The sequence below is a fragment of the Aestuariibacter sp. GS-14 genome (assembly GCF_006494365.1).
Classification (GTDB): domain Bacteria; phylum Pseudomonadota; class Gammaproteobacteria; order Enterobacterales; family Alteromonadaceae; genus Alteromonas; species Alteromonas mangrovi.
On record NZ_VHIP01000012.1, the window covers coordinates 1 to 57,671 of the forward strand.

48 protein-coding genes (1 of these 48 running past the window's edge) are annotated in these 57,671 nt (G+C 47.7%); 29 read left to right on the forward strand and 19 right to left on the reverse strand.

The features are described 5' to 3' along the window. Nucleotides 1-160: 160 nt before the first annotated feature. The 6 genes from FJ444_RS16085 to FJ444_RS16110 all read left to right on the forward strand — a co-directional run bounded on the left by FJ444_RS16085 (nucleotide 161) and on the right by FJ444_RS16110 (nucleotide 5,348). Complete coding sequence (locus FJ444_RS16085) at nucleotides 161-667, forward strand: hypothetical protein (protein WP_140959964.1); 507 nt, start codon at nucleotides 161-163, stop codon at nucleotides 665-667. 43 nt (nucleotides 668-710) lie between these two features. Further along, nucleotides 711-1,685: a hypothetical protein gene (locus FJ444_RS16090; RefSeq protein WP_255439245.1), complete on the forward strand. Its 975-nt coding sequence runs from the start codon at nucleotides 711-713 to the stop codon at nucleotides 1,683-1,685. 362 nt (nucleotides 1,686-2,047) lie between these two features. Then, nucleotides 2,048-2,695: a carbonic anhydrase gene (locus FJ444_RS16095; RefSeq protein WP_140959966.1), complete on the forward strand. Its 648-nt coding sequence runs from the start codon at nucleotides 2,048-2,050 to the stop codon at nucleotides 2,693-2,695. A 10-nt stretch (nucleotides 2,696-2,705) separates the two neighbouring features. Beyond that, complete coding sequence (locus FJ444_RS16100) at nucleotides 2,706-4,244, forward strand: SulP family inorganic anion transporter (RefSeq protein WP_140959968.1); 1,539 nt, start codon at nucleotides 2,706-2,708, stop codon at nucleotides 4,242-4,244. Nucleotides 4,245-4,361: 117 nt separating this feature from the next. Continuing rightward, entirely contained in the window at nucleotides 4,362-4,790 is a 429-nt protein-coding gene (locus tag FJ444_RS16105) for a hypothetical protein (protein WP_140959970.1), read from the forward strand. Between the two features lie 108 nt (nucleotides 4,791-4,898). After that, entirely contained in the window at nucleotides 4,899-5,348 is a 450-nt protein-coding gene (locus FJ444_RS16110; RefSeq protein WP_140959972.1) for a DUF3291 domain-containing protein, read from the forward strand. Nucleotides 5,349-5,385: 37 nt separating this feature from the next. Here the strand turns inward: FJ444_RS16110 and FJ444_RS21415 are convergent, their stop codons facing one another. Further along, nucleotides 5,386-8,478 carry a rhamnogalacturonan lyase gene (locus FJ444_RS21415; RefSeq protein WP_255439247.1) on the reverse strand — a complete coding sequence of 1,031 codons (3,093 nt, stop codon included), beginning with the start codon at nucleotides 8,476-8,478 and terminating at the stop codon, nucleotides 5,386-5,388. Nucleotides 8,479-8,788: 310 nt separating this feature from the next. On the opposite strand from FJ444_RS21415, the gene FJ444_RS16120 reads away from it, so the two are divergent. After that, entirely contained in the window at nucleotides 8,789-11,134 is a 2,346-nt protein-coding gene (locus FJ444_RS16120) for a PilZ domain-containing protein (protein WP_140959974.1), read from the forward strand. Nucleotides 11,135-11,172: 38 nt separating this feature from the next. Here FJ444_RS16120 and FJ444_RS16125 read toward each other — a convergent pair whose 3' ends face one another. The 6 genes from FJ444_RS16125 to dapB all read right to left on the reverse strand — a co-directional run bounded on the left by FJ444_RS16125 (nucleotide 11,173) and on the right by dapB (nucleotide 18,338). Next, nucleotides 11,173-11,652: a GNAT family N-acetyltransferase gene (locus FJ444_RS16125; RefSeq protein WP_140959976.1), complete on the reverse strand. Its 480-nt coding sequence runs from the start codon at nucleotides 11,650-11,652 to the stop codon at nucleotides 11,173-11,175. A gap of 2 nt (nucleotides 11,653-11,654) precedes the next feature. Next, nucleotides 11,655-12,209: an NUDIX hydrolase gene (locus FJ444_RS16130; RefSeq protein ID WP_140959978.1), complete on the reverse strand. Its 555-nt coding sequence runs from the start codon at nucleotides 12,207-12,209 to the stop codon at nucleotides 11,655-11,657. A 69-nt stretch (nucleotides 12,210-12,278) separates the two neighbouring features. Then, a complete protein-coding gene (gene greA / locus FJ444_RS16135) occupies nucleotides 12,279-12,755 on the reverse strand; it encodes a transcription elongation factor GreA (protein ID WP_140959980.1) in 477 nt (158 codons plus the stop codon). Nucleotides 12,756-12,876: 121 nt separating this feature from the next. Next, nucleotides 12,877-16,098 (reverse strand): carbamoyl-phosphate synthase large subunit, encoded by a 3,222-nt coding sequence (gene carB / locus FJ444_RS16140; RefSeq protein ID WP_140959982.1) that lies wholly within the window; start codon nucleotides 16,096-16,098, stop codon nucleotides 12,877-12,879. Between the two features lie 11 nt (nucleotides 16,099-16,109). Continuing rightward, nucleotides 16,110-17,240, reverse strand: coding sequence for a glutamine-hydrolyzing carbamoyl-phosphate synthase small subunit (gene carA, locus FJ444_RS16145; protein WP_140959984.1), 1,131 nt, complete (start codon nucleotides 17,238-17,240; stop codon nucleotides 16,110-16,112). A gap of 294 nt (nucleotides 17,241-17,534) precedes the next feature. Next, entirely contained in the window at nucleotides 17,535-18,338 is an 804-nt protein-coding gene (gene dapB / locus FJ444_RS16150; protein WP_140959986.1) for a 4-hydroxy-tetrahydrodipicolinate reductase, read from the reverse strand. Nucleotides 18,339-18,589: 251 nt separating this feature from the next. On the opposite strand from dapB, the gene FJ444_RS16155 reads away from it, so the two are divergent. Beyond that, the gene (locus tag FJ444_RS16155; RefSeq protein ID WP_140959988.1) at nucleotides 18,590-19,270 is read left to right on the forward strand and encodes a cytochrome b/b6 domain-containing protein; all 681 of its coding nucleotides are present in this window, start codon (nucleotides 18,590-18,592) and stop codon (nucleotides 19,268-19,270) included. Nucleotides 19,271-19,331: 61 nt separating this feature from the next. On the opposite strand, the gene FJ444_RS16160 is transcribed toward FJ444_RS16155, so the two are convergent. From FJ444_RS16160 to grpE, 7 genes are all read right to left on the reverse strand, one after another. Further along, entirely contained in the window at nucleotides 19,332-19,655 is a 324-nt protein-coding gene (locus FJ444_RS16160; RefSeq protein ID WP_255439250.1) for a DUF3392 family protein, read from the reverse strand. Between the two features lie 155 nt (nucleotides 19,656-19,810). Further along, nucleotides 19,811-21,706: a propionyl-CoA synthetase gene (locus FJ444_RS16165; protein ID WP_140959992.1), complete on the reverse strand. Its 1,896-nt coding sequence runs from the start codon at nucleotides 21,704-21,706 to the stop codon at nucleotides 19,811-19,813. A 153-nt stretch (nucleotides 21,707-21,859) separates the two neighbouring features. Next, on the reverse strand, nucleotides 21,860-24,427 hold the full coding sequence (locus FJ444_RS16170; RefSeq protein ID WP_140959994.1) for a bifunctional diguanylate cyclase/phosphodiesterase: 2,568 nt from the start codon (nucleotides 24,425-24,427) through the stop codon (nucleotides 21,860-21,862). A 247-nt stretch (nucleotides 24,428-24,674) separates the two neighbouring features. Next, complete coding sequence (locus FJ444_RS16175; protein WP_140959996.1) at nucleotides 24,675-25,148, reverse strand: cytochrome c; 474 nt, start codon at nucleotides 25,146-25,148, stop codon at nucleotides 24,675-24,677. A gap of 187 nt (nucleotides 25,149-25,335) precedes the next feature. Further along, on the reverse strand, nucleotides 25,336-26,469 hold the full coding sequence (dnaJ, locus tag FJ444_RS16180; RefSeq protein WP_140959998.1) for a molecular chaperone DnaJ: 1,134 nt from the start codon (nucleotides 26,467-26,469) through the stop codon (nucleotides 25,336-25,338). Between the two features lie 144 nt (nucleotides 26,470-26,613). Beyond that, nucleotides 26,614-28,536: a molecular chaperone DnaK gene (dnaK, locus tag FJ444_RS16185; protein WP_140960000.1), complete on the reverse strand. Its 1,923-nt coding sequence runs from the start codon at nucleotides 28,534-28,536 to the stop codon at nucleotides 26,614-26,616. Nucleotides 28,537-28,620: 84 nt separating this feature from the next. Then, the gene (gene grpE, locus FJ444_RS16190) at nucleotides 28,621-29,259 is read right to left on the reverse strand and encodes a nucleotide exchange factor GrpE (RefSeq protein ID WP_140960002.1); all 639 of its coding nucleotides are present in this window, start codon (nucleotides 29,257-29,259) and stop codon (nucleotides 28,621-28,623) included. Nucleotides 29,260-29,409: 150 nt separating this feature from the next. Between grpE and FJ444_RS16195 the strand changes: the two genes are divergently transcribed. Next, entirely contained in the window at nucleotides 29,410-32,772 is a 3,363-nt protein-coding gene (locus FJ444_RS16195; protein ID WP_140960004.1) for a PAS-domain containing protein, read from the forward strand. A gap of 22 nt (nucleotides 32,773-32,794) precedes the next feature. On the opposite strand, the gene FJ444_RS16200 is transcribed toward FJ444_RS16195, so the two are convergent. Beyond that, nucleotides 32,795-33,511: a GntR family transcriptional regulator gene (locus FJ444_RS16200; RefSeq protein ID WP_255439251.1), complete on the reverse strand. Its 717-nt coding sequence runs from the start codon at nucleotides 33,509-33,511 to the stop codon at nucleotides 32,795-32,797. 246 nt (nucleotides 33,512-33,757) lie between these two features. On the opposite strand from FJ444_RS16200, the gene FJ444_RS16205 reads away from it, so the two are divergent. Both FJ444_RS16205 and FJ444_RS16210 read left to right on the forward strand, forming a co-directional pair. Beyond that, nucleotides 33,758-34,816 carry an aromatic ring-hydroxylating dioxygenase subunit alpha gene (locus FJ444_RS16205; RefSeq protein ID WP_140960006.1) on the forward strand — a complete coding sequence of 353 codons (1,059 nt, stop codon included), beginning with the start codon at nucleotides 33,758-33,760 and terminating at the stop codon, nucleotides 34,814-34,816. A gap of 1 nt (nucleotide 34,817) precedes the next feature. Further along, nucleotides 34,818-35,756, forward strand: coding sequence for a PDR/VanB family oxidoreductase (locus tag FJ444_RS16210; RefSeq protein ID WP_140960008.1), 939 nt, complete (start codon nucleotides 34,818-34,820; stop codon nucleotides 35,754-35,756). Between the two features lie 5 nt (nucleotides 35,757-35,761). Here FJ444_RS16210 and FJ444_RS16215 read toward each other — a convergent pair whose 3' ends face one another. Beyond that, nucleotides 35,762-36,631 (reverse strand): helix-turn-helix domain-containing protein, encoded by an 870-nt coding sequence (locus FJ444_RS16215; RefSeq protein ID WP_140960010.1) that lies wholly within the window; start codon nucleotides 36,629-36,631, stop codon nucleotides 35,762-35,764. 99 nt (nucleotides 36,632-36,730) lie between these two features. On the opposite strand from FJ444_RS16215, the gene FJ444_RS16220 reads away from it, so the two are divergent. Together FJ444_RS16220 and FJ444_RS16225 are read left to right on the forward strand one after the other, a co-directional pair. After that, nucleotides 36,731-37,132 (forward strand): protocatechuate 3,4-dioxygenase, encoded by a 402-nt coding sequence (locus tag FJ444_RS16220; RefSeq protein ID WP_140960012.1) that lies wholly within the window; start codon nucleotides 36,731-36,733, stop codon nucleotides 37,130-37,132. Next, nucleotides 37,125-37,964 carry a class III extradiol dioxygenase family protein gene (locus FJ444_RS16225; RefSeq protein ID WP_140960014.1) on the forward strand — a complete coding sequence of 280 codons (840 nt, stop codon included), beginning with the start codon at nucleotides 37,125-37,127 and terminating at the stop codon, nucleotides 37,962-37,964. Before FJ444_RS16220 ends, FJ444_RS16225 begins: the two co-directional genes overlap by 8 nt. Before the next feature lie 26 nt (nucleotides 37,965-37,990). On the opposite strand, the gene FJ444_RS16230 is transcribed toward FJ444_RS16225, so the two are convergent. Next, entirely contained in the window at nucleotides 37,991-38,641 is a 651-nt protein-coding gene (locus FJ444_RS16230; RefSeq protein ID WP_140960016.1) for a response regulator transcription factor, read from the reverse strand. A 160-nt stretch (nucleotides 38,642-38,801) separates the two neighbouring features. Beyond that, nucleotides 38,802-41,105 (reverse strand): TonB-dependent receptor, encoded by a 2,304-nt coding sequence (locus tag FJ444_RS16235; RefSeq protein WP_140960018.1) that lies wholly within the window; start codon nucleotides 41,103-41,105, stop codon nucleotides 38,802-38,804. 192 nt (nucleotides 41,106-41,297) lie between these two features. On the opposite strand from FJ444_RS16235, the gene FJ444_RS16240 reads away from it, so the two are divergent. From FJ444_RS16240 to FJ444_RS16310, 15 genes are all read left to right on the forward strand, one after another. After that, on the forward strand, nucleotides 41,298-42,593 hold the full coding sequence (locus FJ444_RS16240; RefSeq protein ID WP_140960020.1) for a GntP family permease: 1,296 nt from the start codon (nucleotides 41,298-41,300) through the stop codon (nucleotides 42,591-42,593). Between the two features lie 9 nt (nucleotides 42,594-42,602). Next, nucleotides 42,603-43,793: a homoserine O-acetyltransferase gene (locus FJ444_RS16245; RefSeq protein ID WP_140960022.1), complete on the forward strand. Its 1,191-nt coding sequence runs from the start codon at nucleotides 42,603-42,605 to the stop codon at nucleotides 43,791-43,793. A 9-nt stretch (nucleotides 43,794-43,802) separates the two neighbouring features. Next, the gene (locus FJ444_RS16250) at nucleotides 43,803-44,804 is read left to right on the forward strand and encodes a PHB depolymerase family esterase (RefSeq protein WP_140960024.1); all 1,002 of its coding nucleotides are present in this window, start codon (nucleotides 43,803-43,805) and stop codon (nucleotides 44,802-44,804) included. A 9-nt stretch (nucleotides 44,805-44,813) separates the two neighbouring features. Continuing rightward, a complete protein-coding gene (locus tag FJ444_RS16255; RefSeq protein ID WP_140960026.1) occupies nucleotides 44,814-45,581 on the forward strand; it encodes a 3-hydroxybutyrate dehydrogenase in 768 nt (255 codons plus the stop codon). 109 nt (nucleotides 45,582-45,690) lie between these two features. Further along, nucleotides 45,691-46,566, forward strand: coding sequence for an NAD(+) kinase (gene nadK, locus FJ444_RS16260; RefSeq protein ID WP_140960028.1), 876 nt, complete (start codon nucleotides 45,691-45,693; stop codon nucleotides 46,564-46,566). A gap of 154 nt (nucleotides 46,567-46,720) precedes the next feature. Further along, nucleotides 46,721-47,284 carry an ATP-binding cassette domain-containing protein gene (locus tag FJ444_RS16265; protein WP_181405193.1) on the forward strand — a complete coding sequence of 188 codons (564 nt, stop codon included), beginning with the start codon at nucleotides 46,721-46,723 and terminating at the stop codon, nucleotides 47,282-47,284. Continuing rightward, on the forward strand, nucleotides 47,284-48,402 hold the full coding sequence (locus FJ444_RS16270; RefSeq protein WP_140960031.1) for a DUF6136 family protein: 1,119 nt from the start codon (nucleotides 47,284-47,286) through the stop codon (nucleotides 48,400-48,402). The genes FJ444_RS16265 and FJ444_RS16270 overlap by 1 nt, the downstream gene beginning before the upstream one ends. 77 nt (nucleotides 48,403-48,479) lie before the next feature. After that, complete coding sequence (recN, locus tag FJ444_RS16275; protein WP_140960033.1) at nucleotides 48,480-50,165, forward strand: DNA repair protein RecN; 1,686 nt, start codon at nucleotides 48,480-48,482, stop codon at nucleotides 50,163-50,165. A gap of 152 nt (nucleotides 50,166-50,317) precedes the next feature. Further along, nucleotides 50,318-50,677, forward strand: a complete 360-nt coding sequence (locus tag FJ444_RS16280; protein ID WP_140960035.1) for an outer membrane protein assembly factor BamE — start codon at nucleotides 50,318-50,320, stop codon at nucleotides 50,675-50,677. 452 nt (nucleotides 50,678-51,129) lie between these two features. Continuing rightward, nucleotides 51,130-51,390: a TonB-dependent receptor gene (locus FJ444_RS16285; protein ID WP_181405194.1), complete on the forward strand. Its 261-nt coding sequence runs from the start codon at nucleotides 51,130-51,132 to the stop codon at nucleotides 51,388-51,390. Between the two features lie 165 nt (nucleotides 51,391-51,555). Next, nucleotides 51,556-52,230: a hypothetical protein gene (locus FJ444_RS16290; protein ID WP_140960039.1), complete on the forward strand. Its 675-nt coding sequence runs from the start codon at nucleotides 51,556-51,558 to the stop codon at nucleotides 52,228-52,230. Between the two features lie 24 nt (nucleotides 52,231-52,254). After that, nucleotides 52,255-52,737, forward strand: coding sequence for a glutathione peroxidase (locus tag FJ444_RS16295; RefSeq protein ID WP_140960041.1), 483 nt, complete (start codon nucleotides 52,255-52,257; stop codon nucleotides 52,735-52,737). Nucleotides 52,738-52,959: 222 nt separating this feature from the next. Beyond that, nucleotides 52,960-53,658 carry a DUF1080 domain-containing protein gene (locus FJ444_RS16300; protein ID WP_140960042.1) on the forward strand — a complete coding sequence of 233 codons (699 nt, stop codon included), beginning with the start codon at nucleotides 52,960-52,962 and terminating at the stop codon, nucleotides 53,656-53,658. Next, nucleotides 53,658-55,337 carry a GMC family oxidoreductase gene (locus FJ444_RS16305; protein ID WP_140960044.1) on the forward strand — a complete coding sequence of 560 codons (1,680 nt, stop codon included), beginning with the start codon at nucleotides 53,658-53,660 and terminating at the stop codon, nucleotides 55,335-55,337. The genes FJ444_RS16300 and FJ444_RS16305 overlap by 1 nt, the downstream gene beginning before the upstream one ends. 1 nt (nucleotide 55,338) lies before the next feature. Continuing rightward, nucleotides 55,339-56,109: a gluconate 2-dehydrogenase subunit 3 family protein gene (locus FJ444_RS16310; protein WP_140960046.1), complete on the forward strand. Its 771-nt coding sequence runs from the start codon at nucleotides 55,339-55,341 to the stop codon at nucleotides 56,107-56,109. A gap of 50 nt (nucleotides 56,110-56,159) precedes the next feature. Here the strand turns inward: FJ444_RS16310 and FJ444_RS16315 are convergent, their stop codons facing one another. Further along, a complete protein-coding gene (locus FJ444_RS16315) occupies nucleotides 56,160-56,618 on the reverse strand; it encodes an RDD family protein (protein WP_140960048.1) in 459 nt (152 codons plus the stop codon). Nucleotides 56,619-56,812: 194 nt separating this feature from the next. Here FJ444_RS16315 and FJ444_RS16320 point away from each other — a divergent pair, with 194 nt between their 5' ends. Further along, nucleotides 56,813-57,671: the 5' portion of a sulfotransferase gene (locus FJ444_RS16320; RefSeq protein WP_181405195.1), read on the forward strand. It continues 62 nt past the right edge of the window; the window shows 859 of its 921 coding nt (coding positions 1-859); the start codon lies at nucleotides 56,813-56,815; the stop codon falls past the right edge of the window.

A 57,671-nucleotide genomic window follows, 5' to 3' on the forward strand; every position in this document is an offset into this window, starting at 1 on the left:
CAAACCTGTGCAACCAAGCCTAGCTAAAAAGCCTGCCAGTGCTGCTGAGTGAGCAAACTTCTATGCGAATTGGTATTGTCACTGGCCCAGTAAATATGATCAGGTATTTTGGCCATATACCGATCCCCATGGAATATGGGTTTGTGAGGCATCAGGCTTTGTGGGTTTAATTGGTGACTTTGCACTCACCGAGCAGGAAAAAACCGCAATAGCCTCCTATTTAACGTCACGGCGTTCAGCGCCCGGCACCCTTGAAGAAACGCTGACTGCACTTGAAAGCGTGTACGCACTGCGAGATCTGGACATTCACGGTAAAAATCACCTAAAACGCCTGCTCGCCCGCTGGTATCAGGAACTGGGCAATACCGACAAAGCGACACAGTATCGCCAGGCAGCACTGGAAGAAATTCGCGATATGTTGGCAGGCGCTGAATCAGGTGCCATTAACGAATACCAGCACCTGCAATATCTGTATTTGGCGGCAGCCTACAGTCACACTCTTGAACAGCCAGCACAAAGCCAAGCGTATCATATCGCTTTTGAGCAGTTAGTCAGTGGAATTAAACAACCGGATAACCTGGATTTTGCCGATTATCTAAGCGAGATACTGCAAGATATAAGCAAGATGCCCCGTAATGGTGAACTTTTATTACCGTTGCAGGACTAACCAGTAACGTAATAACCAGGATAAATGAAATACAAGGAATGTGATGATTACACCAACATTGACATTAACGCCATCGCGTATTGGCATCATTGCTGGTGCACTGTATGGACTGCTATTCCGGGTAATATGGGAACTGGACTCACTTAGTCATCTCAATGGTCTGGTTACTCTATCTTTCTTGTTTCTAGTGCCCTTTGCTGTGGGTTATCTGCGTCTTTATTGTGAATTAAAACAAGGGAGCAATGTATCTTCCTCCAGTGCCATTCGACTAGCCTGGCAACCGGTTTTAGTGTGTTTGTTGGTAACTGTAGTGACACTTCTCGAAGGCAGTATTTGCGTAGTACTTGCCTCACCGGCTTTTTTCTTTTGCGCCAGTATAGGCGGTTTAGCCGCGCGTTGGGTTCACTTACATCGTAAAAACGCGCCGCACAAACCGCTGTTATCGGTAATGTTATTACCCATTGTGTGCACACCGGTTGAGTTAACTGCATTTTCATCTTCCTATCAATATACCGTAACCGACAGCATTCTGATTGCGGCCACGCCAGAACAGGTTTGGCGAGAAATTGGTAATGTGGATGTAATAAGCAAGCAAGAATTGCCGTGGTCATTTGGGCAGTTAATCGGTATACCACGTCCATTACGAGCCTCAATGACCGGATTAGCCCACAATGCGATAAGAACCAGTGAATGGGAAAAAGGGGTTGTGTTTGAGGAGGTGATCACCGCTTGGGAACCAGCTAAACAGATGGCGTATCAGTTTAAGATTGATCCTGAACGCATACCCGACCACGCGTTAGACAAGCACGTAAAACTGGGTGGCGAGATATTCTCACCACTTTATGGCGCCTACACACTCGAATCCGCAGAGGAAGGATTTACCCGCTTAACCCTCAGCACCACACTGGAAGACAATACCAACCTGGGCTGGTATTCAAGGGTGTGGGGGCAGGTAATTTTCCACGATTTTCACGTGATGTTACTCGGGCTAATGAAACAGCGAGCTGAACAACGCTAAGCGAAATCGTGGCTAATTAATGCTTGCCTTTGACATCGCAAGCGCGTTTTGCGAACCACCAAAACACAAGCCAAACACACTGATTACAACAATCAAACAAAATAAACAAATAATTTACAATTTATTGTTTTATAAAAGATTTCCCCCTCAAAATACGCTCAGTTATTTATCGCAAAATTTTGATTGTTTGCAGTAAAAAACACTGAGTTCCCGCAATTCGGCGCGGTAAATATCCGGCTCGCCGCGACTTTACACCATGATAGCTTTTAACTATCACCGAGTAAGATATTAAACTATATATTTATCACACACTATGATTGTCAGATTGTTTTATTTTCTATTCTCATTTCGGAGCGCTTCTTATGGATCACGTAATTTCTGGCGTCGCTAAATTCCAGCGAGATATCTTTCCCGAGCAACAGGACACTTTTAAGAAACTGGCCAATGGTCAAAGTCCGGAAGTATTGTTTATCACCTGTTCTGATTCCCGCATTGATCCCAATCTGGTAACGCAAACCGCACCAGGCGATTTATTTATTTGCCGCAATGCAGGCAATATTGTACCGCCACACAGCAACCAAACCGGCGGCATGACCGCATCCATTGAGTTTGCCGTTGCTGCGCTGGGGGTTAAGCACGTAGTAATTTGCGGGCACACAGACTGTGGAGCTATGAAAGGTGCAATCGCGCCAGAAAAGCTCGACAGCCTTCCCCATGTAAAAGCATGGCTGGGACATTGCAGATGTGCCACGGAAGTGATTAGAGAGAAACATGGCGAAGTAACTTTAAATCAGCTTGATGACGTTACCCAGGAAAACGTGCTTCAACAGTTGCAACATATTAAAACTCACCCTGCAGTAGCGGCCAAATTGGCCACTGGCGCTATTCAACTGCACGGTTGGGTGTACAACATTGAGCACGGCACAATTGCTTGCTGGAACCCGCAAACCAATGCCTTCGAAGAAATGGAACAAGCGTATGCCGAAGCCAAACTGGCGGCAGGAATGTAAGGATTAAACAATGAAAATGGAACTCTCATTTAAACACATCAAGCAGGATTTACCTGCCAGTATTGTGGTGTTTTTCGTTGCCCTTCCCTTGTGTTTAGGCATAGCGCTGGCATCCGGCGCACCACTTTTCTCCGGTATTATTGCCGGCATTGTAGGTGGTATTATAGTTGGCATGGCAAGTGGCTCTCGTCTGGGTGTAAGCGGACCGGCTGCTGGTCTGGCGGTTATTGTATTTGATGCGATCACCACCCTGGGAAGCTGGGAACTCTTTTTGTGCGCCGTGGTACTTGCGGGTATTTTCCAAATCGCACTTGGGTACCTGCGCGCTGGATTTGTCGCATACTTTTTCCCCACCTCTGTCATTACGGGTATGTTAACGGGCATAGGTTTGCTGATTATCCTTAAACAACTTCCCTATTTACTGGGCTGGCATGCAGACTTTCTGGGTGAACAGGCGTTCCAACAAACCAACGGCGAAAATACCTTTTCTGCCATCACCCATGCGATCTCCCAAATTTCGTTACCTGCATTGTTGATATCAGCATTTTCCCTTTTGTTGCTTGTTGTATGGGATAAATACCTCACACCACGTCACAAGGTATTTCAACTTATTCAGGGGCCCATCGTTGTTGTGCTGTTGGGTATCCTATTCAGCGTTATATTGAGTCAGGCAAGCTCGCCACTTAGTGTTGATCAATTAGTGTCGCTGCCGGTAATTAATAGTTTTGCCGATCTTACCAACGAAATGGCGTTCCCGGCATTTACACAGATGTTCTCGCTTGATGTACTGACTATTGCAGCAGTCATGGCTGTAGTGGCCAGTATTGAAACGCTGCTCAGCGTAGAAGCAACGGACAAACTGGACCCACAAAGAAATACCACGCCAGCAAACCGTGAACTAAAAGCTCAGGGCTTGGGGAATATTGTGTCCGGATTATTGGGTGGCTTACCGGTAACACAGGTCATTGTGCGAAGTTCAGCCAATATTGCGTTTGGCGCCAGAACGAAACTCAGTGCCATTATGCATGGTTTCTTCCTGCTCATTGCTGTTGCAGCTATTGGCGGCTTGCTTAATCTTATCCCGCTGGCTTCTTTAGCGGCGGTACTCATCATTGTGGGTTACAAACTGGCCAAACCGGCTACGTTTAAAGTAATGTACCGCGCCGGCTGGGAGCAATTTCTGCCGTTTATGGCAACCATCATCGTAATGCTGGTAACTGATCTGTTATCAGGGGTTATTGCAGGCTTGGCCGTGAGTGTGTTTTTTACCTTAAAGCACAGTTACAAAAACTCCTTCCACTTCCGCGATACGGTAGAAAACCAACACGATATGGAAACCCACCACATTGTGCTCGCTGAAGAAGTGTCGTTTTTCAACAAGCCCAGTATTTTAAAGAAACTGAATTCACTGCCAGATAATTCAAAAGTTATTCTGGATTTTACTAACTCAAAATCCGTGGCGTTTGATGTAGTTGAACTGGTGAAAGACTTCAGTGCCAAGGCCCATCACCGCAACATTTTGGTAGAAACGGTCGCGCTAAAATACTAAGCTTTTCACTCTGCCGGAGCAGGCCCCTGCTCCGGCTTCTTCCCAATAGCCCAGCCCTGTTGAAAATTATTAAATTAGCGCTATGTTTAATCCAGAGCATCTAAAACGGAGTGTGATGTGAAAGGTACCGGCGATTTTGAGATTTGGACAACGGGCAACATACTTAACGCCAGTGTTAGCGGTGTGTGGAACGAGGCAATTGCGAAACGCTATCAAACTGCGTTTGTAAAACACGCTTCTGCAATATCGTCCTCTCCCTGGGCACATATTGTTTATCTGGATAGCTGGGTATTGGGCACACCTGAAATAGAACCCATCATTCACGAACTGGCGCTTTGGTGTAACCTGAACAATCTGAAATTAGCCGCCCACGTTTATAGCCCGAACATGCTCAAAGAGTATCAGTTGAACCGCATGCTGGCTCCGGGCAGTATTCGCTTTATGCTGCATCACTTTAACGACGTTGATACCGCCATCGTGTGGCTGCAACACGAAGGATTTAATGCACAGTATCCAAAACAGGTAATCGCAAAACGGTTTGCCTGACAAAAACATCTCGTCATACTGTTTAATTTCTGTTCATTACCCCAATAAAATAGACATAGGGTGGTATTCGCCACCCGCCGCTTTTTCAATCCGGACAAGGAACGCCCTATGCAACTCGCTCAACTAAATGTAGCCAAAACCCGTTATCCGTTAGACGACCCTAGAATTAAAGATTTTGTTGATAACCTGGACCGCGTAAACGCCATTGCAGAAGCGAGCGAAGGGTTTATCTGGCGGCTCAAGGACGATGCAGGTAACGCAACCAACATCAAAGCCTTCGACGACCCGGATGTAATACTGAATATGTCGGTATGGTCTTGCCCGCAAACATTAAAGGACTTTCTGTTTAAAACCATCCACCGGGATTTTTTACGCAGAAAAAGTGAATGGTTTTTTGCCCCTCAAACCAATATGTATGTACTATGGTGGATTGAGGATGGTCATATTCCTACTATTGATGAAGCGCTCGAACGACTCACCCTGCTGCAGGAGCTAGGGGAATCGCCTGAGGCCTTTTCATTTAAATCAAATTATCCGGCACCCTCACCCAGCACCTGATTCGGCAACAGGGGGAATGGCAAAACGGATTTACCGTTCAGTAAGTCACCACAGCCTCCGGATCGGTGTTGATGGTACTACCATCCTGCATGGTAAGTTTAAACATGTACCAGTATTGCGTCCCTTCAACCAGATTTTGGGTATCCAGAAAACTGCCGGTTTCGGCAGCACCCGGGTTTATGCGGGTACGGCCACTCAATTGCGCACTGGTGTTGCGGTAAATCTGCACACTGCGGATGGGTTGTGCAAAGCCAGCCAATGACCAGTTAAGCTGAATACCGCCCTCTGCCTTTTGACTCGTCAGGTTGGTTTGCGGCTGTGCACTTATCTGCGAATAGGTAATGGCCGCTTCGGGATCCGTATTAACAGTACTACCATCCTGCATCGTGAGCTTAAACATATACCAGTAAGTAGTACCCGGCTCTAAACTTTGCGAATCAATCATAGAACCTGCTACAGGCGCACTTGAGCTGATCCGCGTCCGGCCACTTAATTGCTCGCTGGTATTGCGATACACCTGTACGCCTTGTATTGGCTGGGAGAAATCCTCTAACGACCAGCTGATTTGTATGCCCCCCTGAACTTCTTCGCTGATTAAGTGCGTTTTGGGTACTAAAAAGCGCTCTGCAAACACAGGCCCCTCTTCCACCCGCTCGCCACTGGTGGTAATGAACGCCAACCAGTAATAGTAACGCTCACCGCCTACACTGGTTGTGTCTGTCCAAGTGGTATCTGATGGTGATAGTGTGGCCACAGTAAGTCTTGGAAATGAAGCAGGATCGGCTGAGGGATCAGTCAGTGCTGCACGGATAATTTCAATACCAGCAATATCAATTTCACGGGTAAACCACGACAAGCTTACCGGTGCATCGCTGCTAACCGGAAATACTTTCACAACCGGCAGCAGACTGCTGCTCAGCGATGCATACGTTGGAGGTAATGAAACAGTATTGAACTGTCTTACCAGATCCAGTTCTGCCCAATACAGATATGTCACATCAGGTTGCACATCGGTGTCGGTATAGCGCGATTCACCTTTGCTGAGGGTTGCAATTAGTTGCTTATTGTCAGGATCATCCGACGTACTGCGATACAGTCTGGTATGGCGAACTTTATCACCGTGCTGATAAACATTTACCGTAATATGCTGCTCAAATCCATTTGCAGAAGCGGCATAGAAAGGCGCAAGTTCTGCGGCAGAAACCTGATAATCCGGCGCATCCTGCATATCATTGCCCAGATAAAAAGCAGGATGCGGAGGCTGATTGTAGCCCACATTTTGCCACGCAATAGCCACCCGGTATTGGGTTTCCTGCATCAGGGTTGGGAAGCGATGTTGAGTGGTATGGGTAGTTGAGAATATCCGCAACTCACTGCTGTCTGCGGTGGCCCACATCACCTCTTCACGCCAGTCACCAAATATGTCCGCTGACAGCGCGGGGGTAGCCTTGGTACCGTTGTTCGACACAACACCGTAATCCGCGCCTTCCAGTAAGGTTGTAGTACCCATCACCTCAGGTAACCACTTAGAGATAGTGGTTTTATCGAGTAATTCACGGCTTAAATCACCATCCCACCAGGTGGCAAAATTCACTGGCGCAGGCCGGTTACTGCTGATAACGGTACCATCAGCCGCAACCAGACCTCCCCGTGTAGCCCAATTCTCATTACCGGGATAATTCGGATCGATATCGGCACTCACGCCGCGGCCAACGTCGGCCTGATTGCTGGGCCGATACCACAAAATGTCACCTGTTGCAGCATCGTGTAACTCAACGCCGTATTCCACACCATTTTTGGTATAGGCTGAGGGCGTTTCGTGCACCATATAAATTTCCATGCCCGGACGATTGGGATCAATATCAGTCATATGCTGGGCGTCACCATGGCCCAAACCAGTGGAATAAAGCAGGTGTCCATCATCGTCGATCGTTGCGGCGCCATACACGATTTCATCCCTGCCGTCGTCATCTACATCGCCTACCGTAATGCTATGGGCGCCTTGGCCGTATGCCTGCGTATCTGCACCGCCATTATTGGTATCAAATACCCAACGACTTTGTAATTTGCCTTCAGACCAGTCGTATGCAGCCACCACAACCCGGGTGTAATAACCGCGAGCCATAAATAAACTGGGCTTTTCACCATCTAAATAAGCAACCCCGGCCAGGAAGCGGTCAACCCGGTTACCATAGCCATCGCCCCAACTGCTCACATCGCCTCTGGGCGGCTCATAATTGATCGTGTCCAGTGCCTTGCCGGTAAGACCATCAAACATTGTCAGGAATTCCGGCCCCGACAAGACGTAGCCAGCATCATTGCGGTGATCAGCCCCCGCATTACCAATCACCTGTCCTTCGCCGTCTACCGAACCATCTGCCGTTTTCATGGCCAGTTCGGCCCGGCCATCGCCGTCAAAATCGTAAGCAATAAACTGCGTATAATGCGCACCCGAGCGGATATTCGGCCCCAGGTTTATTCGCCACAACTGTTCGCCTTGCTGAGTATAAGCGTCGATCAGCGTTGGGCCGGTAAACCCGGCTTGCGAATTATCCTTTGCATTATCGGGATACCATTTGATCAAAATTTCGTACTCACCATCACCGTCGAGGTCGGCCACTGAAGCATCGTTTGCCGAATAGCTGTAGCCCTGCCCCCGGATCCAGTCGTCTTCAGGCTTTACCAGTGGTATCGACAAATAGGGGTTTTGCCATGGCAAAACCTCCTCAGACACTGCCGCCCCGCGCACTTCTGGTTGAAAGCGACCATGCTGGCGACTGTAAAATGCCTTTACCTGGTAACGGTCCGTTGCCTCTCCCTGCTCATCAGTGAAGAAAGTGGCTTCAGTAAGTTTAGCTGAATTAATTTTTTGTCCGTTGCGGTATACATCAAACGAGACAGTATCAGGATCATCTGCCAACAAGCGCCAGCTGAGATGATTGCCATTGTCAGTTGGGATCACTACCAATCCCCGGTCTAAACGCTCTACTTGAGCGCCCTGTGACGACGCAGATAGCTGACTGGTTACCTGCCTGTCAGCCAGTTGTGCTGCACAACACGCGCTCAGTAGCATCGGCAAGCCTGCCAGCGCAATTCGCAGTGGAGTGAACGACTTATTCCTGTTTACCATTATTTTGTGCCCTACCTGTTTACCTTGTTACCTGAATTACCCAAGCAACCCCTTTAGTTAATAAAATGTAAATTAGCCAAACAAATAATCAACAACAAGCAAGATCACGCACTAACAATCACTTTGGTTAAAATGCGAACTTTTCAAGACAATAAAATGAGCACCTTTGCGATAAACAAGTGAAAAATAACGAGGAAGGTGGTTATTACGCTGGAATAAATAGTAACTTGTGGATTAGAAAAGCTATTCAAAACCGCAGTTTTGATGGTATGTTTACATTTATGGTATTACGTACTCGAAAAGAACAATAATGATGAGTACCGAACAAGACATTATCGAACGCTATGGCTCGGTGATAAAAGCGCTGATCCCCTACCAGCAACGAGGCAGATTGCTTGAGGGGTTGAACCGCTTTTCATCGCGACTAAGTGCACAAGCCCGCAACGTGATCAAAAACGAAGTCATTCGTTTAACCTCGCAAACCGACGCGCCAGCCGATAACTCGGCGTTTGCCCAATTTCCGGTTAAAAAGTTTGCCCACTTTGGGATCACCATGACGCTCGACCGCGTAGGCGCAGAGATTCTGAAGCGGGAAACGGCCAGGTACCTCGATCAATACACGGTTGGTGTGTTTGAATCGATAACCAACTCCGATTTTTACAAAAACCAGGTTACCCGCAAACTACGCCAGAAGATCATTCAAGCATTCACCGTGCAATCACAAAGTTACAAAGACATTGTGTTTGATGATGATTTGTCGATTACCCCCCACTTTTCCGTATCGACCATAGCGTATCAGAATGGCAGAAGTCTCACCGTAGTAGCACTCAGCGCAACAGAAATTACCGTAGCGTGCACTCGCTCGCCCAAATTTGCCGATGAACCACTGCCGTTTACGTTTCCCGACATTATGGGATTGTGTAAAGCCAACCAGGAAATTCATTACCGATTTAAAGATGTGGAGTTTAGCAGCCGCACTCAGCGTCATCATGCTACCCTGACACTGGCCGAGCAAGATGCCGAGTGGCAGCCTAAAATTGCCAAATACCTTGCTGGGGTAGCGTTGCGTTTGCCACTGGAACGCGATTTGGAAATTGAACGGACCATGCAAGCGTTGGATCGCGACCGCATAGTAGAAAACTCGCCCTGGATCCCAGTGTTTCTGCGCAAAGAGCAGGAAACCTTTATTCCGACCATGGTAATGCTTACCGGAACCAATACCGAGCGCAACCCTGGCTGTCGGGCTACGCGTTTTTTACCGGGTAAGAGCCGCTTTAAACGCATCATGGACGAATTACAGCGCTACAATGAAACTTACGTTTTCAGAACTACCGTTACGGCAGGAACCGGCAAGCCCATAGAACTTTGCGCGACCCTCAGAGAATTAGAACAAGTACAGCTACTAGGCTTTTTTATTAAGCTGGCAGAAGAATCCGACGGCCTGTCGATTTGGCAATATCGCTTGAGTGAGATACCCGAAACTGACCGTAGCAATGCAATGACCATTCAGGACATCAGCTGTGAAGATTCAGAGCTGATCCCACAACTCAAGCACATTGTTTATGTGCGAATGGTAAATGACGAGCTGGGTAAGCTCAAAGCATTTATCCCCATTGAAAAAGCCAAATTACCTAAGCAAATTAGCGATGCCGATGAATGTTGGCCCCTGCACTTTGTAATGGAGGAAGGCAACGATCGCCGGGCAGAGCCGCGTTACCGCATTGAAAAAAGTGCCAGTGTGAAGTTTGGTTTATTAACCAGTTACGATGCCATTGTGCGTGATTTTTCGTTGAGCGGTATGCAAATTGAGTTGCTAGGCCCGCCGCAGGAAAGTCCCCCGGAATTCATTAAAGTGAATGTACCGGATTTAAAAATGAAGGGCATGCGTTATCAGGTGTTGAATTATTCACCGCAAAATTACGTTATGCGTTTAAGACTGGAAGCCAACGATGCTAACAGTAAGCTTGCCACCAAAATTTCAGGTCAGAACGCCTCTCTGCTTAAGATTCGCAATATCGAACAGCAGCAAAAAGTGTATTTTCGCTACTTGTGGGAACTGGCATCGCGCAATCAGCCGCATATAGCCATTCAGGTTATTCACGGCAGACAAATGTATAGCCGTTTAAAAACGGTGTACATACCCGAGCAGAGCAACGATTTGTACCCGTTTAAACAGGTTACCAATGAAGTCCCATTGCACGGGTTTGTGGCTGATATGGACAAATCACCGCCCGACTCCAGCGCGCTAAAACGGTTATTACAACAAGCCAATCGCTATCACATGGCTATTCACTGTGAACGCAAAGCCGATCAACGGTTGATTGCGTTAACCGCCCATGAGTGCTTTGCCAGCAAGTTGCGCAAGCAAATCGTGCAGTATCTGGAAGAAAGTAAAGTGATCCTGTGCGCAACTACATTGGAGTGTCACCCAAATGTGCGCGTTACCACGCCAATGACCAAACAGCGGCTGGCACTACTCTCTAAAGTGGATATGGATGTTTATGAAAAGCTGCTAAACCTTCAGCATACCTATTCTCATGTGATACATCTGATCGACATATCACCATTGGCTCAAGCACTAACACTGGCGCAATACGTGCCTACTGAAAGCAGCGACACTGGAGCAGTTGAAGGCGGAGAAAACACGCCTGCTTAGGCAAGCCGTTCGATGACCCGCCAGGTTTCAAATTCCATTTACAATGTGCGGGTCATAAAGCAGCTGTTTGGGTCGTCGGTATAGTCCGCGAAAGGCCCGCAAAATTCAAATCCGTGACTTAAATACAGTTGTCTGGCGGGTTCAAAAAACGCCATCGAGCCGGTCTCCAGATACAGTGTACGAATACCGCGTTGCTCTGCAAAGGCCATCAGATGCTTCAGCAGTTGTTTGGCGGTCCCTTTGCCTCTTGCTGCTTTAGGCGTGCGCATGGATTTAATCTCAGCTTGCTGAGCATCCAATAGCTTGATAGCAATACATCCCAGTAAGGTTCCCTGTGAGGTTCTCTGTAAGCTACCCTGCTCCCAGGCGCTGAAAAAAGTAATCGAAGGGTGACGCAAACCTGTCAAATCCAGTGCATGTACACTCTCTGGCGGTGACGTTGCGCGCATATCAGCCAGATGTTCTTCCAATAAAGCGTGAATAGCCGGATGGGTGAGATCATCTACAATAATGTGCATTATTAAATCATGCCTTTTAAGCGAGCCAGTCCAAATGCATTACAAGTGGTGGCATCCATAATGTCGCCGGCCAGGATTTTGCGCTCCAGCTCAGCAACCGGCATTTTATAAACTTCCAGGCCTTGTTCTGTCTCTTCTAAATCCTGGGAAGACTGAGACAGCCCTTTGGCCACAAAAATATGATAGCGCTGCGAACACATGCCAAAGGCCAGAAACTGTTCTGCAACCGCAAACCATTGTGACGCAACTAAACCGCATTCTTCTCTCAATTCAGCTTTAGCAACGGCTAACGGCTCAAATTCAGCATCCCCTTCTTTCGCGCCCTGAGGAAACTCAAGGTGACGGCCTTTAACCGGATACCTGAACTGCTCAACCATGTAAACCTCATCGCCCTCCAGTGCAATCACCACAACAAAATCCGGTTTATCTACCACGCCATAAATACCACGGTAGCCATCTTCCCGGCCGATGCTGTCCTCACGTACCGTCATCCAGCGGTTCTGATACACCACTTTTGTGTCGAGAGTAAAAATTTCGTCTTGTTGCTGGTCGTCCATGGCATCTTTTCCGTTGGGTTTAAAATGAAAAAGTGGAGCTTAGGCTCCACTTAGTAAGAAGAATTATTACTAGATATATTCTACCGCAACAATTTCATATTCCACTTTGCCTGATGGCGTTTGAATATTCACAATGTCGTCAAGCTCTTTACCAATCAGACCACGGGCGATAGGCGAATTTACCGAAATTAGGTTTTCTTTGATGTTTGCTTCATCGTCACCCACTATGCGGTAAGTGGTTTCTTTGTCGGTGTCCAGATTCATAATGGTCACGGTAACACCAAAAATGACTTTGCCATTGTTTGGCATTTTAGTCACATCGATGATTTGTGCGTTTGACAGTTTACCTTCGATATCCTGAATACGTCCTTCACAGAAGCTTTGCTGCTCGCGGGCTGCATGGTATTCAGCGTTTTCCTTTAGGTCACCGTGCTCTCGGGCTTCGGCAATGGCAGCAATAATTCTGGGACGTTGAACCGATTTGAGTTCGTTCAGTTCTTCACGCAAAAGCGCTGCCCCACGAGCTGTCATAGGATATTGCGTCATTGTGTCATTCTCACTTTTACAAATTGTTGCTCATTAATGAAAAATGCGCCCGGCAGGCGCAATTTTCAAGATTTATTAACTGGATGAACGAACAGGATACTAGGTATCCTGTTCGCTGTCATCAGCCGTTTATTCTGGCGTGCAATTCCTGCACTGAAGTAACCTTACCGCGGTCATCGGCTGATTTGGCCTGAACCGTCGCAAATGCCGCATTCATGGTAGTAGTGTACGTTACTTTGTTAAGCAGAGCTTCTCTACGGATATACACCGAGTCGGTGATAGCCTGACGGCCTTCCGTAGTGTTTACAATGTAAGCGTACTCACCATTTTTGATGGCATCCACAATGTTCGGGCGACCTTCAGACAGTTTATTCACTACAGACACTTCAATGCCCTGAGCGCGCAGGAATTCTGCGGTGCCGCGGGTACATTCAATTCTGAAGCCACTGTCAATCAACTTCTTAGACAAATCAACCAGTTTTGCCTTGTCGTTCTGGCGAACCGACAGCAATGCTTTACCAGGCTTAGGTAATGGCGCACCAGCACCCAGGTTAGCTTTCGCGTACGCTTCTTCAAACGTATCGCCTACACCCATAACTTCACCGGTAGAGCGCATTTCCGGGCCTAACAGTGGATCTACGCCCGGGAACTTGGCAAATGGCAATACCACTTCTTTCACCGAGTAGAATGGCGGGATCACTTCTTTGGTGAAGCCCAGCTCTTTCAGTGATTTACCAGCCATTACCCTGGCAGCAATTTTTGCCAGCGGCACACCGGTAGCCTTAGATACAAACGGCACGGTACGGGCAGCACGAGGGTTAACTTCAATCAGGTATACCTCACCGCCTTTGATGGCAAACTGCGTGTTCATCAAACCAATAACACCCAGTTCAAGCGCCATGGCTTTAACCTGTTCACGCATCACGTCCTGAATCTCTTGTGACAGTGAATGCGATGGCAGTGAACATGCTGAGTCACCCGAGTGAACACCGGCTTGTTCAATGTGTTCCATGATGCCGCCAATCACAACATCGGTGCCGTCACACACGGCATCGATATCAACTTCAATGGCGTCGTCAAGGAAGCGATCAAGCAGTACCGGAGAGTCGTTAGACACTTTCACTGCTTCGTTCAGATAACGTCTCAGATCTTTCAGGTCGTACACGATTTCCATTGCACGGCCGCCCAGTACATACGAAGGACGCACCACCAGCGGGAAGCCGATTTCTTCAGCTTTGGCCAGAGCCTGTTCCATGTTGCTTACCGTGGCGTTAGCTGGTTGTTTAAGACCCAGTTTATTTACCATCTGCTGGAAACGTTCGCGGTCTTCTGCGCGGTCGATTGCCTCAGGTGAAGTACCAATAATCGGTACACCATTGGCTTCCAGAGCGCGAGCCAGTTTCAGCGGCGTTTGGCCACCGTATTGCACGATAACGCCTTTCGGCTTCTCTACTGCAACGATTTCCAGTACGTCTTCCAGAGTCACAGGTTCAAAGTACAGGCGATCAGACGTATCGTAGTCGGTTGATACGGTTTCTGGGTTACAGTTAACCATAATGGTTTCGTACCCATCTTCACGCATAGACAGTGCAGCATGCACACAGCAGTAATCAAATTCGATACCCTGACCAATACGGTTTGGACCACCGCCCAGAACCATAATCTTTTCGCGATCCGACGGCGCAGCTTCACACTCTTCGTCGTAGCTTGAATACATGTAAGCAGTGCTGGTAGAAAACTCAGCCGCACAGGTATCCACGCGCTTGTACACAGGAGAAATACCCATGCCACGGCGGGTATTACGTACATCGCTTTCGCCCACGTTAGTAAGGGTGGCAATGCGCGCGTCAGAGAAACCTTTGCGCTTCAGTGTACGCATCAGCGTTGCGTCGATTTGGCTTAAACCAATTTCGGCAATGTGATTTTCCAGCTTAACCAGTTCTTCAATTTGCACCAGGAACCAAGGGTCAACGTTAGTCAGGTTAAAGACTTCGTCTACACTCATGCCCATACGGAATGCATCAGCAATGTACCAAATGCGTTCTGCACCGGGTTCACGCAGCTCATAAATTAGCTTAGTGCGGGCTTCCGGGTCCTGCAGGTCAACCATTGGGTCTAAACCGCTGGCTCCCACTTCCAGGCCACGCAGTGCTTTTTGCAACGATTCCTGCTGGTTACGGCCGATCGCCATTACTTCACCCACAGACTTCATCTGTGTAGTAAGACGATCGTTTGCGCCAGCAAATTTTTCGAAGTTAAAGCGTGGAATTTTGGTAACCACGTAGTCAATCGCAGGTTCAAACGACGCTGGGGTTAAACCGCCAGTAATATCATTGGCCAGTTCGTCCAGGGTGTAACCTACTGCCAGCTTGGCAGCCACTTTCGCGATTGGGAAACCGGTTGCTTTAGAAGCAAGTGCTGATGACCGGGATACGCGCGGGTTCATCTCGATGATGACCAAACGACCTGTTTTTGGATCCACACCAAACTGTACGTTTGAACCACCAGTTTCTACGCCGATTTCACGCAATACTGCCATGGCGGCATTACGCATGATTTGGAATTCTTTGTCGGTTAGGGTTTGCGCTGGCGCTACCGTGATTGAGTCGCCAGTGTGCACCCCCATCGGGTCGAAGTTTTCAATGGTACACACAATAATGCAGTTGTCTGCTTTATCGCGAACCACTTCCATTTCATACTCTTTCCAACCAATCAGTGATTCATCGATCAGCAGCTCGTTGGTAGGTGACAAGTCCAGACCACGGGTACAGATTTCATTGAACTCATCAATGTTGTACGCGATACCGCCACCGCTGCCACCCATGGTGAAAGACGGACGGATAATACACGGGAAACCAATTCGGGTTAGCACATCATGTGCCTGTTCCAATGTGTGAGCAATTTCCGCTCGAGGACACTCGAGGCCAATCGACTTCATGGCTTTGTCGAAACGTTCGCGGTCTTCTGCTTTATCGATTGCATCTGCCGTTGCGCCAATCAGCTCAACGTTAAACTCTTCCAGTACGCCTTCACGGTTCAAATCCAGCGCACAGTTCAGTGCAGTCTGGCCACCCATTGTAGGCAGAATGGCGTCCGGGCGCTCTTTTTCGATGATCTTGCGCACAACTTCCCAGTGAATCGGCTCGATGTATGTCGCGTCAGCCATTTCCGGGTCGGTCATGATGGTAGCCGGGTTCGAGTTAACCAGAATTACCCGGTAGCCCTCTTCGCGCAGGGCCTTACATGCTTGGGCGCCTGAGTAATCAAACTCACAAGCCTGGCCGATTACAATCGGTCCGGCGCCCAGAATCAATATACTTTTAAGGTCGGTACGTTTTGGCATTGGGCTAATTCCTACTGCTTTGACTGTTCAATAAGGTCGATAAAATGATCAAACAATGCAGCTGCATCGTGCGGCCCTGGGCTCGCTTCAGGGTGCCCCTGGAAGCTGAACGCAGGTTTGTCGGTACGATGAATGCCCTGCAGGGATTTATCAAACAATGAAATATGGGTCACTTTCAGGGTGTCAGGCAACGATGACTCGTCTACCGCAAAACCGTGGTTCTGGCTGGTGATCATCACAACATTGCGTTCGAGATCTTTAACCGGGTGGTTGGCACCGTGGTGTCCAAACTTCATTTTTACTGTTTTGGCGCCACTGGCCAGGGCCAGCAACTGGTGGCCTAAACAGATACCAAATACCGGCAGTCCGGTATCAACAATCGTCTTAATGGCTTTGATAGCATAATCGCACGGCTCAGGGTCACCAGGGCCATTCGACAAAAACACGCCATCAGGATTCATCGCCAGCACATCTTCCGCCGGAGTTTGTGCAGGCACTACAGTTAATTTGCAGCCACGGTCTACCAACATGCGCAGAATGTTGTGTTTGGCACCGTAATCATAGGCAACGACGTGGTATTTATAATCAGCACCTGTTTTATAGCCGGTGCCCAGTTCCCATACGCTGCCATCCCATTGCTGCGTTTCAGTGGTAGATACCACTTTGGCTAAGTCCATGCCTTTCAAGCCGGGGAAAGCTTTGGCTTGCGAAAGCGCTTCGGCTTCGTCAAGCGAGTCGATACACATGATGCAACCATTTTGCGCACCTTTGTCTCGCAATATACGCGTGAGACGTCGTGTATCGATGTCTGCGATACCAACAATATTGTTAGCTTTTAAATAATCAGACAGGGTTTGTTCATTACGAAAGTTACTGGCAACTAAGGGTAGATCGCGAATCACCAGGCCTCTTGCCCAGATTTTGTCGGATTCGACGTCTTCCTGGTTAGTACCTGTGTTACCAATGTGGGGATAAGTCAGAGTTACAATTTGTTCAGCATAAGAGGGGTCAGTCAGGATCTCCTGGTAGCCGGTCATTGATGTGTTAAAAACTACCTCACCAACAGACACGCCTTGCGCACCAATTGCAGTTCCTTTAAAAACAGAACCATCCTCTAATACCAACAGGGCGGAATTAGCCAAGTCAACCTCCAAATTAAGGATAACCGAGAGTTTATGCCAGTCACAATAAACACTCACAAAAAACGGGAGGTAACGACATACTTACTTCCCGTTTACAATTATTTGCAGCTAATTAAACTGCGCTGCGTACCAGCCAAATCAAGGCTAAGCACTTTTCAAGCGCAAAATTTTGGCAAATTCCGCGGATTATATATGAACTATTCCAAAAGGTCTAATCCAATCCACAAAAATTGCAAAAATATCCACTTTACGCAAAAAAACACTTAAACACGTCAAAAGTATTAATAATGGTATTTATTTTTGCAGCGAAAGTACATCATTCATGCCGTATTGGGCCGCAGGCTTACCGGCCAGCCAGCAGGCAGCATGCACTGCACCGCGAGCAAACGTAAGGCGGCTAGACGCCTTGTGCGTGATTTCAAGGCGCTCTCCGATGTCGGCAAACAATGCGGTGTGTTCACCTACAATATCGCCTGCCCTTACCGTTGCAAAGCCAATAGTATTGTGGTCTCTGGGCGGCTCTTTGCCTTCCCGGCCATACACTGCACACGATTTTAAATCGCGCCCCAACTCGCTTGCAATCGCCTCGCCAATGGCCATGGCAGTGCCTGATGGCGAGTCCAGTTTAAACCGATGATGCGCCTCAATAATTTCGATATCGGCAGTGGCGCCCAATGCTCTTGCGGCCTGTTTTACCAGTGATAACATAAGGTTAACGCCAACACTGTAGTTTGCAGCAAACACCACAGGAATCGATTGCGCGGCATTGGCAAGACTGACAAGTTGTGTATCCGACAACCCGGTTGTGCCAATAACAACCGGTTTAGCATGCTTTACACACCAGGCAAGATTGCTTTCAAACGCGGCAGGCAGGGTAAAATCAATCATCACATCCACATCGTCAGGATTGAGACCTGACATGCCTACACACGCGGTATTGAGTTTTCCAATACCCGCAAGTTCGCCCACGTCCATACCAATCCAAGGGGAATCATCGCGCACACTGGCTGCCGATAAACTGGCTTGTTCGTGCTCATTCAATGCTTCAATAAGCACGCGCCCCATTCGACCATTTGCGCCAAAAAGACCTACTTTCATGAAAAATCCTACTAAACAATTAAAAACACCAATTATGCCTGATACATTGTGCCCGAAAGTGATTTGGCAGGTGTTGTTGTATGTGCGCAAATTGTGCCCGAAGCTGACCGAGATGAAAACCGTGAATACGCGTTCATCGAGATGAATTTGTACTGTGATAGATCAAATTTTGCGTTAATCAGCGTTGCCTGACCACAATATCTCGTGCAAGCTTTTGTTTTTTATCAATTGAGTTAATTGGAGTGGTGCTCATGGAAAAACGTCTTATCTGGGATATTCCTACCCGGCTTTTCCACTGGCTGCTGGTAGCCTGTATTGTTGCTCAGTACCTGACAGCAGAAGTATTTGATGCCATCGACTGGCATTTTAAGATTGGTTATTTCACTCTCGGACTCATTTTGTTCCGCCTTTGCTGGGGATTTATCGGCACAACCTACGCGAAGTTCAGCCAGTTTGTAACCGGTCCGGGTAAAGTCATTGCTTATGCAAAAACACTGGGAAACAAGCACTCCGAAGAACACGCGGGCCACAATCCGATGGGAGGCTGGATGGTCATTGCGTTACTACTGTTAGTTGCCTTACAAGGTATCAGCGGATTGTTTATTACCGACGATATTGTTAACAATGGCCCATATTACGACGCGGTATCCGAAGCCACACGCGACATAATGAATGCGATACATCACACCGCATTTAATGTGTTGTTAGCCGCCATAGTGCTGCACGTGGGCGCGGTGGTGTTTTACGCCCGTTTCAAGCAGCAATTACTGGTACCCGCTATGCTACACGGCAAAAAGTCCACTAACGCCCCAGGCATCAGCTCATCGCGTTTAGTGCTGGCAGCCATACTGGCCCTGGTTGTTATTGCACTGATGTATTGGGTAATTGAAGTATTGCCACCTGAACCTGTGGTTGAAGAATTTTTCTATTAATCAAAGCAATAAAGGGGCACATTGCCCCTTTATATCGTAACTGGAACAAATAAGCCGCCTGTTAAATGTAACGTCGTCTTTCGGCAGCCAGTCCTAGAGCAAAAAACGCTACAACGAACGCCAGGCCACGATATTCATAACCAATATAATTGAATAAGTGATGCACGAAAGGCGCACCATACACGGTTAATGCGCCATAACCAAAGGCGCATAACACCACAAACAATATACAGCGGATCACAAAGTGATAAGGCGCCAGACTGCGTTTAACCTGCTTATTGATGATATCGCCATAGACCACCAGTAAGGTAGCCAGCAGCATCAGACTCATTTCGTCAAAATATTCTGCCAGAATATGGCTAATGTGGATGGTATAGGCAGACAACTCAACAACTCCAACCTCAGTAATTTGGCGTATTCTGAAAGGCCGAACGCTTACTGTCAAAATAAAAAAAAGCCGGTAAAGCATACCGGCCAATACAGAGAACGCACTCTGTTGGATGTTGAAATTAAAACGCCAAATGGTAAGGCGATTGTGAATTACTCTGACGCCACCAACCCCTGCGCTTTCATAATGGATTCGATTTCCGGCACACTTGCCGGGTCGTCGATTGTAGATGGCACTGCAACTTCCTGATTAGCGGCAATCTGACGCAATAATTTGCGCAGAATCTTACCCGACCGGGTTTTCGGCAATCGCGGTACTACAACAGCCCGTTTGAAACACGCAATAGGCCCAATTTCCTTCCTAACCATGGCAACCAGCTCTTTTTGCAGATCGTCGTGATCGATGTCGTAACCATCTTTTAATAACACGAGCCCTACCGGCTCCTGCCCTTTTAAGGGATCATGCACACCAATGACGCTGCATTCGGCCACTGCATCGTGTGCCGCCAGAATCTCTTCCATTTCGCCGGTAGACAGGCGATGACCGGCCACATTAATTACGTCATCGGTACGCCCCATAATAAACACGTAGCCTTCATCGTCCTTATAGCCACCATCGCCTGAACAGTAATAACCAGGGAAATCGCTGAGATAACCAGATTTAAATCGATTCAGGTCGCCCCAAATGGTAGCCAGACAACTAGGCGGCAACGGCAACTTGATGGCAATGGCGCCCTGCTCACCGGCCGGTAGCTCATTACCACGTGCATCCAGAACCTGCACATTAAATCCTGGTGTGGGTAACGTTGATGAACCCGGTTTTGCTGGTTTTGGCTCAACCCCCATCAAATTTGCACAAATTGCCCAGCCAGTTTCGGTTTGCCACCAGTGGTCTACCACCGGCTTACCGGTTTTATCAACGGTCCATAAATACGTGGGCGGATCCAATCGTTCACCGGCCATAAATATAGTGTCCAGCGATGAAATATCGTATTTGCTCAATTCAGCCGCTTCAGGGTCTTCTTTGCGAATCGCTCTGAACGCCGTTGGCGCGGCAAACAGGGCTTTAATTTTATACTCGTCCACCATACGCCAGAACGCACCGGCATCGGGTGTGCGCACCGGCTTACCTTCATAAACAACGGTAGTGCAGCCGTGTAATAACGGGCCGTAAACAATATAGGAGTGACCCACCACCCAACCTACATCGGATGCGGCCCAAAACACGTCGCCGGGCTGCATGTTGTATACCGCTGACATGGAATACTTCAGCGCAACAGCATGTCCGCCGTTTTCACGTACCACGCCTTTTGGCTTTCCAGTTGTGCCAGAGGTATAAAGAATGTAAAGCGGATCAGTACCTTTTACCGAAACACAATCCGCTGGTGTGGCTGCTGCCATTGCGTCATGCCAGTCGATGTCTCTGCCAGCAACAAGTGCAGCCTTTGCCTGTGGCCGCTGCAGTACTATACAAGCTTGTGGTTTATGTGAAGATTGTTCAATCGCATTGTCGACAAGTGGCTTATATTCAATCACCTTTGCCACTTCTATTCCGCATGAGGCGGTTACAATTAGTTTAGGTTCAGCATCTTCAATTCGCACCGCCAGTTCATGAGGTGCAAAGCCGCCAAAAACCACCGAATGAATCGCACCAAGACGCGCAATAGCCAGCATAGCCACAACCGCTTCGGTGATCATTGGCATGTACACAACAACCCTATCGCCCTTCTCTACTCCCTGGCTTTGCAGTACACCGGCAAACAAAGCAACCTGATTTTGTAACTCTCCATAACTCAGTGTTTGCTTGGTTCCGGTAACCGGAGAATCGTAGATGATGGCGGTTTGATCACCTCGCCCCTGCTCTACATGGTAATCAACGGCCATGTAACAGGTATTCATTTCACCGTCGTCAAACCAGTGATATATACCGTCGTTGTCCTGACTCAAAATGGTTTGTGGTGCGGTGTACCAGGGTAACGCGCGGGCTTGTTCTGCCCAAAATAATTCTGGTTGTTCAATAGAACGCTGATATTCGGTTTGGTATGACATACGCGTGCATTTCCTAATTATTTTATGGCAGTTCTGAAACATGCTTTGAAAGTTTCACTGTGCCATTACATTAATAGAAAATGAGAAAAATGCGCATAAGACTATGGGCTTATATGTCGACAATTTTACTTATTATGGCTATTTATCAACCGCCTAACTTAAGACATTTTCACTCACCAGCACTTTGTCTAGCCAGGCATCTTCTTTCAGTGGTTTAGAAAAATAAAATCCCTGAAAATAGCTACAACCGCGGTGTTTTAAGTATTCCCACTGAAATGCATTCTCTATACCTTCGGCAACAGTACTCACATTCAGGGCATGAGCCAGATTGACAATTGAGTCGACAATCGGCACATCTTCGTCTTGGAAGGTAATTTCATCAACAAAATACCTGTCTATCTTCAATTCAGATATGGGAAGCTCTTTTAAGTAGCTCAAACTCGAATAGCCAGTACCAAAATCATCAATTGAGAACGAAAACCCTTCGTGCCCCAGTGATTCCATACGCTCCCTGACTAATTCAACGCTGCTTATCAGTGTGGTTTCTGTAATTTCCAGCATTAACATATCCGGACTCACACGCCATTTATTCACCGTATCCAGTAACTGTTTGGCAAAATCTGCACGCACAATATGCCGCCCACTAATATTCACCGCGATACGCGTTCGCAGTCCCTGGTCATAGCAATGACGCAGCAATCTGCATGCTTCGTCCATTACCCAGTTACCAATGTCGATAATGGCATCACTCTCTTCAGCGACAGGGATAAATTCAGCCGGACTAATGAATCCCAGTTCAGGATGTTCCCAACGGATCAGGGCTTCTGAACTGATGATTTGCTCGCTGGCGTCGTACTGAGGCTGCAGCATAAGGTAAAATTCGCGATTTTCTAAGGCGCGGGCAAATGAGTGAGAAATTTCCTGATAGCGATCGTAGTCGTCAAATGCCGTTTTATCCAACGCAAGCATGCCTCCAGGCCCTTGCTTTTTAGCTCTTTTCTTGCCAAACGTAAGTACGCCGTTGATCTTTTCGTAGGTCGCTTTTTTGGCCTCCAAACGACACGAAGCAATGGCGGCAGTGACATTGTGGACTAATTTGGAAATAGTGAGCGGCGCAGAAATTTGCTTGTGGCATTCCCATTCAATACTATCGAGTAACACACCGGACTGCTTTGTCTCGTTGTCTATAGGCGTGGTAGATAAAATCATAAAATTATCGCCAATGCCCCGGTAAAGGGTTAGCTCTGCTGGTAAGAGTTTTTTAAGCCGCAGACCCAGAGTTTTTAGAATAGCATCGCCAACGTGTTTGCCAAACGACAGGTTGTATTGCGTAAAGTTATCCATATCAATCAGGCAACAGTATATATCCACTGAGCGGAACTGACTGGCAGACTGCTGTAACAAACGCTCCAGATCTTTCTCAAATGACCGCATATTAGGTAATTGGGTCATAGCGTCAAAGTAGGCAGCGTTGTAGATATCCTCAATGGCTTTCTTGCGCTCCGTGATATCTTTAACAATACCCACAAACTGTCGCTGGCCGTGCTGAATCACTTCTGAAATCGACAGTTCAATTGGAAATTCAGCTCCACTTTTGTGCCTGCCAGTTAACTCTCTGCCAATGCCAATGATTCTGGCCTGCCCGGTTTCAACATAATGATGGATATAGTCATCATGGTATTTACCGTAAGACTCAGGCATGAGTATTTTTATGTTCTTGCCTATCACTTCTGCTGGCAAATAGCCAAAGACAGACGCGAGGGATTTATTAGCTGTGAGGATTTTTCCTGACACATCAATGGTAACTACGGCATCATTCAGATTATCCAGAATCGCCGACAGATACGCGGTGTTATTGTGTTCAGTTTCAAGTAAACGGTATGCCTCGGTAATGTCTTCTAATGCGCCGTAAATGTGCGTTACCCAGCCATTTTTATAACGCGCTTTACCCGTCGCTTTAACCCGAATCGACTGCCCATCAACTCGGTTCAGAAACCCCTCATGGCAATATTCCTTGCCTTCTTTGATAACCCGGTTAAATGCCTCCTCAATGGCAATTCTCGACTCAGGAGGAAAATAGGTCATCGCGGTTTCAATGGTAACTGGCGTACCTGGCGGCAAGCCATATAGCGCGAACATTTCGTCGGTCCACACCACCTTTCCGGTAGCCAGTTCAACTTCCCAACCACCGGTTTTTGAGATTGCACCTATTTCGTTGAGTAAATCCAGTTTGCGATGCAATTTTGTGTTGGTTTGTAAGGCCGGGCACACACTGTGTAATTGCTGAGTGAGTGCAAAACTCAAACGCTCCGCGGCAATATTTAACGCGGCTTCAACCAGTGGCGCTGAATACCGATCGGGCTCGTTAAATGACACAATACAGCCTACACGCAGGTCATCGGGGTAACGTATTAAACGTGCAGAAAGTACATACTGTGATTCGAATACAACGCGATCGATATGTAATGATGTAATGTCCAGGAAATCAGCATGGGGTGCCGCCCTGGCTTTAGCAATAAAGTGGATAGATTGCGTTGCGGTAGCCTTGTGACCAACAAAACAATACACCACGTGCAGAGGCGTAAGATCGTCTGCAAGTGAAATAATAGCCCCACCCGCACCGTTAGCAAGAGACACCAGTTGTTCTGTGATATCCCTAATATCTACGCCGGGTAATGACTCAAGTACGTTTTGAGGTTTCTGATCCTGAATATCCGACACGTTGTACTCGTTTAAAATGGCACGCGCACTGTGAAATTTAAATCAGCAGCGTGTAATACTTGTCGACAAAAGTCCTGGCGAATGACGCTAATCTAATAATAGGAAACAAAATTTAAATTTACCAACGTTGTGCAGAAAATCAGCAAAAATCAGGTAAATTTAGCGTAAATAGTAGGATGAATAACAACGCAGTTGGTGCAAAAACAGCACAGGCAGCGTTAAAAACACTGCCTGTGCTTTATCGCTGTTACTCTTTGTAATCGTCGTGGCACGACTTACAGGTACCACCTAAACCAGCAATGGCTTTTGCATAAGCACTTTCATCGCCTGACGCAGAAGCAGCCTGAATATCCATCGCCACTTTTTTCAGCGCGGCAATTTTGTCTTTTGCATCGGCTTCATTGCTAAACAATGCAGGCTTTGCATCGGTAGGCACGTCAAATCCGGTGGTATCAACTAACAGATAGTCAGCCATCATGTCTGCCAACTGCTCCAGGCGCATGCCATTGGTTTTCATCACTGCCGGATCAAACTTCTCCATTTTAAGCATGCCAAACATAGGAGCCGCATTGCTTTTTACCAGTTGGAACAACGACTGACGATACTCCACTGCCGCTTCAGCATGTTTTTCTGACGCCGCTTTAGCTGCCATTGCACTGCCGCTTAATACTGTACCTGCTGCACATACTGCCAGTAATCCTGAGGCTATGACTTTTTTCATGTTGCCTGTCTCCCTAATCGTTTGGAAAGTGAATGTTATTTTTTAACAAGAAAATAGATAACGCACACCAGTGACTTGACGGTAATTTCTGGCGCGCACATAAAAAAACACGCAATTGCTATAGTGAACAATTGCGTGTCTCTCAACAAGGTTTATTCGGTTAACCGAACAAAAAAGCGCGCTGAGCTTAGTTGGTCAGGTCGTCGAAGAACTTCTTCACACCATCAAAAAAGCCCTGCTCTTTCGGACGGTGTTTCGCTGCGTCCGTACCCTGCCCCATAGAATCTTCCAACTCACGCAGTAAGTCTTTCTGTTTTGACGACAGGTTTACCGGTGTTTCTACCACCACTTTACACAGCAAATCGCCAACAACGCCACTGCGTACCGATTTCACACCTTTGCCGCGCAAACGGAACATACGACCAGTTTGAGTTTCCGGGCTGATTTTCAGTTTTACTTTTCCTTCCAGGGTAGGTACCTGTAATTCACCACCCAATGCGGCGGTAGTAAAACTCAACGGCACTTCGCAATACAGGTTATTGCCGTCGCGCGTAAAGATATCGTGCTCGCGTACGTGAACCTGAACATACAGATCCCCTGGCGGCGCACCGTTTTCGCCAGCTTCACCCTCGCCACTCAAACGAATGCGATCGCCGGTGTCCACACCAGCCGGGATTTTAACTGATAACGTTTTCGTTTTTTCGGTGCGGCCCTGACCATGACACTCGTTGCATGGATCAGAGATAATTTTGCCGCGACCTGAACACGTTGGACAGGTTTGCTGTACTGCAAAAAAGCCCTGACGCATTTGTACCTGACCATTACCATGACAGGTTGGACAGGTTTTAGGGCTACTGCCTTTTTTAGCACCTGAACCGTGACACGGTTCACAGGCCACTAGCGTAGGCACACGAATTTCCACTTCTTTACCACGAACCGCTTCTTCCAGCGACATTTCGAGGTTGTAACGCAAATCTGCGCCCTGGCGTGCTCTTGACTGACGACCGCGGCCACCACCAAAGATATCGCCAAACACATCACCAAAAATATCGCCAAAGTCAGCGCCGCCGCCAAAGCCGGCCCCACCGCGATTCGGATCAACGCCCGCATGACCATACTGATCGTAAGCAGCGCGTTTTTGTGAATCAGTCAGTACTTCATAGGCTTCCTGGATTTCTTTAAACTTTTCTTCCAGTGCTTTATCGCCCTGAGTACGGTCAGGGTGGTACTTCATAGCCAGTTTTTTGTACGCTTTTTTAATTTCGCGCTCGCCGGTTCCTTTGTCCACGCCAAGCACTTCGTAGTAATCTCGTTTCGACATATCGCTCGCTATTCCTACCCGATTATCACAACCCTGACGGGCTGTAAAAATTCTGCTTCATTTACATAAAAAGGCGCAACAAGCTTTTCCCTGCTGCGCCTGAGAGTGCAACCTGACCCGGTGCTTCACCGGGCTGGGTACAACTTACTTCTTGTCGTCTTTCACTTCTTCAAATTCAGCGTCAACAACATCGTCTTCAGGCTTGCCTTTGCTTGCACCAGCATCTGTTGCACCGGCACCTGCCGCAGCTTGCTGGGCCTGAGCAGCTTCCATCAGTTTAGAAGACGCTTGGATCAGCTCCTGAGTCTTCGCTTCGATGGCCGCTTTATCTTCGCCTTTCGCTGCAGTTTCCAACGCCGATAGCGCTGCCTCAATTGGCGCTTTATCGTCGGCACTCAGTGCATCGCCCACTTCTTCAAGTTGCTTGCGAGTAGCGTGGATCATGCCGTCAGCCTGGTTGCGCGCCTGAATCAGTTCTTCGAACTTCTTGTCGGCTTCTTTATTCGCTTCCGCGTCAGCAACCATTTTCTCGATTTCTTCTTCGTTCAGACCAGACGATGCCTGAATGGTGATCTTCTGCTCTTTTGCTGTGTCTTTGTCTTTCGCAGACACGTGCAGGATACCGTCAGCATCGATATCGAAGGTTACTTCGATTTGCGGCACACCGCGCGACGCAGGACGAATACCTTCCAGGTTAAACTGGCCTAGTGACTTGTTGCCAGACGCCTGCTTACGCTCACCCTGAAGTACGTGTACTGTTACCGCAGACTGGTTGTCTTCAGCAGTAGAGAAGGTTTGCGATTTCTTAGTAGGAATCGTCGTGTTCTTCTCGATTAGCGCCGTCATTACGCCGCCCATGGTTTCAATACCTAAAGACAGAGGTGTTACGTCAAGCAACAGTACGTCTTTTACTTCACCAGACAATACACCGCCCTGAATCGCCGCACCCACCGCTACTGCTTCGTCCGGGTTAACGTCTTTACGTGGCTCTTTGCCAAAGAATTCAGTTACGTACTTCTGAACCAGCGGCATACGAGTCTGACCACCAACCAGGATGATGTCATTGATATCGCTAACCGACAGGTCGGCATCTGCCAGTGCCTGTTTAACCGGGTTCAGCGACTCTTTCACCATGTCTTCAACCAGTGATTCCAGTTTCGCACGCGTTAATTTAATCGCTAAGTGCTTAGGACCTGACGCATCAGCTGTGATGTAAGGCAGGTTCACTTCGGTTTGTTGTGAAGACGACAGTTCAATCTTCGCTTTTTCACCGGCTTCTTTCAGACGTTGCATTGCCAGCGGATCTTTGCGCAGGTCGATGCCTTGATCTTTCTTAAACTCTTCAACCAGGTAGTTAATTACACGGTTGTCGAAGTCTTCACCACCTAAGTGCGTGTCACCGTTGGTAGCCAGTACTTCAAAAGTGTGTTCGCCGTCTACTTCATCAATTTCGATGATAGAGATATCGAATGTACCACCACCTAAGTCGTAAACCGCAACAACGTTATCGCCTTTCTTCTTGTCCATGCCGTAAGCAAGGGCAGCAGCTGTTGGCTCGTTGATAATACGTTTTACTTCCAGACCTGCAATACGGCCTGCATCTTTAGTGGCCTGACGCTGAGAATCGTTAAAGTAAGCCGGTACAGTGATTACCGCGCCTGTTACTTTTTCGCCCAGGAAATCCTCGGCGGTTTTCTTCATCTTTTTCAGTACTTCAGCAGAAATTTGTGGAGGCGCCATTTTTTCGCCTTTCACTTCTACCCATGCGTCACCATTGTCTGCCTTGGCAATTTTGTAAGGCATGATGTCGATGTCGCGCTGTACTTCTTTATCTTCAAAACGACGACCAATCAAACGTTTGATTGCAAACAGTGTGTTAGTTGGGTTAGTCACCGCCTGACGCTTTGCAGACTGACCTACCAGTGTTTCACCGTCGTTGGTATAAGCGATAATTGAGGGCGTGGTGCGGTCACCTTCCGCGTTTTCAATTACTCGCGGTTTGTCGCCGTCTAGAACTGCGACACATGAATTTGTTGTACCTAAATCGATACCAATGATTTTACCCATTACGTGTCTCCAAAAAGTATTCTGTAATCTTGCGTAATTAGTGGGGTTATTCCCCACTGATTTCAATAGTTGCTGTAAAAATTTTTAAGCCTGGGTGTCCACGCCGTTACTTGGCGCGCGCGATACCATTACCATGGCCGGACGTAACAGGCGCCCGTTCAGTTCATAACCCTTCTGCATTACGGCCATTACCGTGTTTGGCGGGAAATCGGCACTTTCCTGCATCGACATGGCCTGATGTAATTCAGGGTTAAAGGCCTGACCTTGCGGATCAATGGGGGTCACATCAAATTTTTCAATTGTGCTGATAAACGATTTCAGCGTCATTTCCACGCCTTCCAGCATTGGCTTGATCGCTTCGTTTTCAGCATCGGCTAACATAACCGCGCGCTCGAGGTTATCGATAACATCCAGCAGTGAACCAGCAAAACGCTCCAGTGCAAATTTGCGGGCTTTTTCAACTTCCGCTTCGGCACGACGGCGGGCATTTTCCATTTCAGCACGGGCACGCAGCACTGAATCCTGCTGCTCATTAAATTTGGCTTCTGATGCGGCCAGGGCTTTTTCCAGTTCGGCAATTCGCGCTGCCGCTTCGTCAACCACTTCACCTTCAACAGCAACAGTTTCTGCGGCTTCAACCTGCACATCTGCTGTTTGGGCAGCGGCTTGTTGCGCTTCGGTTTGGTCTTGTTGTTCTGATTGCACGTCGCGTGGCTCGCTCATGCTTTCCTCCACAATGTTTTTAGGTAATTACTCACAATGTGCCTATTTATGGGGGTGGTTTACTGGCCTTCAAGGGTATCCACAATTTTTTTATGGATTCGATATTTGTGCTAACGTAAGCCGGTACAAAATAAGGAAAAGAAATTCGCCATGCTGAGTATTTGGAGTGTTGGGGCCATTGTTCTGATTTATTTGATCGGATTATTTGTGCTGGCCTTTTGGGGTGACAAAAAAATAGATAGAAATCAACAGCATCCAATTCTCTACAGTTTAGGGCTAGGGGTACATTGCACGTCCTGGGCGTTTTTTGGCACCACCACCCAGGCAACCCAATATGGCTGGCCGGTGTTTCCTACCTATGTTGGCATAGTGTTGGTTATGATCTCTGCCTTTCCGGTTATTTTGCGTATCAGCCGTATTTGCCAGCAACACAACGTTAGCTCACTGGCTGATTTTATAAGTTTGCGTTACGACCGTTCTCATACACTCGCCGCCATTATTACCCTGTTGTGTTTTTTCGGTGTAGTCCCCTACATCGCCCTGCAACTTGATGCCATTACCGCAAGCATCGCGCTCATCACCTCAGACAACACCACTGGCACTGGTACGGTTGGCTTTTACGTGGCTGCATTAATGGCCTTGTTTGCCATTCTATTTGGTACCCAAACGCTAAATCTTACGGAAAAACACCCTGGTTTACTTGCCACCATCGCAGCAGAGTCGGTGGTTAAACTGGCAGGCTTGTGTGTAGTGGGGCTATATGTGTGTTACAGCCTGTTTGACGGCGTATTTGACTTGTTTGCTCAGGCGGCTCAACACGGCCCAACCCGGGAAATATTCTACGCCGATAAAGGCTGGGGCGTATTTTTCAGCCACGTGTTACTGGGCATTTGCGCGATGTTTATTTTGCCCCGCCAGTTCCATATGAATTTTGTAGAAAACAATGGCGAAAATGAACTGCGCACTGCGCGGTGGTTATTTCCTTTATACCTGCTGGGCATGACCGTTTTTGTGCTGCCGATTGGTTTGGCGGGCAGCCTGCTGATGCCAGACGGTATCAATTCATCCGATGCACTGGTACTGGCCCTGCCCATTCACCACGAACACACCCTGGTGTCGGTTATTGCTTTTATCGGCGGGTTATCTGCCACTACCAGCATGATCATAGTGGCAACGCTGGCACTTGGCATTATGATAGCCAACAACCTGATAACGCCTTTATGGTTTACCGCGGTATTTAAACGCCAGCCTCAGCATTCGTTGCAGGCAGGTCAGTTGCTGTCGATACGACGATTAACCGTGCTGGTTGTGCTGTCGGTGGCGTTTTGGTATCACGTAAATATCAGCCAGTCTGCGCCGTTGGTGAAAAGCGGCATCATTGCCATGGCATTATTGTCGCAGGTTTTTCCAATCATGTTGTTCAGCCTGTACTGGCAGCGAGCCAATAAGCCTGCCGCCATTTGCGGATTGCTGGCAGGTTTTAGTTGCTGGGTAGCCTGGATGCTCTACCCCAGCCTGTTATCCAGCTATTATTTTGAGCCTATTCCCACCGATGACGAGCTGGGCCAAAGCTATCTGTTTAGTCTGCTGATTAACTGTGCCGTGTTTGTCACCGTGGCGTTGCTCACCCCCAAAACACGAATTAATGCAGATGCCGACCAACAAGATCTTCCACCCGAGCCGGAATTGGCGATTAAAATAGGTGATTTACTTACTCTCACAGAACGCGTGCTGGACCCAGCTGTGCATCGCGCACTTGCCAATCAGCTATCCATAGACAGCCATCAGCCTCAGGGTTATGCCAGCCAAGGGCTGCTAAGTAGGGTTGAGAAGTTACTGGCAGGCCAGGTGGGCAACCCCAGTGCGCGATTGTTGTTAACGGCGCTGGCAGAAACACAGCCGCAGGGGTTATCGAACCTGGTCCATTGGGTAGAAGAAGCCTCACAGAGTTTTCAGTTTAATCACGAAGTACTGCAATCGTCGGTACAACATATCGAGCAGGGTATTGCGGTACTGGATCGCAATCTCAGTATGCTGGCCTGGAATGAACGGTATCTGGAGCAATTCCATTATCCGCCTGGCTTTGTAAAAGTGGGCATGCCCATAAAAGATTTACTCCAATACAACGCGGATCGGGGCTTGCTGGGTAATTCAGAGAACATTGCTGAAGAAATCAATAAACGCATTCGCTACATGGCAGAAGGCAGTCGCTACAAATATGTGCGCAAACAAAATGACGGCCGGGTAATTGAACTCAATGGCAGTCCGCTGCCAGGCGGCGGATTTGTAACAACCTACAGCGACATCACTGAATATATGCGAATTCAGGAAGAGCTCGAAAATGCCAAGTCGGAGTTAGAAGCTCGCGTAGTAAGGCGCACAAAACAGCTGGAACAAGCTAAATTGGAAGCCGATAAAGCGAATGAAAGTAAAACCAAGTTTCTGGCAGCAGCAGGCCACGACTTGATGCAACCGTTTAATGCTGCCACTTTATTTGCTTCAATGCTGGCTCAGAAAACCACGGGTTCTGCACTGCAATCGCTAAGTGAAGGGCTGGTGAATTCGCTCAACAGCGCTGAGTCGTTGCTATCAGCGCTCCTGGATATGACCAAGTTGGAAACCGGGCGCCTCACCGCGCAAAAAACCGATTTTAAGCTGGACGATATGTTGGCTGGATTGTGTCAGGAATTTGCATTGATATGCGAGCAAAAGTCCCTGAGCTTGCGTTATGTGCCCACGCAATTGGTTATTCACTCCGACCCCAAACTACTGCGAAGAGTGATTCAAAACCTGCTGTCGAATGCTGTTCGCTATACCCAGCAAGGAACCGTTTTAATTGGCGCACGGCGCCGGGGTAACCACGCGGCAGAAATTTGGGTGGTCGATACTGGTCCCGGTATTCCTGAACATCAGCAAACCGAAATTTTTAACGAATTCCATCAATTAGACGTTCACCAAAATCAGGGACTCGGGCTGGGATTAACCATTGTCGATAAGATCAGCCATTTATTGGGCCATAATGTGGCACTAAAATCCGTACCAGGTAAAGGGACCCGTTTTAGTGTCAATGTTCCTCGCTCCCACCAGCGATTAGTATCACAGCGCAACACGCGCTCGGCTGAATTATCAGAGAGTGCTCAACTGCTGGCTGGCAGAAATGTACTAATCATTGAAAACGACGAACAAATCAGCATCGCAATGACCCGTCTGTTAGAAGACTGGGGCGCACACGTGTGGGCAAGCCGTAGTTTCGAGGAAGCAAAATCGGTGAATAGAGTGCCTGATTTTATGATGGTTGATTACCATTTGGATCATGGCGAAACGGGTATTCAGGCCGCGACACGGCTGAGGGAGCATTGGAATGAGAACGTTCCGGGGATCCTGAACACAGCAAACCGCCATGATGGTGTGCGGGACGAAGCCAGAGATGCGGGATTACTGTATTTACCCAAACCGCTTAAACCCGCAGCATTGAAGCGATTATTAAAGCAATCGAAACTGCTGAATGGATAATACCAATTGGCATAATAATCGATTATACAGAACGAACGGTTTTAACAACCCCATGCGAGGAAATCTGTTTATAGCTGTTTAATGCCGCTTGTGCGTGTTCTTTCATCAGCGCTTCTGCACGCGCACCCTGACCACTTGCAATGGCCTGTACAATGGCGTGATGTTGCTGATGAGCATAATACAAGCGCTCGTATTCGCGTTCCGTTTGTTCAGGATTAAAGACCAGCGCATTCACTGACGCCATGGGTAAATGTTCATTCATTTGCAACGCCATTGCGATTGCATTGTTTTGACTCCCTTGCACCAGACAATCGTGAAACCGTCGGTTTATCTCAACATAATCCTGAATCTTTTCTTCGTTAAAATAGCGCTCCTTAAACAACTCATCTCCCTCTGTGAGGCATTGTGTTAGTGTATCGAGAACATCATCAGACAAGCCTTTTTCAACAATTTGTCGAGTTGCAAGCCCTTCCAGCGCACCACGCACCTCAACCGCGTCGGCTATTTCATCCCCACTAACCAGCCTGACCTGATATCCGCGTCTGGGCAATTTGGTAAGTAAGCCTTCTTGCTCCAAAGCCCGAAAAGCAATACGAACCGGCGTACGTGATACGCCAAGCATATCGGCGGTTGGGATCTCAGCCAATCTGTCTCCTTGCTGTAGTGCGCCAGACAGGATCTTATCCCGCAATATGCTCAACACGGCATGTTTGTCTTTATTCATATGTGTTTTTCTCATTCCTGTTAACCCGAAAACCCACAGGGTTAATACCCGCGTATTTTGCGGTGTAATACGGCTGCATACAAGCCATTAGCTGTCTGTAAATGGATCCAAAATAGAACAATGTATATCAAATTCAGGGTTATTTAACCGATTTACCCTACCAACTGGATCCAATATTAGTAAAAAATGGTGGAAACAAACCATTAACATTGCTAAATTGGATCCAATTCGACAATGTAACGATCGGACAGGATCTCATACATGAGCCATTTTATTCGCAATACCTGGTACGTTGCGGCTACCAGTGATGAAGTAAAACCTAACACGCCTCTGGGCCGAACCCTATGCAACATTCAAATTGCCTTTTTTCGTGACAGTAAACAACATATCCAGGCGGTTGAAGACTTCTGCCCACACCGGGGAGCCCCATTATCTCTGGGCTATGTAGAAGGTGACAACCTGGTTTGCGGTTATCATGGGTTACAAATGGGTAGCAATGGTAAAACCCAAAGCATGCCGAGTCAGCGAGTGGAGCACTTCCCCTGTATAAAGCAAATCCCTGTGGTGGAACGCTACGGTTTTATCTGGATTTGGCCGGGAGAGCACGACAAGGCAGATCCAGCGTTAATTCCGGAATTAACCTGGGCATTGGATCCAAAATGGGCTTACGGCGGTGGTGTTTATTACATCAAATGTGATTATCGACTGATGATCGATAACTTAATGGATCTCACTCACGAGACTTACGTTCACGCCACCTCCATTGGGCAAAAAGAAATTGATGAAACTCCGGTGAAAACCACCATGGAAAACGGACAGGTTGTCACCAGCCGATATATGGAAAGCATCCTGCCACCCCCATTCTGGCAACAGGCGTTAGCAGCCAACGGCCTGCCAACCGACCAATTCGTTGATCGCTGGCAGATTTGTCGCTTTGACCTACCTAGCCATGTGATGATTGAAGTTGGTGTGGCGATGGCTGGAAATGGTGGGTATTCCGCGCCAGATGCCCTAAAAGCCGGCAGTATTGTGGTTGACTTCATCACCCCAGAAACCGACGGCACTATGTGGTATTTCTGGGGCATGGCACGTAACTTTAAAGCAAACGATGAACACTTAACCTCTGCCATTCGCCAAGGTCAGGGCAACATTTTTGCTGAAGATCTGGAAATTCTGGAACGTCAGCAACAGAACCTTGACAAGTTCCCAGATCGCCAGTTGCTCAAGCTCGATATTGATGCCGGCGGTGTTCAGGCAAGGCGTCTGATTCAACGAGCCATGAAACAAGAAGATACCCGTGTTAACAAGGAGACTGCGTAACATGATGATGGTGCGTGTTATACAAAAGCAGTTAATTTCACAGCGTGTTTGTTTACTTACGTTAGCACGTGAAGACAGCCTCCCCTTACCAACATGGCAACCTGGCGCACATATCGACGTATTTCTGCCTGACGGGATGATTCGGCAGTATTCGCTGTGTGGTTCTCTACACGCGGCTACGTATAGTATCGCGGTGCAACTGGAGCCTGCGGGTAAAGGGGGTTCGCGTTACATTCATGAATCGTTAGTGTCCGGAGCAAGTATCGGGATCAGCGAGCCTCGCAACCACTTTGCTCTCACCGATTCTGATATACCCTGCGTGTTTATGGCTGCCGGCATTGGTATAACGCCTTTTGTGCCAATGATGGAACAATGTCTGCGTCACAATCGCTCATTTACGCTGTATTACGCCATTGCTCATCAACAGGATAATTTGCTAAGTGGTGTATACCGAGACTTAGAAAACGTAAATGTCCACAACAAGGCCCTAGCGGGCGAGCGATTAAACATTAGTCGGATACTTCAGGACACGCCACAAAACAGTGATATTTTTGTGTGTGGTCCGGCTGGCTTTATTAGTGACGTGTTGGAAACTGCAACCCAAAAAGGCATAAGTTCCAGTCGTCTTCATCGGGAATATTTCTCTGCCGCTCCTATCGATCACAGCAGCGATGGAAGTTTTGAAATTGAAATAGCCAGCACCGGTCAGATTGTGAAAGTAGCTAAACATGAATCTATGCTAGCAGCACTTGAAGATAATGGCTTTTTCGTTCCGGTTTCCTGCGAGGAAGGGGTCTGTGGTACCTGCATTACCCCCCTGCTTAATGGCGAAGCAGATCACCGGGATGTGTTTTTGACCGATGAGGAAAAGGCCCTAATGAACAAGATTGCCGTTTGCTGCTCCCGTGCCAAAAGTCCGCGATTGCTGATTGACTTGTAAAATGGTTACTCCTGGCTCTGCCGCCGATATACAGCAGGGCTGGTACCTACTTTTCGCTTAAAAAACTTATTAAAATAGCCCGGATCAGAAAAGCCCAATCGCTCTGCTATTTCTGCCACCGGCATATCGGCGAACACCAAATAACGTTTGGCTTCGTTAAGCAGCACTTTGTGTATCAGGGCCAGCGCATTTTCGCCGGTTTGCTCACGGCAAATTTGATTTAAATGCGCCTGACTAACCCGTATCTCATTCGCATACCAGCTAACCTGATGGTACTGGGTAAAGTGCCGTTCAATCAGTTGCTGAAACTGCCGGACTTTGCGTTCAGATTTTGACAGGTTGGACTCTTCCTTGTTGTCTGTGCGAGCGCGAAGTAACCAGATCAATAACTGCTGCAACAATGCCTGCAACATGGCTTCCTGATAAATAGCAGGCTGATTCGCTTCCTGTTGGAGCAGATTGCACAGTTGTGTCACGAAGTCTCTTTCGGTGTCGGGAATGGCTGTGATAAACGGCTGATCAACTCTGCGATGCAAACCCAGACTACTCAGGGCTTGCTGCAACATAGGACTTGCCACCGACAAGACAACCCCCTGTGACTCAGCCTGCCAATCGAAGCCGTGCATAACCCCCTGAGGGATAACAATCACCACGGGAGCTGACCGTTTATATTGTTGTGTGTCCAGCCGCACTTCAACGCCCCCCTCTAATACAACAAACAGTTGCGTTATTTGCCGGTGGCGATGAGGCTGAATAGTCCAGTTATGCTGTTCACTGCGCTGTACCAACGCTTCGCAATAAAGCAGTGTATGCGGCGCAAAAGCACCGTCTTCACCGTAAAAGTCAACAAACTCAAGATTTCCAAACATTTTCATTACAATCTACAAAATACACCACCAAATAACTAATTTACCCCTTATAAAGATTAAAAATCTACATAAAATACCATTCAAGATATAAAAAAGGGGCTTCCCATGAACTGGAAAAAACAAGATTATGACGATATCCCGGGCACGTATGTGTTCGACGGACAACGCGCGCATCCGGCTTACGCCATTAATAAGTTGTTATTTACCTTTAATGACCAGGCCTGTCGCGATGAGTTTGACGCTGACCCAGCCGCCTATTGCGACAAATTGGGGGTTACCGGCGACTTCAAAAAAGCCGTGTTGGAACAGGACTTTCTGGGGTTACTTCGCATGGGCGCCAATATCTACTTTTTGGCGAAAATGTGTGTACCACGCGGTGTGTCAGTTCAGGATGCAGGGGCTGCCTTTCAGGGGATCACCACCGCTGAGTTTCAGCAAAAACTATTAGACAAAGGCAATGGTCTGGAAGCAATCCTGGCCAAAAGAGGAGATTACTGGAATGGCTAAAATTATTGGTGGAATTACCAGTTCGCATATTCCTGCAGTAGGTAACGCAATTTCTCAGGGGATCACTCAGGAGCCATACTGGAAGCGTTTTTTCGACGGTTATGGTCCAGCCAAAGACTGGCTTGCTGAAGCGAAGCCTGATCTGGTGATTGTGGTGTATAACGATCACGGGCTGAACTTTTTCTTAGACAAGGTTCCCACCTTTGCGCTGGGTTGTGCCGACATCTATGAAAACGCTGATGAAGGTTGGGGTTTAAAACCGGTACCTTCATTTACCGGTGATGCCAAGCTGTCGTGGCACCTCGCACAATCGCTGGTTGAACAGGAATTTGATATTTGTACCTGTCAGGAAATGAAAGTTGACCACGGCTTTGTTAACCCTATTCGCGCGTTATTTGGCGATCAGGAACCCTGGCCGGTAAAAGCTATTCCGCTGGCAGTGAATACCGTTCAGCACCCGGTGCCTAGTGCCGCTCGCTGTTTGAAGTTAGGTAAAGCACTGGGTAAAGCACTCGAATCTTACCCGGAAGATATGCGCGTAGTGATTCTGGGAACGGGTGGGATGTCTCACCAGTTACAGGGTGAGCGTGCAGGTATCATCGATGTGGAATTTGATTTGGAATGCATGGATAAAATTGCGACGGATCCAGAATGGATGACGCAATTCAGCAATGCCGACATTATTCGCAGAGCGGGAAGTGAAGGGATTGAAACCATTATGTGGTTAGTGATGCGTGGCGCGTTAAAAGATGACGCCAAGGTGATTCACAAACACTACCATGCGCCCATTTCCAACACAGGTGCGGGTGTACTGGTACTTGATAACCAGTAAACCGGACTCACTGACCGGTGCCCCGGTCAGTGACTTTCATCGTTATTCATCATTTGCTTAAATAGCACGCCTGCCTTGGTGCGATTGATCACCTCCAGCTTGCGCAGTACCGCTGACACATGTTGTTTTACGGTTGATTCAGAAATATCTAATTCGTAGGCAATTTGTTTATTCAGCAAGCCATCTGCCATCATTTTTAACACTTTAAATTGATGCGGCGTTAACTGTGCCAGTTTATCGGCAAAGGCTTTATCGTGCTGATTTTCTAACTGCGTAATGGCATCGTTGATATTGGCCGGTAGCCATTGTTCACCGTCGAGCACTTTATTCACTGCATCGGCAATTTGCGGTAAAGGCGTGGATTTTGGAATGTAGCCACTGGCCCCCAGGTCGATGGCCCGCCGAATAAGTGTAGGATCTTCCTCGGCTGAAACAATCACCACTAACACACTGGGGAATTGGGTTCGTAGCTCGGTTAACCCTGTCAGCCCGTCGTTGCCCGGCATATTCAAATCTAAAAACACCAGTTCAATTTCATCGTGTTGCCCTACCGCCTCGTAGGCTTCGGAAAAGCTGGCCACTTCCAGAATATTGTTGCCTACGATATCCACCAGCGCCTGCCGCATGGCTGCACGAAACAAAGGATGATCGTCTGCAATTAAAATACTGGTATCCACCGGATTACTCTTTTTTGTTTAATTTTAAACAGTTTACAGGAAAAAAATCTGAAATTGACAACGAACTTCCCTGCTTACTACTTGCGTTATGCCGTGAACGACAAAGTCAGCCAGGGGATATCCCATGGCTGACTCGTATTCTGTCGTTAATTCGCTCAGATTAGAAGCGATAGCCAACGGTTAACTGTACGGTCATTGGGTCGCCATAGTAACCAATCAGCGTGGTATCACCACCCAGTCCAGGGCCGTAGCTACCGTCTTCGTTACGGGTAACGAAGTCATAACCACCTACCAGGTACTCTTCGTCGGTCAGGTTCTTGGCGTGAATACCGCCATACCAGTTGCCTTCCACACTTTCCCAGTTCACGCTCAGGTTCACCATACCATACGCATCCTGTTTGATTAGGTCGCTGGTTTCAAACAGCAAATAATCATCGCGATAGTAGTAGTTAGCATTGAATGTAAACAAGCCCATATCGGTATCAAGATGATATGTAGCGGCCATGTTCAAGGTGTTCTCAGGCGTACTTGCCAGGCCAATCAGTGGCGGTACCGCGTCGTTCTTTTTAATTTCAAAATCAATGAAACCGTAAGCCGCAGACAGAGTCAGATTGTCGGTAGCAACGTAAGTTAACTCAACTTCCACCCCTTTTGCAGCCGTTTCTGCTGCGTTACGCAGACGTTGCTCTAACGCAGTAGGATCGTCGCTACCACCTTCAATACCAATGTACTGACGATCTTTGTGATCGTAAGAGAACAAGGTCACGTTAGCACGGAAGCTTTCTGTTACGTCACTCTTTATACCCAACTCATAAGAGTCTACCACTTCCGGATTCACACCCGGTTCGTTAATGGTGGCACGTGGGTTAAAGGTACCTGATTTAAAGCCCTGGGAGTAACTGGCGAAAATCATGGTGTCATCAGACACGGTGTATTCCATGCCCAGACGCGGCGTAAATCGCGACCAACTTTGTACTGCAGGCGAATCCAGCGTACCGTCGCCGTCGCTGTCTGAACCCAACACCTGTGGTGTTAACTGACCATCAGGACGCACATAGCCAGGGATCCAGCCTGAGTATGGATACACGTTGGCAAAAATCAAACCGTTGAATACGGTAGCTTGTTTTTCTTCGTCGGTGTAACGCGCTCCCACTGATACAGACAGGTCGTTAGTAATGTCGTAATTTAACTGGCCATATACCGCCCAGCTTTCACTGTTGTTACAGCCAGATACTTCGCGGGTTAAACCTGGTACACCAAACGCGGCACGGCCAAGGAAACCCAGGATAGCGTCGAAATTACCACAGGACTCACCGTCGTAAAGGTAAACACCGCTTACGATAGAGTAATTATCACCTTTCAGGTTTGCCTGAATTTCATGGGTATCATTGCTGTCGTCATACTCGGCCGGTACGTCAAAGATGTCCAGCGGCGTGTTGTCAAAATCGATGTTGGTGGGTGAATAGCTTTCGCGGTGTGACCCCACGTATTTCAGTTCTACGTTGTCGCTTAAATCATAGCGCAATAACCAGTTATAGCCTTCCAGCTCTACTTTGTTCCAGGTAGGCAAACTGGTGTATGAATCGAATTTCGATTTCGGTACTGGCGCATCAGTCAATAAACTGGGTAGTAAGCGATACCCGCCTTTAGCGTTTGAGGTATCCTCGGTTTTATCCCAGCCTAAACGGAAAAACAGCTCGTCGGTAATGTGTGCTTCTAATGTTAAACGCGCTGCCCACAGGTCTTTGTTGTAGTTTTCTTTATCCTGACCTTCCAGCGCGCTTTCCAGGTATTCCCCATAACCATCGCGGGTCAGATTGGCGTAGCCAAATCCCAGGTATACTTTGTCGTCAACCAACGGATACTGTCCAGTGAGTTTTACGTCTTTACGCGCGTAGTTACCAATTGTGCCTTCGATATTCAGGGTGGGATCACCGGTCATGTCTTTGGTTACGTATTTAACCGCCCCACCTATGGTATTTTTACCGTACAGGGTGCCCTGCGGCCCGCGCAGAATTTCTATGCGCTGTACGTCCAGCAAATCCAGTACTGCACCCTGAGGACGGGCAATGTACACATCATCCACATAAATCCCTACGCCGGGCTCGTAACCCCAAAGTGGATCCTGTTGACCCAAACCGCGAATAAACGCAGTCAGTGTAGAGTTTGTACCACGGCTGGTTTGCAATGTGGTATTCGGTGAAAATTGTTGTACTTCGGTTAAAACGCTAATGCCTTTAGATTCCAGTTCAACTGCGCCGATAGAGGTAATCGCTACCGGCACTTCCTGTAAACTTTCTACCGTTTTACGAGCAGTAACTTCAATTTTTTCCAGCTTGCCCTTGCTTTCGTCAACATTACTGTCTTGTGCCAGCGCGCCAGTGCTGCCAAGGCATGCCAGTGTAACGGCCGTTGCACAGAGCGTGCGGGTGAAACCATTTGTGTGTACAGAAGTGTGTTTCATAAGGTGTCCCTTTTATTGTTTAATTCAGTGTTCATGTTGTCTGAAGGGTGCGGTCGTTAATTACTGTAGAGACTTTTAACATTTTCGTAACTAGTACCATCGTACTATGGGCAGAATGGGATTATCAGGCCAAACTTTGCCTACTTTCTGAAGATCTGCGGTCACAGAATCTAATTAAAGGAAAGTAACATTATGTTGAGTTTACTAGGACTCGTTGGTGGACTTGGGTTATTGATAGTGCTGACAATTCGCGGGATGAACCTGTTTATTGCAGCACCGCTTTGCGCCCTGATTGTTGCACTGACCAGCGGATTACCGGTATTTACCGGCGACGCGAATTTTGTGGCCACGTACATGAGCGGGTTTGCCAACTTTATTGCAGCCTGGTTTTTCATGTTCCTGCTTGGGGCCATTTTTGGCAAATTCATGGAAGATACCGGTGCTGCTGATGCCGTTGCACGGTGGATAGTAGGCAAACTGGGATTTAAACACGCGGTTCTTGCCGTGGTGCTGGCCTGCGCCATTCTTACCTATGGCGGTGTAAGTCTGTTTGTTGTTGCCTTTTCTGTGTACCCCATGGCCGTCAGCCTGTTTAAAGACGCTAACCTGCCCCGCCGGTTTATCCCGGCCACCATGGCGTTTGGCTCGGTAACCTTTACGATGACCTCGGCAGGTTCACCGGAAATCCAAAACTGGATCCCAATAAAATACCTTGGCACGTCCCCCTTTGCAGCCTGGGAAGTCAGCTTAGTAGTCGCTATTTTCATGGCAACCTTCGGCTACTGGTGGCTAAAGCGTATGATTGGCAAAGCCATAGCAAAAGGCGAAGTATTTGAAGCCCGTGAAGCCGACCCTAAAGTACCCATGCGCGATCTGCCCCATCCGCTTACCGGTGTAATTCCGTTAATCGTTGTACTGGTATTAAGCTTTATGCTGCACGATTCACTGGCTCAACTGGCGTTGATTGTGGCGCTTGGCGGCGGTGTGCTTACGCTCATGGTAATTAATTTTCAGTACTTCCACGATTTATCCAAAGCCATTAACACAGGTACAACCGGCGCGTTAGTTGCTATAGGCAATACCGCTGCCGTAGTGGGTTTTGGTGCCATTGCAAAATCAACCTCGGCATTCCAGTCTACCGTTGAAGTGATGACCAATATTCCAGGCAATGAGCTCATTGGTGCTGCGATAGCCGTGAGTGTGATAGCGGGATTAACCGGCTCTGCGTCGGGTGGACAGGCTATTGTGCTGCCGTTGATCGGACAACATTACATTGATAAGGGCGTAGAGCCTGAGCAATTACACAGAATTGTGTCGATTTCATCAGGTGCACTGGACTCTTTACCGCATAATGGTTACGTTGTAACCACGATTCGCGCAATCTGCCATGAAACCCACAAAGCGGCTTACGGCTCGGTTGCCGCGCTGACTGTTGTGGTGCCGCTGTTAGGTTTGGCAATGGCCATTGCGTTATTCAGTATTTTTTAGGAGTAATACATGGCAAGGACTCTTGCACTTTGTTTTGCCTTGTTGCTAAGCGCGTGCAGCATTGCCGCGCCCTCTGCTTCTGAGCCACTGTTAACCACTAAACAGCGGTTCACCTTACCCACTTATAAAACCGTGGGCGGGCGCACAATAAAACAGTTACAAATCGGCTGGGAAAGTTACGGCAAACTCAACGCCGCCAAAGACAACACCGTATTAGTCACGCATTATTTTTCTGCTACCTCCCACGCTGCCGGTAAATACCACCCGGATGATGCCGCTGTGGGTTATTGGGACGCCATTATCGGCCCAGGTAAGGCTATTGATACCAATCGCTATTTCGTAATAAGTGTAGATAGCCTGGTTAACCTTAATGTATACGACGAGAATGTGATCACCACCGGGCCAGCAACCATCGATCCGGATACCGGCAAACCTTATGGGTTAAACTTTCCGGTAGTTACCATCAAAGATTTTGTGAATGTACAAAAGGCCGTGTTGGAAAGCCTGGGCATAAAGCAATTGCACGCTGTAATTGGGCCATCAATGGGGTCTATGCAAGCCATTGAATGGGCAGCCAGCTACCCTGAATGGGTACCGCGAATGATTTCGGTAATTGGTACCGGCGATAGCGACGCTTGGACTACCGCGGCACTTGAGCAATGGGCCATCCCTATTCGTCTCGATAAAAACTGGGCAGAGGGCAACTATTACAATGGTACGCCTCCTACCGACGGGCTGACCGCTTCGTTAATGCTGATCACGCAGCAGGCTTTAACGCCAGTATTTTTCAATCAACAGGGTACAGCGTTACACTATCATCCGCTGGAGACCGGCCCACTCAACAGCATTACCCAACAGCACTCCATTGTAAAATGGCTCGATGAGCGCGCGCGTAACCGGGCAGCTAAGATGGATGCTAACCATCTATTGTATCTGGTGAGAGCCTGTCAGCTGTTCATGGCTGGCCACGGCGACAACCTGAAGCAAAGCCTGGCAGCAGTGGAAGCCAAAAGCCTGTTTTTACCTGCCAGTACCGATTTACTGCTTATGCCGTACATGGCAGAAAAAGCCCACAAACATTTATTGGAAAATGGCAAAGACAGTCGCTATACAGAATTGTCTGGCCAGCTAGGACACCTTGAAGGCGTAATGCGTATTGCTGAACAAGCCGACACTATTCAAGCGTTTCTACAGTATTAGGACACTGACATGCAAAAATTAACTTATGGTCTTATTGGTGCGGTACTCTCTACGTCTGCCTATTCAGTGCTGGCAAAAGACAAATTGCCCGCGCTCAATCTGGACACGCAGCACATTACCGTATCCGGACTTTCGTCTGGTGGATACATGGCCACGCAGTACCACATTGCCAACAGTGATAAAGTAGTTGGCGCAGCAATGATCGCCTCTGGCCCCTATTACTGTGCACAAAACGACATTGGTATTGCGCTGGGACAGTGCGTTAACAAAGTGGATGCGCCGATTGATGTTAAAGCGCTGAGTGCGCAGGCTCAGCAATGGGCCGATTCGGGAGCTATTGCCCCGTTGGAAGGGTTAAAAAACAGTCAGGTATGGATGCTACATGGCACCGCCGATACACGTGTTAACAGTGCTGTAAATAATGCACTTTACGCCCAGTATCAACAGTGGGTGCCTGGCACGCAATTAACCTATGTGAATGATCAGCCATTTGCCCACGTATTCCCAACGCTGGAGCAAGGCGGAAGCTGCACTGATTCTGCTTCACCCTACATTGGCCAATGTGAATACGATGCAGCCGGCGAATTGCTCAATGCCCTGCTTGGCGAATTAAACGCACCAGACGACGAATTAACAGGCTCGGTAGTCTCTCTGGATCAACAGGCCATTGCTGGAGACAATGCCAGCACCTTGGGCGACACCGCTTATGCATATATTCCAGCTGATTGTGCCGCCGGTGAAGCCTGTCGCATTCACGTGAGCTTCCATGGCTGTAACCAATATGCCGATGCAGTAAAAATGGCCTATGTTGAGCAAACTGGCTTAAACCAATGGGCTGACGACAACCAGATTGTAGTATTGTATCCACAAACGAAAAAATCACTGCTGATGCCCATGAACCCCCAAGGGTGCTGGGACTGGTGGGGTTACACAGGTGATCAGTATGCCACCAAAAACGGGCCGCAGCTCAAAGCAGTGGACGCCTTAATTTCTCATCTTGCCACACACTAAGGATGTTTCATGTCTTCGTATAATGTTTTTATTACCGGTGGTGCCAGCGGCATCGGCTTCGGCATCGCCGAGCTCTTGGCGGCCAAAGGTCATCATATTCTGATAGCTGACATTAACCTTGAAGCAGCGACGGCTGCTGCTGAGAAACTCATTGCAGCCGGTGGCAGTGCACAACCGGTGGAAATTGACGTTACTAATGCGGCGGGTATCGCAGCGTTACCCGAAAAACTTAAAGCTACGCCGGTGGATATTCTGGTAAATAATGCGGGTATTCAACATGTGTCTAAAATTGAGGATTTTCCACCTGAAAAGTGGCAGCTCCTGATTAATATAATGTTGGTTGCGCCTGCCCTGCTCACACAGGCATTTCTACCACGTATGCGCAGTAACAACTTTGGCCGTATCATTAATATCGGCTCAATTCACTCTGTAGTGGCATCCCCATTCAAGTCGGCTTACGTAGCAGCCAAACACGGTTTGCTGGGATTTGCGAAAACTATCGCTCTGGAAACAGGCGATTGCAACGTTACCATTAACACCATTTGTCCGGCCTATGTAAAAACGCCATTGGTTGAAAAACAAATTGCCGCCCAGGCAAAAGAAAATGGCATTACGGAAGAAGATGTGGTGAATAAAATCATGTTGGAGCCTATGCCCAAGAAAGCCTTTATCAGCCTGGAAGAGCTGGGGGAAACTGCTGATTTTCTGATCAGCAATGCCGCGCGTAACATTACCGGCCAAACACTCATCCTTGATGGCGGCTGGACTGCCCGTTAATCTTTTCAACACTATTTTTGCCGGTGGATAGCAGATAGCGCTGCCACCGGCTTTATTTTGCTTCACCGGATATGTTAATGTCGCCTCAGTAAATGGGGATTACACACATATGCCTTATAAAACGGTTGGACTTATCGGCAAAGCGGCTCATAAAGGAGCCCACGCAAGTTTAAATGCACTGGCCGACTATTTACGCGCTAAACAATGCAAAATTCTGGTTGAAGAAACCGTTGCCGCAGAAATGGATTGCGACGATTTTACTGTTTGCGATTTGGTAACCATCGGCAAACAAGCCGATCTGGCTGTAGTAGTAGGCGGCGATGGTAATATGCTGGGAGCCGCCAGGGTCCTGTCCCGATTTAATATTCATGTGGTTGGTGTTAACCGGGGGAACCTGGGGTTTCTTACCGACATTCACCCCGACGAAGTGGTTCAGCAGATGGATCTTATCTACAACGGTGAAACCATTGTAGAGCAACGCTTTTTACTGGAAGTGGAAGTGTATCGTCACGAACTGTTGAAAAGTAACAATTCAGCCGTTAACGAAGTGGTGCTCCACCATGGTAAAGTAGCCCATATGATGGAATTTGAAGTGTTCATAGACGACCACTTTGTCTTCAGTCAGCGCTCAGATGGGTTAATTGTAGCAACCCCTACGGGTTCAACTGCTTATTCTTTGTCGGGTGGCGGCCCAATTCTGATGCCGCATTTAGATGCCCTCACCCTGGTCCCCATGTTTCCCCATACATTGAGCAGCAGGCCAATTGTAGTAGATGCTAACAGCACCGTTTCCATGCGGGTATCCAAAGTTAACTCCGACAGCTTGCAGGTAAGTTGCGATAGCCACATTGTTCTGCCCGTGCTACCCGGTGACGAAATCAGGGTGCGCAAGGGCAACCACAGATTGTCGATGGTTCACCCTAAAGATTACAACTATTTCAACGTATTGCGTAAGAAGCTGGGCTGGGGTAGCAAGCTGTATTAATTAAGCCATCATTCGCTCTGCGACATACTTTGAAATGAATTTTTGCTTGAGGAATGGTCGGGTTTGCTGTGATTCTATATACATTCAACACAACCGAAAATTGTGAGTACCGCCATTGCTTAGTGTCAACAATGTATCCTTGTGTTTTTCGCACGTGGCTTTATTTAGCCAATTAACTATAGCAATACCTGAGAAACGTGTGGTGATCACCGGCGAAAATGGCAGCGGTAAAACTACATTATTGCTACTTGCCGCAGGATTAATGCAGCCAGATTCAGGTGTGATACAGTTTAACCAGCTATCGGTGAATTCAATTGAAACCAAGTCACGAATAGGTATCAGCGCAAATAAAATAACGTTGCCTACCTTTTTTAGCGCCCAGGAATTACTAACTTTTCACTGCCATATGCACAAATGCAAGCTGGATTTGAATATGGCGCATGCGCTTGGCCTAACCCCCTTCCTGCAAACAAAAGTAGCTGATTTATCACTGGGGAATTACAAAAAGCTAAGCTTACTCACTGCCCTGCTTCATAAGCCTGAATTACTGTTACTCGATGAGCCCACCAATGGACTCGACAATGACGCCAGAAACGCAATGAATACCATTCTGAACGCGTTTACCGGTCAGCTTATTATTGCCAGTCATGACACCGCGCTACTCACGGTGCCATTCGAGCGGGAAATCCCCATGCAACAGATCCGCAGTATCAGCTAATGCTCTACTGGACATTCCGGCTCGCTATTTATCAACAACACCTGGAAGCCTGGTTAAACAGTATTAAGCAAGCTGCCGCTGGCTTGGTGTACCTGTTCCCAATGGCCCTGCCCGCTTTGTTTTTACTCCCGTTATTGGCATTGGGCATACTGGCAGATGCCGACACCCCAACCAATCAATTTGGTCTCACGTTATGGGGATTTCTGCTGCTCACCCATAGCTGGATTGTTCTGCAAAAAGACGGCATTCTGGCTACGCCGAACAAATATTACAATGCCAGCCTGCCCGTTTCTGCCCCACAACGCTTTATCATAACGTTGCTGGTTACGCTTTATGCTGCGCATATTTTTATAGCGGGCCCTGTTCTGCTTTTTCTAATTATGGCACTGGGTAATACTGAACAATTACTCTCTCAGCCTTTTACGGAATCCCTGCACCAATTATTCCCTATCGCAGCGGTGAGTTTACTGGCCGCACTGGTGATTGTGTTGGCGTTATACAGGCGCTACCCGCTGTTTAGCCTCATTCTGGCACCGCTAATGCTAATGCCCGCTATGAGTGTATTTTCAACACCAGTGTTAGTAGGCAGTTGGACAGTGCTTCTGATTACTGAGCAAATACTTCCCCCCGTAAAACTGCGCGTTCGCTGGCTACCAGCGGGCATGTTACGTTTATTTATCACAGCGGATATCGCCTCTCCCAACAAAGGCATGCTTAGGTTGATTTCGCTATTGATCCTGTTGATTTGCGCCCAGGTATTTATGCAATCTGTTGCGCCTGAAGCATCCAATGCGGCAGGTTATCTGTTTAGTTTTATTGTGGGTATTTTGCTGGCAAGTAAGCTAATCGATACTCTGGGCGTTAAAGCACAGTACCAACACTACCTAAACACGTTGCCAGTAAGTATTCCCCAACAAACAGCGATGGCTGTGGCATACAGTACACTTTACTGTATACCCTTGTTAGCAACAGTTGCGTGGTTTGCTACATTTCACTTAGCACATTGGTATGTACTTGCTGCCATTTTTACCGCGACAAAAGCAGGTATTTTATTGAATAGAAAATACTTTTTAGTATTACCTTGCTGCATAGCGCTGGGGTTGTGGTGGGTGATGTGAAATAATTGCGTCCCCCCTCTTTACATCATCAAAATACTGTATATATTTACACATACTGTATAAATATCGAGTTAGTTATGTTATCTCATCTTTCGGTTAAAAATTTTGCGGTCGTAAAAGAAGTCAATATTGCATTTGAATCGGGAATGACTGCGGTAACTGGTGAAACCGGTGCGGGTAAATCCATTGCTATTGATGCGCTCAGCCTGTGCATGGGCGAACGCGCAGATGCCTCAGCGGTGAGAAAAGGCGCCGATAAAGCCGAAATTATTGCCTATTTTTCGTTGCTGGATAGCCCGAAGGCCAGAGAATGGCTGGACGAAAACGATGTAGTGCTCGATGATGACGCCAACACGTGTTTTATTCGCCGTTTGATTTCAAAGGAAGGCCGTTCCAAAGCTTTTATAAATGGTGTACCCGTAGCCCTGCAACAATTAAAACAGTTGGGGCAGCATCTTATTGCTATTCACGGTCAAAATACGCACCTACAACTGCTGAAAGACGATGTACAACGCAAACTGGTGGATGATTTTGCCGGACACACAAAAGCGTTGGAACAAACCAGAGCCGCCTATCAAAAATGGCAATCTCTGGCCAAAGAGCTAACAAAACTTCAGGAAGCGGCGCAACAACGCGCCGATCGCGAGCAATTACTCAGTTATCAGGTATCGGAATTGAATGATTTTGCGATAGAAGATGGCGAATTTGCCGAGTTAGAAGCTGAGCACAAACGCCTGAGTAACGGTCAGACACTGCTCGAGCAAGCGCAAATGAGTTTTTACACACTGTACGAATCAGACGAATTTAACGCGCTGCAAGCAATTCGAACCAGTATGGATAAACTGGGCGAATTAGAAGAGCACGATCCTACGCTCACCCCGATTGTAGCTTTGCTAAACGATGCCGCCATTCAAGTTGAAGAGGCTGCGCATGAATTACGCAGTTACTGCGATCATCTGGAAATTGATCCACTGCGTTTGCAACAGGTAGAAAAGCGTTACAGCCAGGCATTGGAACTGGCCAGAAAACATTTTGTGATGGCCGAAGATCTGTATGCACATCACCAGGCATTAAGTGAAGAGTTAGCGAATTTAAACGCCGATAGTGAACGTCTTGATGAAATCAGTGCAGAGCTTGCCGCAGCGCATCAACACTATATGGACGCCAGTAAAGCATTATCAGACAGCAGGGTAAAAGCGGCAACTGCACTCGCTGAACAAGTACAAACGCAAATTCGTACACTGAATATGCCTCATGCCGTATTTACCATTGAAGTAAATTACAACGTAACCAATAAGCCTGCCGCTATTGGATTAGATGACATTACCATGTTGGTATCGACCAACCCGGGTCAACCAGCTGATCGACTCGACAAAGTCGTTTCAGGTGGTGAGTTATCGCGAATTGGATTGGCTTTACAAGTTATTAGCCGTGACAGCGATTTAACACCAACGCTGATTTTTGATGAGGTTGATACTGGTATCAGTGGTCCAACCGCCTCAATAGTTGGGCAATTGCTACGCCGCTTGGGTAAAGAAAATCAGGTAATGTGTGTTACCCATTTACCCCAGGTAGCAGCGCAAGCGCACAATCAGCTGTTTGTTACCAAAACAACAGACGGCAATGAAACCCAAACCCATATTCTGGCGTTAACCGCACAGGCACGGATTGATGAATTGGCAAGGTTATTGGCGGGAGACAAGATCACTCCGAATGCACTGGCAAACGCACGTGAACTTTTAGAGAATGTCCAACCGAACTAATTGATGTTTTGTGGGTCGAAGTTGACGTACTGGCACGGAGCGATTAGCATGCTCATCGTCCAGTATGTCTGGCATACCGTTTTTAGAACAAATTTAGGGTATGCAGGCCCACTATAACGATTACAAACTGTTTTAATTGGATTTTTCTGTTAATGAAGCTGTCTCACCTGATTGTTGTGCTTTTGCTCACTGTATTTACCAGTGCCTGTTCTAACTGGATTTATCGAATTGATATTCCACAAGGAAACTTCCTTGACGAAAAAGACGTAAAAAAATTGCGAATTGGCATGACCAAAGAGCAGGTTGAATTTGTGTTAGGCCGCCCTATTCTTAAAGATGCCTTTGATACAGATACCTGGTATTACTACTACGAAATGAAGCGTGGTATGAAAAAACGTGGTGAAGACTTCGAGAAGCAAATGGTCATTACATTTGTGGATGAAAAAGTAAGCACAGTTACTGGCGATTTTGAGTTGTCAGAAGACTTTAACACGCCGCTGGATCAAGAATAGCGACACCCAGGTCGAATTGAGAAAAGCGGCTACCAGTCGCTTTTTTTATGAATGGGAAAATTAGCCCGAGTTAATACCAAATCAGCAAAGCATTCGAGTGCAAACGTTATTCCTTGAGTAGAATAACGACGGCATGACTTCTACTATAGAGCGACAATTAACTTGATCGGACCGGTCAAGATAGTTAACGTTCTATAGCCTCTACAGATGATGCGGCCATACTGGCTCAATTTTTAGACAACATAAGTGCCGCTTTATCGGTACGTCTTAGTGTAGATTATTCAATTACACTGGGCGCTGGTAATGTGCTAACCTATTTAGGACCTATGGATTCCCATTCGCGATTCTGAGTGATAACCCAAACAATATTTCCGCCTATCATTTTAATCCAGCGCCACAGGAGGTATCTGAACCATCTGCCGGCCCATACTCCTATGTAGCCCTCGACTATTTTGCCTCGCTATCGTAATGAACGCTGGATAGGGTTTGATTATCTACCGGTACAACGCGCTGATGCGGTAACTACCATAGATACGTCGCTGCAGTTTGAAACAAGGGATGGCGATTGGCAGGTTATGGCCTACGCCCGCAATCTTACCAACGAAGGTGTAGAGTCTATTACTCAAACGCTCGGTTTGGTAGACAACGTAATATCTACTGTTTACGAACCTCCTCGAACAGTTGGCATTCGGGTTAGTTACCACTACTTCTGATTTTTACCAACCATGTCTCCGGGGTATCTGCCCCGGTGTTTCTCGTTCACCTTAATACACTGTTTAAAAATGTGTCTGTCGACACACCTTGTAAAGAATTTGCGGTCTGCTTTGCACTGCGCCAATGGTAAAGTGTAAAAAGTTTTATTAGCAGGCGAACACATTATGCAACCCACTAAACTTCCTCTTTTCCGAACCCTGGTACTGGGCGTAACTTTGACTCTGGCCTTGTCTGGCTGTGTTATTCATGTTGGCGGTAATCACCACAGTGACGACTATACCGGCAGTGTTAGCAAGGTATTTGGCGGTATCGATATTGATGATCATCGCACTGTATCGGATTTATCTACCGTGAATGGCGGAATAGAACTGGGTGATCACGTTAACGCTGGCAGCATCAGCACGGTAAATGGTGGCGTAAGTATTGGTGAACACGGCAACGTTGCGTCCATCGACGTAGTAAACGGTGACGTAGAGAGTAATGACCATCTCTCCGTTAGTCATGACATCACTACAGTTAACGGCGATATCGAATTAAGCCGCCACGCCAACATTGGTGGCAGTTTAATAACGGTAAACGGCGATATGGATGCTTCCGACATCACAATAGGTGGCAACGTTGAAACGGTAAATGGTGATATCCGCTTTACAGGTCACTGCCAGATAGACGGTGACATTACCTTCAAACGGCCCAATAAAGGTAACACCAGCGACACCCCCAGCCTGCATTTGGATGAACACGTAATGCTTACCGGCAATATTATTTTAGAGCGCGATGTAAATTTAACGATCCCAGACAGACTAAAATCCCGTATTCTATGGCAAAATTCTCACCAGTAATGGTTAACTCACGGGTTTTACATAATGGATTTCAATACAATTAGCGTAACCAACAGCAAAGGCCAGTCTGTACCACTTTCAGATTACAACGACAAAGTGCTGTTAATTGTAAATACCGCCAGCAAGTGTGGTTTTACGCCCCAATATGATGGTTTGGAAGCGCTATATAAGGAATACCAGGGCATGGGACTGGAGATTATAGCTTTCCCGTGCAATCAGTTTGGCAAACAGGAGCCAGGCGACAACACAGCCATTCAGGAATTTTGTTCGCTAACGTTTAATGTAACGTTTCCGGTAATGGCAAAAATTGAGGTAAATGGCGATAACACAACGCCGCTATACCAGTACCTCAAAAAAGCGGCGCCGGGCGTGTTAGGCACTCAGGGTATTAAGTGGAATTTCACCAAGTTTCTGGTGAGCCGCGATCGCAAAACCATAAAGCGTTATGCCCCTAAAGACAAACCCGAAGCATTGAAAGCCGATATTGAAAGCATGCTGAATATCTAGCAACAACAGGCCCTGAGACACCGTATTTTTCATATACGGTGTCTTTCCCTTACCTACTTGCACTACCCAATAACCCAATTCCATTGGATCTGCGGTTCACCCCAATCCCTCTTAAACTGGTCGTATCTTCTTTATTAACAAGCTAATAACAGTTGTGAGCATCATCTGCTGTGTTAGTCTGCATGCATAACAAGAATGCACCAAGACAAGAGAGCCTAAAAAATGAAAGCGCTTCCAGCTTTTGCTTTATCCATGATATTTATGGGTACCGCCATTAATACTCATGCCAGCGACAACCAACTTTCTGAGCAGGAACAACAACAGGGATGGCAATTGCTGTTCGACGGTAAGTCCCTATCGCATTGGCGTAATTACCAGCAACAGGATATCAGCCCCAAATGGCAAATTCAGGATAACGCCATCACGCTCACAGAGGGCGGTGCTGGCGACATAGTTACCCGCCAGCAGTACAACAACTTTGAGCTAAAACTGGACTGGAAGATATCCGAAGCAGGTAACAGCGGTATATTTTTCCTTGCCGATGAAACCGGAAAATACGTGTTCTCCCACGCGCCGGAAATTCAGATCATCGACAATGAAAAACACGCCGACAGTAAACTGGACACCCACCGTTCTGGTTCGCTTTACGACATGGTAGCCGCGCCGGAAACCGCATATAAACCTGCCGGAGAATGGAACACTGTAACCATTTCGCTGAACAATGATGTGCTACAGGTTTGGCAAAATGGCGTAATGACCGTTCACATTGTGATGCACTCTTCCACCTGGGACAAGCTGGTTGCTGCCAGTAAATTTGCCAACTGGCAGGGTTTTGCAGAACAACCCCAGGGGCATATTGGCTTGCAGGATCATGGTGACAAAGTGTGGTTTAAGAATATCAAAATCAGGGAGCTGCATTAATGAGCAAGGCGGATTACGACGTACTCATTGTTGGTTCTGGTGCTGGCGGCGCCATGGCAGCCTACGAACTGACCAAAGCAGGCATCAAGGTACTGCTGCTGGAAGCCGGTCGCCACTATGATCCCAAAACTGAAACCCCCATGTTCAAACGCAATGCCGATGCGCCACTCATGGCGTCTGGCAATACCGACAAAGATTTTGGCTACTATGATGCCACAGTTGACGGTGGATGGACGGTACCTGATGAACCCTACACTACCGACGAAGACTCCGAATTTTTATGGTGGCGGGCTCGCATGCTTGGCGGTCGCACCAACCACTGGGGTCGCTATTCTTTAAGGTTCAGTGAGCACGATTTTAAAGGTAAGTCACGAGATGGTCTGGGCGCAGACTGGCCTTTCGAATACAGTGACATTGCGCCCTGGTACGATAAAACAGAAGCGCTGGTAGGCGTGTGTGGCACCAACACGGGCCTCGACGACATGCCAGATTCCGCACCAGACGTGTTGCAACCACCACCAGCGCCACGCGTACCGGAATTACTGGTAGCGGCAGCAGCCAATAAGCTGGGGCTCAAAGCGGTACCCATGCACCGAGCCGTATTAACGCGCCCCAAAGACGATCGCGCAGCCTGCTTCTATGCCACGCCATGTGGGCATGGCTGCTCCATTGGAGCGGCATTTCAAACAACCACCTCATTACTACCCATGGCACATAAAACCGGCAATTTAACCGTGATCACCAATGCCATGGTGAAGCAGGTTACTACCGATGCTAACGGACAGGTTACCGGGGTAACCTATATTGATAAAACCAGTAGTGAGCAGTTAACACTCCCTGCCCGGGTGGTTATTTTAGCCGCCAGTGCCTGTGAAAGTGCGCGTATCATGCTCAATTCTGCGTCTGACTCCCATCCCCAGGGACTGGCAAATTCAAGCGGGCAACTGGGTAAGAATCTGATGGATTCTACCGGTGCAGGACTCGGTGCAACCATCCCCGCCCTGCGCAATCGCCCTCGCTATAATGAAGACGGACATACCGCCAATCATTTGTTTATTCCCTGGTGGGGCCACAAAGCACAGGAAAACGGCGAACTGAATTTCCCGCGGGGTTATCACTTTGAAATAGGCAGCGGATTTCGAGAACCGGGAGCCTGGGTATCCGGCGACTTTAAAGGCTACGGAAAAGCCCTGAAAGACGAAGCCAAAGCCAATTATGGTGCGTTTGTGTATTTTGCACTGCGCGGCGAGATGTTACCGAACCCCGACTGTTACATGGACATCGACCCGGATGTCACCGACAAATGGGGTATTCCGGTTGCGCGATTCCATTGGAAATGGTCTGAGCACGAATTAAATCAGGTTGCACATGGCCTTAAAACCGCTAAAGACCTTTTGCAAACCATGGGGGCGACGGTAGGTGATTTGCCCTCACCCGAGCAAGCTATTGCCAAAGGGGGGCAAATAATTCATGAAGTGGGCACAACTCGCATGGGTGAGTCGAAAGAGGATTCGGTAACTAATCAATGGGGGCAAACCTGGGATTGTCCGAATTTGTTTGTCATGGACGGTGGTGTATTCGCCTCCAATCCTCATAAAAACTGCACCCTCACCATATTAACGCTGGCAATGCGCAACGCAAACTGGCTGGCCAACCAACTTCACAAAGGAGCCTTGTAATATGTCGCTCTCACCCTTCGCATCCAGGCTCCCGCAAATGACTCGCCGTGAGTCTTTGAAGCTTTTCGGGTTAATGGTGGCAGGCGCTGCCGTGCCTGGCCTGGCAGCCTGTACCAGCACACCTGAAACGGGCACAGCAGCGTTGCAAAACGCCACACCACAAGCAGGTCACTGGCCCACTACAGACATACAGCCCATCGTACTAAAAGGTTATGGGAAAGACCCCAATCTCATCATTCCTCCCACGTCGCCCTGGCCAAAAACACTCAGCGAGGCGCAATTACAGCTCGTTGCCCGTATCAGTAATGTGTTGGTACCAGCGGAAAACGGGCAGCCGGGAGCGCTTGAAATAGGCGCGCCTCACGTAGTGGATGAATGGATAAGTGCCCCCTACAGCGGGCAGCAGCGCGATCGCGATACCATATTACGGTTGTTAATCTGGCTGGATGACGAAGCTATTTTACTGCATAGTGAGCCATTTTCAGCACTGGATAATGCCCGTCAAATGGTCATCCTGAATACCATTGCATTTGGTACCGAAGATGCGCCGGTTGAATTCCATCCACCTGCTCAGGCATTTAATCGCTTGCGCACATTAATTTTGGCAGCGTATTTTTGTTCTGTGCCCGGCAGTAAGGAAATCGGCTACATGGGGAATGTGGCTATTGCAGGGGATTATCCGGGCCCAACTAAAGAGGCCATGGATCACCTTGATGATGTGCTGGCTTCACTTGGTCTCGCGGAGTATGCCTACACGCCTGTTGGTGGGTAAATTTATTCAGTCATAACGAACGGAATGTTTTCCGTTCGTTATGCTGAGAATTACACTGTAGCGTCAAATTTAACGGCTTCAGTTTGGTTTGTTTTCAATACAACGGTGCCAGCCAGTTTGTCATGCCAGCCTTGTTTACGTTTGTCCAATCCCACCCAAATCAAACCCATAAATAATGGAATGGCAGACACATAGTAAGCCAGGTATCGGCCAATATATTGCCCTTTGGTAGGGGCATTTCCGGTCTTTGCATCGACAATCGTTAATTTCAACATCATTTTGCCGGGTGTAGCTGAACGGTAAATCCAAAAAATAATCACCACAATGGCGGGGAGTAAATAATTTACAACCAGATCCCAAAAGCCCAGTATATAGTGTCCGCTGGTCCAGTATTGCAAGCCGTATATAGCGGCCATAAGTGGCCAAATCACAATTAACAATAATACTGAGTCAATTAGCGCCGCGCCTACTCTCAACCAAAACCCAGCATATTCCTGACTCATCGACATTTCTTCTCCTTCATTGAGTGTATAAAAGACTAATTACAGATGGGTAGCTCTCGCTAATACATGGCCTTCTGACCTACATAACGGCAAATTAGTTTCCGTATATTCGCTGCTTTTGTATCCTGGATTTACGCTATACTCTGTCGAACAACCGCGCCGAGTAGCCGGATTACTAAAACAAGGATTGAATGCTGTTTATGCAAAACGTTCCCAATTTCTTTTTAATTGGTGCTGCAAAATGCGGAACAACCTCGATTGCAGATTATTTGAATCAACATCCGGAGGTGTATTTCTCCGCCTACAAAGAACCCAATTATTTTGCATTGGTTAACGAAGATTTATCGCACCCAGGGCCGTTGTCGCCAAAAATGAATTTTCATATTCAGTACAGTCGCTCGCTGGTTACTGAAGCAGATTATGAACAGGCTTTTGTGAATGCCGGTGATGCAAAAATTCGCGCCGATGCATCCGTGCGCTATTTGTATTACCCTAAAACTGCACAACGCATTGCCCAGCATGCGCCGGATGCAAAGTTAATTGCAGTCCTGAGGGAGCCGGTGTCCAGACTTTACTCCCATTACTGCATGAATGTGCAATTTCAAACTGAGCCACTGTCGTTACAAAAGGCGCTGGAAAGCGAGGACAGCCGTGTAGCTGCGGGATGGGGATGGGACTGGCATTACACGCGATTGGGCAGATACACTGAACAGCTCGAACGATATTATCAGCACTTCGATAAATCCCAGTTATTGGTCATTCTGTACGACGATTTGGTAAAGCACCCTCTTGAGACCTACCACAGGATTTGCCGTCATTTGGGCATCTCAGATACATTTACGCCTGACATGAGTAAACGTGGAAAAGTCCCTACCCAACCCAGAAGCCGGATGTTAGACAGATGGTTAAACTGGCCTGATTCATCGCGCAAAACACTTGAATCCTGGCTTCCTCCGCGGATAACGACCAAAATTACACAGACTTTGAGCGAAATAAACAACAAAGCCGTCCCTAAATTATCGCCGAGCTTGCATCAGGAACTAGCGAGTTTGTTCTACG

Excerpts from the sequence above, each read along its gene's own strand:
- FJ444_RS16155 (WP_140959988.1), top strand. The coding sequence starts at position 18,590 with ATGGAAAAACGTCTTATCTGGGATATTCCTACCCGGCTTTTCCACTGG.
- FJ444_RS16245 (WP_140960022.1), top strand. The coding sequence starts at position 42,603 with ATGGCAAGGACTCTTGCACTTTGTTTTGCCTTGTTGCTAAGCGCGTGC.
- FJ444_RS16300 (WP_140960042.1), top strand. The coding sequence starts at position 52,960 with ATGAAAGCGCTTCCAGCTTTTGCTTTATCCATGATATTTATGGGTACC.
- carB (WP_140959982.1), bottom strand. The coding sequence starts at position 16,098 with ATGCCAAAACGTACCGACCTTAAAAGTATATTGATTCTGGGCGCCGGA.
- FJ444_RS16090 (WP_255439245.1), top strand. The coding sequence starts at position 711 with ATGATTACACCAACATTGACATTAACGCCATCGCGTATTGGCATCATT.
- FJ444_RS16310 (WP_140960046.1), top strand. The coding sequence starts at position 55,339 with ATGTCGCTCTCACCCTTCGCATCCAGGCTCCCGCAAATGACTCGCCGT.
- FJ444_RS16280 (WP_140960035.1), top strand. The coding sequence starts at position 50,318 with ATGAAGCTGTCTCACCTGATTGTTGTGCTTTTGCTCACTGTATTTACC.
- FJ444_RS16210 (WP_140960008.1), top strand. The coding sequence starts at position 34,818 with ATGATGATGGTGCGTGTTATACAAAAGCAGTTAATTTCACAGCGTGTT.
- FJ444_RS16125 (WP_140959976.1), bottom strand. The coding sequence starts at position 11,652 with ATGCACATTATTGTAGATGATCTCACCCATCCGGCTATTCACGCTTTA.
- FJ444_RS16130 (WP_140959978.1), bottom strand. The coding sequence starts at position 12,209 with ATGGACGACCAGCAACAAGACGAAATTTTTACTCTCGACACAAAAGTG.
- dnaK (WP_140960000.1), bottom strand. The coding sequence starts at position 28,536 with ATGGGTAAAATCATTGGTATCGATTTAGGTACAACAAATTCATGTGTC.
- FJ444_RS16250 (WP_140960024.1), top strand. The coding sequence starts at position 43,803 with ATGCAAAAATTAACTTATGGTCTTATTGGTGCGGTACTCTCTACGTCT.
- dapB (WP_140959986.1), bottom strand. The coding sequence starts at position 18,338 with ATGAAAGTAGGTCTTTTTGGCGCAAATGGTCGAATGGGGCGCGTGCTT.
- FJ444_RS16220 (WP_140960012.1), top strand. The coding sequence starts at position 36,731 with ATGAACTGGAAAAAACAAGATTATGACGATATCCCGGGCACGTATGTG.
- FJ444_RS16225 (WP_140960014.1), top strand. The coding sequence starts at position 37,125 with ATGGCTAAAATTATTGGTGGAATTACCAGTTCGCATATTCCTGCAGTA.
- FJ444_RS16095 (WP_140959966.1), top strand. The coding sequence starts at position 2,048 with ATGGATCACGTAATTTCTGGCGTCGCTAAATTCCAGCGAGATATCTTT.
- FJ444_RS16205 (WP_140960006.1), top strand. The coding sequence starts at position 33,758 with ATGAGCCATTTTATTCGCAATACCTGGTACGTTGCGGCTACCAGTGAT.
- FJ444_RS16215 (WP_140960010.1), bottom strand. The coding sequence starts at position 36,631 with ATGAAAATGTTTGGAAATCTTGAGTTTGTTGACTTTTACGGTGAAGAC.
- FJ444_RS16195 (WP_140960004.1), top strand. The coding sequence starts at position 29,410 with ATGCTGAGTATTTGGAGTGTTGGGGCCATTGTTCTGATTTATTTGATC.
- FJ444_RS16235 (WP_140960018.1), bottom strand. The coding sequence starts at position 41,105 with ATGAAACACACTTCTGTACACACAAATGGTTTCACCCGCACGCTCTGT.
- greA (WP_140959980.1), bottom strand. The coding sequence starts at position 12,755 with ATGACGCAATATCCTATGACAGCTCGTGGGGCAGCGCTTTTGCGTGAA.
- FJ444_RS16270 (WP_140960031.1), top strand. The coding sequence starts at position 47,284 with ATGCTCTACTGGACATTCCGGCTCGCTATTTATCAACAACACCTGGAA.
- grpE (WP_140960002.1), bottom strand. The coding sequence starts at position 29,259 with ATGAGCGAGCCACGCGACGTGCAATCAGAACAACAAGACCAAACCGAA.
- FJ444_RS16200 (WP_255439251.1), bottom strand. The coding sequence starts at position 33,511 with ATGAGAAAAACACATATGAATAAAGACAAACATGCCGTGTTGAGCATA.
- FJ444_RS16315 (WP_140960048.1), bottom strand. The coding sequence starts at position 56,618 with ATGTCGATGAGTCAGGAATATGCTGGGTTTTGGTTGAGAGTAGGCGCG.
- FJ444_RS16290 (WP_140960039.1), top strand. The coding sequence starts at position 51,556 with ATGCAACCCACTAAACTTCCTCTTTTCCGAACCCTGGTACTGGGCGTA.
- dnaJ (WP_140959998.1), bottom strand. The coding sequence starts at position 26,469 with ATGTCGAAACGAGATTACTACGAAGTGCTTGGCGTGGACAAAGGAACC.
- FJ444_RS16255 (WP_140960026.1), top strand. The coding sequence starts at position 44,814 with ATGTCTTCGTATAATGTTTTTATTACCGGTGGTGCCAGCGGCATCGGC.
- FJ444_RS16295 (WP_140960041.1), top strand. The coding sequence starts at position 52,255 with ATGGATTTCAATACAATTAGCGTAACCAACAGCAAAGGCCAGTCTGTA.
- nadK (WP_140960028.1), top strand. The coding sequence starts at position 45,691 with ATGCCTTATAAAACGGTTGGACTTATCGGCAAAGCGGCTCATAAAGGA.
- FJ444_RS16240 (WP_140960020.1), top strand. The coding sequence starts at position 41,298 with ATGTTGAGTTTACTAGGACTCGTTGGTGGACTTGGGTTATTGATAGTG.
- FJ444_RS16100 (WP_140959968.1), top strand. The coding sequence starts at position 2,706 with ATGAAAATGGAACTCTCATTTAAACACATCAAGCAGGATTTACCTGCC.
- FJ444_RS16110 (WP_140959972.1), top strand. The coding sequence starts at position 4,899 with ATGCAACTCGCTCAACTAAATGTAGCCAAAACCCGTTATCCGTTAGAC.
- FJ444_RS16175 (WP_140959996.1), bottom strand. The coding sequence starts at position 25,148 with ATGAAAAAAGTCATAGCCTCAGGATTACTGGCAGTATGTGCAGCAGGT.
- FJ444_RS16305 (WP_140960044.1), top strand. The coding sequence starts at position 53,658 with ATGAGCAAGGCGGATTACGACGTACTCATTGTTGGTTCTGGTGCTGGC.
- FJ444_RS21415 (WP_255439247.1), bottom strand. The coding sequence starts at position 8,478 with ATGGTAAACAGGAATAAGTCGTTCACTCCACTGCGAATTGCGCTGGCA.
- FJ444_RS16120 (WP_140959974.1), top strand. The coding sequence starts at position 8,789 with ATGATGAGTACCGAACAAGACATTATCGAACGCTATGGCTCGGTGATA.
- recN (WP_140960033.1), top strand. The coding sequence starts at position 48,480 with ATGTTATCTCATCTTTCGGTTAAAAATTTTGCGGTCGTAAAAGAAGTC.
- FJ444_RS16165 (WP_140959992.1), bottom strand. The coding sequence starts at position 21,706 with ATGTCATACCAAACCGAATATCAGCGTTCTATTGAACAACCAGAATTA.